Annotated in this window: 54 protein-coding genes and 1 pseudogene (2 of these 55 running past the window's edge); 22 read left to right on the forward strand and 33 right to left on the reverse strand. The window is 70.1% G+C overall.

Annotation, left to right across the window (positions count from 1 at the left end; genetic code table 11):
- The 3 genes in view from KME78_RS31560 to KME78_RS31570 are tightly spaced (at most 27 nt apart) and all read right to left on the reverse strand, a layout consistent with a single transcriptional unit that may run on beyond the window.
- A protein-coding gene (locus tag KME78_RS31560) for a family 2B encapsulin nanocompartment shell protein (RefSeq protein ID WP_219533026.1) crosses the window boundary here: on the reverse strand, nt 1–1303 show its 5' portion. It extends 95 nt beyond the left edge of the window; 1303 of the gene's 1398 nt are visible here — the first part of the coding sequence; the start codon lies at nt 1301–1303; its stop codon lies beyond the left edge, outside the window.
- 27 nt (nt 1304–1330) lie between these two features.
- Nucleotides 1331–2272: a 4-hydroxy-3-methylbut-2-enyl diphosphate reductase gene (locus tag KME78_RS31565; protein ID WP_219533027.1), complete on the reverse strand. Its 942-nt coding sequence runs from the start codon at nt 2270–2272 to the stop codon at nt 1331–1333.
- An 11-nt stretch (nt 2273–2283) separates the two neighbouring features.
- Nucleotides 2284–3336, reverse strand: coding sequence for a polyprenyl synthetase family protein (locus KME78_RS31570; RefSeq protein ID WP_246652361.1), 1053 nt, complete (start codon nt 3334–3336; stop codon nt 2284–2286).
- Nucleotides 3337–3541: 205 nt separating this feature from the next.
- Here KME78_RS31570 and KME78_RS31575 point away from each other — a divergent pair, with 205 nt between their 5' ends.
- Nucleotides 3542–4021: an ATP-binding protein gene (locus tag KME78_RS31575; protein WP_219533028.1), complete on the forward strand. Its 480-nt coding sequence runs from the start codon at nt 3542–3544 to the stop codon at nt 4019–4021.
- A gap of 108 nt (nt 4022–4129) precedes the next feature.
- Nucleotides 4130–4996 (forward strand): hypothetical protein, encoded by an 867-nt coding sequence (locus tag KME78_RS31580; protein WP_308127211.1) that lies wholly within the window; start codon nt 4130–4132, stop codon nt 4994–4996.
- A gap of 15 nt (nt 4997–5011) precedes the next feature.
- On the opposite strand, the gene KME78_RS31585 is transcribed toward KME78_RS31580, so the two are convergent.
- Nucleotides 5012–5416 carry an STAS domain-containing protein gene (locus KME78_RS31585; RefSeq protein WP_219533029.1) on the reverse strand — a complete coding sequence of 135 codons (405 nt, stop codon included), beginning with the start codon at nt 5414–5416 and terminating at the stop codon, nt 5012–5014.
- A 294-nt stretch (nt 5417–5710) separates the two neighbouring features.
- On the opposite strand from KME78_RS31585, the gene KME78_RS31590 reads away from it, so the two are divergent.
- Nucleotides 5711–6370 carry a PRC-barrel domain-containing protein gene (locus tag KME78_RS31590; RefSeq protein WP_246652480.1) on the forward strand — a complete coding sequence of 220 codons (660 nt, stop codon included), beginning with the start codon at nt 5711–5713 and terminating at the stop codon, nt 6368–6370.
- A 103-nt stretch (nt 6371–6473) separates the two neighbouring features.
- Here the strand turns inward: KME78_RS31590 and KME78_RS66410 are convergent, their stop codons facing one another.
- Nucleotides 6474–8822 (reverse strand): glycoside hydrolase family 6 protein, encoded by a 2349-nt coding sequence (locus KME78_RS66410; protein WP_308127212.1) that lies wholly within the window; start codon nt 8820–8822, stop codon nt 6474–6476.
- Nucleotides 8823–9097: 275 nt separating this feature from the next.
- Between KME78_RS66410 and KME78_RS31600 the strand changes: the two genes are divergently transcribed.
- Together KME78_RS31600 and KME78_RS31605 are read left to right on the forward strand one after the other, a co-directional pair.
- Nucleotides 9098–12019, forward strand: coding sequence for a glycoside hydrolase family 48 protein (locus KME78_RS31600; protein WP_308127213.1), 2922 nt, complete (start codon nt 9098–9100; stop codon nt 12017–12019).
- A gap of 77 nt (nt 12020–12096) precedes the next feature.
- Nucleotides 12097–13683 (forward strand): cellulase family glycosylhydrolase, encoded by a 1587-nt coding sequence (locus tag KME78_RS31605; protein ID WP_219533031.1) that lies wholly within the window; start codon nt 12097–12099, stop codon nt 13681–13683.
- A 214-nt stretch (nt 13684–13897) separates the two neighbouring features.
- Here the strand turns inward: KME78_RS31605 and KME78_RS31610 are convergent, their stop codons facing one another.
- Nucleotides 13898–14440 (reverse strand): hypothetical protein, encoded by a 543-nt coding sequence (locus KME78_RS31610; RefSeq protein ID WP_219533032.1) that lies wholly within the window; start codon nt 14438–14440, stop codon nt 13898–13900.
- A 3-nt stretch (nt 14441–14443) separates the two neighbouring features.
- Entirely contained in the window at nt 14444–15505 is a 1062-nt protein-coding gene (locus tag KME78_RS31615) for a lytic polysaccharide monooxygenase (RefSeq protein WP_219533033.1), read from the reverse strand.
- A 260-nt stretch (nt 15506–15765) separates the two neighbouring features.
- On the opposite strand from KME78_RS31615, the gene KME78_RS31620 reads away from it, so the two are divergent.
- Nucleotides 15766–17151 carry a glycoside hydrolase family 12 protein gene (locus tag KME78_RS31620; protein WP_219533034.1) on the forward strand — a complete coding sequence of 462 codons (1386 nt, stop codon included), beginning with the start codon at nt 15766–15768 and terminating at the stop codon, nt 17149–17151.
- Nucleotides 17152–17188: 37 nt separating this feature from the next.
- Here KME78_RS31620 and KME78_RS31625 read toward each other — a convergent pair whose 3' ends face one another.
- Together KME78_RS31625 and KME78_RS67375 are read right to left on the reverse strand one after the other, a co-directional pair.
- The gene (locus tag KME78_RS31625) at nt 17189–18628 is read right to left on the reverse strand and encodes a protein kinase domain-containing protein (protein ID WP_219533035.1); all 1440 of its coding nucleotides are present in this window, start codon (nt 18626–18628) and stop codon (nt 17189–17191) included.
- Nucleotides 18615–19223: a substrate-binding domain-containing protein gene (locus KME78_RS67375; protein WP_308127222.1), complete on the reverse strand. Its 609-nt coding sequence runs from the start codon at nt 19221–19223 to the stop codon at nt 18615–18617. The genes KME78_RS31625 and KME78_RS67375 overlap by 14 nt, the downstream gene beginning before the upstream one ends.
- A 17-nt stretch (nt 19224–19240) precedes the next feature.
- On the opposite strand from KME78_RS67375, the gene KME78_RS66415 reads away from it, so the two are divergent.
- A complete protein-coding gene (locus KME78_RS66415; protein ID WP_281428920.1) occupies nt 19241–19363 on the forward strand; it encodes a hypothetical protein in 123 nt (40 codons plus the stop codon).
- A gap of 158 nt (nt 19364–19521) precedes the next feature.
- On the opposite strand, the pseudogene KME78_RS64855 reads toward KME78_RS66415, so the two are convergent.
- Together KME78_RS64855 and KME78_RS31635 are read right to left on the reverse strand one after the other, a co-directional pair.
- Nucleotides 19522–19608: pseudogene (locus KME78_RS64855) on the reverse strand (LacI family DNA-binding transcriptional regulator); the annotation flags it as partial.
- A 138-nt stretch (nt 19609–19746) separates the two neighbouring features.
- Nucleotides 19747–21888 carry a transglycosylase domain-containing protein gene (locus tag KME78_RS31635; protein WP_308127214.1) on the reverse strand — a complete coding sequence of 714 codons (2142 nt, stop codon included), beginning with the start codon at nt 21886–21888 and terminating at the stop codon, nt 19747–19749.
- A gap of 60 nt (nt 21889–21948) precedes the next feature.
- Between KME78_RS31635 and KME78_RS31640 the strand changes: the two genes are divergently transcribed.
- The 3 genes from KME78_RS31640 (at nt 21949) to KME78_RS31650 (ending at nt 24011) form a co-directional block, all read left to right on the forward strand.
- Nucleotides 21949–22566 (forward strand): TetR/AcrR family transcriptional regulator, encoded by a 618-nt coding sequence (locus tag KME78_RS31640; protein WP_219533037.1) that lies wholly within the window; start codon nt 21949–21951, stop codon nt 22564–22566.
- 149 nt (nt 22567–22715) lie between these two features.
- Entirely contained in the window at nt 22716–23591 is an 876-nt protein-coding gene (folP, locus tag KME78_RS31645) for a dihydropteroate synthase (protein ID WP_219533038.1), read from the forward strand.
- A 15-nt stretch (nt 23592–23606) separates the two neighbouring features.
- Nucleotides 23607–24011, forward strand: a complete 405-nt coding sequence (locus KME78_RS31650) for a DnaJ family domain-containing protein (protein ID WP_219533039.1) — start codon at nt 23607–23609, stop codon at nt 24009–24011.
- On the opposite strand, the gene KME78_RS31655 is transcribed toward KME78_RS31650, so the two are convergent.
- Complete coding sequence (locus KME78_RS31655; RefSeq protein WP_219533040.1) at nt 24008–25180, reverse strand: glycosyltransferase family 4 protein; 1173 nt, start codon at nt 25178–25180, stop codon at nt 24008–24010. The two genes, KME78_RS31650 and KME78_RS31655, sit on opposite strands and share 4 nt — an antisense overlap.
- Nucleotides 25177–26007: a sulfotransferase family protein gene (locus KME78_RS31660; protein ID WP_219533041.1), complete on the reverse strand. Its 831-nt coding sequence runs from the start codon at nt 26005–26007 to the stop codon at nt 25177–25179. The genes KME78_RS31655 and KME78_RS31660 overlap by 4 nt, the downstream gene beginning before the upstream one ends.
- A gap of 342 nt (nt 26008–26349) precedes the next feature.
- On the opposite strand from KME78_RS31660, the gene KME78_RS31665 reads away from it, so the two are divergent.
- Complete coding sequence (locus tag KME78_RS31665; protein WP_219533042.1) at nt 26350–27453, forward strand: sialidase family protein; 1104 nt, start codon at nt 26350–26352, stop codon at nt 27451–27453.
- Here the strand turns inward: KME78_RS31665 and KME78_RS31670 are convergent.
- A complete protein-coding gene (locus tag KME78_RS31670; protein WP_219533043.1) occupies nt 27440–28288 on the reverse strand; it encodes an alpha/beta fold hydrolase in 849 nt (282 codons plus the stop codon). The genes KME78_RS31665 and KME78_RS31670 overlap by 14 nt on opposite strands.
- A gap of 151 nt (nt 28289–28439) precedes the next feature.
- On the opposite strand from KME78_RS31670, the gene KME78_RS31675 reads away from it, so the two are divergent.
- Both KME78_RS31675 and KME78_RS31680 read left to right on the forward strand, forming a co-directional pair.
- Entirely contained in the window at nt 28440–29198 is a 759-nt protein-coding gene (locus KME78_RS31675; protein ID WP_219533044.1) for an IclR family transcriptional regulator, read from the forward strand.
- Nucleotides 29199–29277: 79 nt separating this feature from the next.
- Nucleotides 29278–30105, forward strand: a complete 828-nt coding sequence (locus KME78_RS31680; protein ID WP_219533045.1) for an SMP-30/gluconolactonase/LRE family protein — start codon at nt 29278–29280, stop codon at nt 30103–30105.
- Here the strand turns inward: KME78_RS31680 and KME78_RS31685 are convergent.
- From KME78_RS31685 to KME78_RS31695, 3 genes are read right to left on the reverse strand one after another with little or no spacing between them, the layout of a single operon-like run.
- Complete coding sequence (locus KME78_RS31685) at nt 30095–30913, reverse strand: carbohydrate ABC transporter permease (protein ID WP_219533046.1); 819 nt, start codon at nt 30911–30913, stop codon at nt 30095–30097. The two genes, KME78_RS31680 and KME78_RS31685, sit on opposite strands and share 11 nt — an antisense overlap.
- Nucleotides 30910–31842: a carbohydrate ABC transporter permease gene (locus KME78_RS31690; protein ID WP_219533047.1), complete on the reverse strand. Its 933-nt coding sequence runs from the start codon at nt 31840–31842 to the stop codon at nt 30910–30912. Before KME78_RS31690 ends, KME78_RS31685 begins: the two co-directional genes overlap by 4 nt.
- Nucleotides 31839–33164, reverse strand: coding sequence for an ABC transporter substrate-binding protein (locus KME78_RS31695; RefSeq protein ID WP_219533048.1), 1326 nt, complete (start codon nt 33162–33164; stop codon nt 31839–31841). Before KME78_RS31695 ends, KME78_RS31690 begins: the two co-directional genes overlap by 4 nt.
- 245 nt (nt 33165–33409) lie before the next feature.
- Between KME78_RS31695 and KME78_RS31700 the strand changes: the two genes are divergently transcribed.
- Entirely contained in the window at nt 33410–34384 is a 975-nt protein-coding gene (locus KME78_RS31700) for an endo alpha-1,4 polygalactosaminidase (RefSeq protein ID WP_219533049.1), read from the forward strand.
- A gap of 37 nt (nt 34385–34421) precedes the next feature.
- Here the strand turns inward: KME78_RS31700 and KME78_RS31705 are convergent, their stop codons facing one another.
- Nucleotides 34422–35246, reverse strand: a complete 825-nt coding sequence (locus KME78_RS31705) for a fumarylacetoacetate hydrolase family protein (RefSeq protein ID WP_219533050.1) — start codon at nt 35244–35246, stop codon at nt 34422–34424.
- Nucleotides 35247–35436: 190 nt separating this feature from the next.
- Here KME78_RS31705 and KME78_RS31710 point away from each other — a divergent pair, with 190 nt between their 5' ends.
- The 3 genes from KME78_RS31710 to KME78_RS31720 all read left to right on the forward strand — a co-directional run bounded on the left by KME78_RS31710 (nt 35437) and on the right by KME78_RS31720 (nt 38171).
- The gene (locus KME78_RS31710) at nt 35437–36201 is read left to right on the forward strand and encodes an SDR family NAD(P)-dependent oxidoreductase (RefSeq protein ID WP_219533051.1); all 765 of its coding nucleotides are present in this window, start codon (nt 35437–35439) and stop codon (nt 36199–36201) included.
- A 100-nt stretch (nt 36202–36301) separates the two neighbouring features.
- Nucleotides 36302–37447 carry an esterase-like activity of phytase family protein gene (locus KME78_RS31715; protein WP_219533052.1) on the forward strand — a complete coding sequence of 382 codons (1146 nt, stop codon included), beginning with the start codon at nt 36302–36304 and terminating at the stop codon, nt 37445–37447.
- 64 nt (nt 37448–37511) lie between these two features.
- Entirely contained in the window at nt 37512–38171 is a 660-nt protein-coding gene (locus KME78_RS31720; RefSeq protein WP_219533053.1) for a hypothetical protein, read from the forward strand.
- Between the two features lie 11 nt (nt 38172–38182).
- Here the strand turns inward: KME78_RS31720 and KME78_RS31725 are convergent, their stop codons facing one another.
- The 7 genes from KME78_RS31725 to KME78_RS31755 form a co-directional block, all read right to left on the reverse strand.
- Complete coding sequence (locus tag KME78_RS31725; RefSeq protein WP_308127215.1) at nt 38183–39001, reverse strand: ABC transporter permease; 819 nt, start codon at nt 38999–39001, stop codon at nt 38183–38185.
- Nucleotides 38998–39945, reverse strand: a complete 948-nt coding sequence (locus KME78_RS31730; protein WP_219533054.1) for an ABC transporter ATP-binding protein — start codon at nt 39943–39945, stop codon at nt 38998–39000. Before KME78_RS31730 ends, KME78_RS31725 begins: the two co-directional genes overlap by 4 nt.
- Nucleotides 39942–40367: a lasso peptide biosynthesis B2 protein gene (locus tag KME78_RS31735; protein WP_219533055.1), complete on the reverse strand. Its 426-nt coding sequence runs from the start codon at nt 40365–40367 to the stop codon at nt 39942–39944. Before KME78_RS31735 ends, KME78_RS31730 begins: the two co-directional genes overlap by 4 nt.
- A complete protein-coding gene (locus tag KME78_RS31740) occupies nt 40364–40624 on the reverse strand; it encodes a lasso peptide biosynthesis PqqD family chaperone (protein ID WP_219533056.1) in 261 nt (86 codons plus the stop codon). The genes KME78_RS31735 and KME78_RS31740 overlap by 4 nt, the downstream gene beginning before the upstream one ends.
- Nucleotides 40624–42444: an asparagine synthase-related protein gene (locus tag KME78_RS31745; RefSeq protein ID WP_219533057.1), complete on the reverse strand. Its 1821-nt coding sequence runs from the start codon at nt 42442–42444 to the stop codon at nt 40624–40626. The genes KME78_RS31740 and KME78_RS31745 overlap by 1 nt, the downstream gene beginning before the upstream one ends.
- A gap of 27 nt (nt 42445–42471) precedes the next feature.
- The gene (locus tag KME78_RS31750; RefSeq protein ID WP_219533058.1) at nt 42472–42603 is read right to left on the reverse strand and encodes a lasso RiPP family leader peptide-containing protein; all 132 of its coding nucleotides are present in this window, start codon (nt 42601–42603) and stop codon (nt 42472–42474) included.
- 82 nt (nt 42604–42685) lie between these two features.
- Nucleotides 42686–44353: an IucA/IucC family protein gene (locus KME78_RS31755; protein WP_246652365.1), complete on the reverse strand. Its 1668-nt coding sequence runs from the start codon at nt 44351–44353 to the stop codon at nt 42686–42688.
- Between the two features lie 54 nt (nt 44354–44407).
- On the opposite strand from KME78_RS31755, the gene KME78_RS31760 reads away from it, so the two are divergent.
- Nucleotides 44408–46042 (forward strand): IucA/IucC family protein, encoded by a 1635-nt coding sequence (locus KME78_RS31760; protein WP_219533059.1) that lies wholly within the window; start codon nt 44408–44410, stop codon nt 46040–46042.
- Nucleotides 46043–46045: 3 nt separating this feature from the next.
- On the opposite strand, the gene KME78_RS31765 is transcribed toward KME78_RS31760, so the two are convergent.
- From KME78_RS31765 to KME78_RS31780, 4 genes are all read right to left on the reverse strand, one after another.
- Nucleotides 46046–47086 carry a Gfo/Idh/MocA family protein gene (locus KME78_RS31765; RefSeq protein WP_219533060.1) on the reverse strand — a complete coding sequence of 347 codons (1041 nt, stop codon included), beginning with the start codon at nt 47084–47086 and terminating at the stop codon, nt 46046–46048.
- A 7-nt stretch (nt 47087–47093) separates the two neighbouring features.
- On the reverse strand, nt 47094–47819 hold the full coding sequence (locus KME78_RS31770) for a ThuA domain-containing protein (RefSeq protein ID WP_219533061.1): 726 nt from the start codon (nt 47817–47819) through the stop codon (nt 47094–47096).
- A gap of 114 nt (nt 47820–47933) precedes the next feature.
- Entirely contained in the window at nt 47934–48203 is a 270-nt protein-coding gene (locus KME78_RS31775) for a hypothetical protein (RefSeq protein WP_219533062.1), read from the reverse strand.
- Nucleotides 48204–48308: 105 nt separating this feature from the next.
- Nucleotides 48309–49271: a GlxA family transcriptional regulator gene (locus KME78_RS31780; RefSeq protein WP_219533063.1), complete on the reverse strand. Its 963-nt coding sequence runs from the start codon at nt 49269–49271 to the stop codon at nt 48309–48311.
- A gap of 98 nt (nt 49272–49369) precedes the next feature.
- Between KME78_RS31780 and KME78_RS31785 the strand changes: the two genes are divergently transcribed.
- Together KME78_RS31785 and KME78_RS31790 are read left to right on the forward strand one after the other, a co-directional pair.
- Nucleotides 49370–49762, forward strand: coding sequence for a hypothetical protein (locus KME78_RS31785; RefSeq protein WP_219533064.1), 393 nt, complete (start codon nt 49370–49372; stop codon nt 49760–49762).
- Between the two features lie 41 nt (nt 49763–49803).
- The gene (locus KME78_RS31790) at nt 49804–50235 is read left to right on the forward strand and encodes a nuclear transport factor 2 family protein (RefSeq protein WP_219533065.1); all 432 of its coding nucleotides are present in this window, start codon (nt 49804–49806) and stop codon (nt 50233–50235) included.
- 14 nt (nt 50236–50249) lie between these two features.
- Here KME78_RS31790 and KME78_RS31795 read toward each other — a convergent pair whose 3' ends face one another.
- On the reverse strand, nt 50250–51269 hold the full coding sequence (locus KME78_RS31795; protein WP_219533066.1) for a LacI family DNA-binding transcriptional regulator: 1020 nt from the start codon (nt 51267–51269) through the stop codon (nt 50250–50252).
- Nucleotides 51270–51463: 194 nt separating this feature from the next.
- Between KME78_RS31795 and KME78_RS31800 the strand changes: the two genes are divergently transcribed.
- Together KME78_RS31800 and KME78_RS31805 are read left to right on the forward strand one after the other, a co-directional pair.
- A complete protein-coding gene (locus tag KME78_RS31800) occupies nt 51464–51973 on the forward strand; it encodes a SigE family RNA polymerase sigma factor (protein WP_219533067.1) in 510 nt (169 codons plus the stop codon).
- A complete protein-coding gene (locus KME78_RS31805; protein WP_219533068.1) occupies nt 51970–53154 on the forward strand; it encodes a hypothetical protein in 1185 nt (394 codons plus the stop codon). The genes KME78_RS31800 and KME78_RS31805 overlap by 4 nt, the downstream gene beginning before the upstream one ends.
- 8 nt (nt 53155–53162) lie before the next feature.
- Here the strand turns inward: KME78_RS31805 and KME78_RS68130 are convergent, their stop codons facing one another.
- The 3 genes in view from KME78_RS68130 to KME78_RS31820 are tightly spaced (at most 14 nt apart) and all read right to left on the reverse strand, a layout consistent with a single transcriptional unit that may run on beyond the window.
- Nucleotides 53163–54119, reverse strand: a complete 957-nt coding sequence (locus KME78_RS68130; RefSeq protein WP_219533069.1) for a substrate-binding domain-containing protein — start codon at nt 54117–54119, stop codon at nt 53163–53165.
- Between the two features lie 14 nt (nt 54120–54133).
- Complete coding sequence (locus KME78_RS68135) at nt 54134–55084, reverse strand: ABC transporter permease (RefSeq protein WP_219533070.1); 951 nt, start codon at nt 55082–55084, stop codon at nt 54134–54136.
- Nucleotides 55074–55580 carry the 3' end of a sugar ABC transporter ATP-binding protein gene (locus KME78_RS31820; RefSeq protein WP_219533071.1) on the reverse strand. 993 nt of this gene lie beyond the right edge of the window, so only the last 507 of its 1500 coding nucleotides appear in the window; its start codon lies off the right edge, out of view — the gene reads right to left on this strand; its stop codon occupies nt 55074–55076. Before KME78_RS31820 ends, KME78_RS68135 begins: the two co-directional genes overlap by 11 nt.

Raw genomic sequence — 55580 nt, forward strand, 5'->3', positions numbered from 1 at the left:
CTTGCTCATTGATGCTCATGAAACGCACCGACAGGCTGGGCTGGTACTCGTCCGGGATGCCGGTCTGGTGCAGGCCGACGACGCCCTGGTTCGCCTGCCCGGTGCGCATGAGCAGGATGGAGGTCGTCCGGGTGCCGGTGATCGGGATCTTGTTGCACGGGAAGATCGGCACGCCGCGCCAGGCCGGGACGCGGTGCCCGTTCACCTCGCTGGCCTGCGGATAGATGCCACGCTTGCTGCACTCCCTGCCGATGGCCGCGATGGCCTGCGGGTGCGCCAGGAAGAAGGCGGGCTCCTTCCAGACGGTGGCCAGCAGGTCGTCGAGATCGTCGGGTGTGGGCGCGCCGTCACGGGTGCGGATGCGCTGGCTGAGGTCGGCGTTGTGCAGCAGCCCGAACTCACGGCTGTTGACCAGCTCGTGTTCCTGGCGTTCGCGTAGTGCCTCGACGGTCAGCCGGAGCTGCTGGTCGAGCTGGTTCATCGGCTGGTTGTACAGGTCGGAGACCCTGCTGTGCACGCGCAGGATCGTCTGGGCCACGCTCAGTTCGTACTCGCGCGGGCTGAGCTCGTAGTCGACGAACGTGCCGGGGAGCACCGGCTCGCCGCAGTGCCCGGCGGCCAGCTCGATCTCGGCCTCGCCGTAGTCGTTCTGGGCCTGTCCTTCAGCGGTCCGAGAGCTCTGCAGGTGGGCGCGTAGCGCGGGGGACCGGTCGAGGACCGTCTGCAGGTCCCGCTGTGACAGCGTGAGCACGGTGCAGGCGGTCTTGGCCTTCGCGGTGAACTTCCACTGGCCCGGCTCGCCCAGCAGCTCCTCGCCGAAATGGTCGCCGTCGGCCAGCACACCGAGTGCCTGGTCGTCGTCGTACGCGCCATGGCCGATCTTGACCACCCGGCCATGGGCGATCAGGATCAGCTGGTCGAGCGGGGTGCCCTCGCGGACGATCTCCTCGCCGGCCTCGCACTCGCGCTGGCTGAACCGGTCGGCGAGAGCCTGGAGAACCTCGCTGTCGTCGAAGCCGTGCAACTGGTGCAGCTCGGTGAGCTCCGCGGCGATGACATGGACGTCCGCGCCGCTGGTGGTGAACGTGATGCGACCGTCTCCCAGCGTGTACGTCAGCCGGCGGTTGACACGGAAGACGCCACCGGAGGTCTGCACCCAGGGCAACAGCTTGAGCAGCCAGCGGGAGGTGATCTCCTGCATCTGCGGGGCGGTCTTCGTGGTCGTCGCCAGGTTCTTGGCGGCATCGGTGCTGAGGCTGAGCTGCTGGCCGTTGGCCTCGGTCGACTCGGTCGTTTCGGTCATGGTGCACCACCAATCTTCAGGGGTTTGCTAGCCGGGGTGTCGAGCGGCTCGGAGTTCGTGCGGAAGGGAGAACGTGAGGGTCTCTTCGGTCAGCGTCACCGGCTCCACGTCGGCGTAGCCGCGGGTGGCGAGCCAGTCCAGCAGCTCGGTGACCAGCCCTTCCGGGACTGACGCGCCCGAGGTGACGCCGACGGTCTCGACGCCGTCGAGCCACCGCTCGTCGGCGTCACCGGACCGGTCGACCAGGTGGGCCGCCCGCGCGCCCGCGCTCACGGCCACCTCGACGAGGCGCCGCGAGTTGGAGGAGTTGGCGGAGCCGACGACGATGACCAGGTCGCACTTGGCGGCGATCCTGGTGATCGCCTCCTGGCGGTTCTGGCTGGCATAACAGATGTCGTCGCTCGGCGGGTCGATGAGCTGGGGAAAGCGCTCGCGCAGCCGGGCGACGGCCTCCATGGTCTCCTCGACCGCCAGCGTGGTCTGCGACAGCCAGCTCATCCTGGCCGAGCCGCCGATCGTCAGCTCGTCGAGCCGGGCCGGGTCGACCACGTGGATGTGGTCGGGCGCCTCGCCGACGGTGCCCTCCACCTCCTCGTGCTCGGCGTGGCCGATGAGCACGATCTCGTAACCCGTACCGGCCAGCCGTGCGGCCTCCTTGTGCACCTTGGTGACCAGCGGGCAGGTCGCGTCGATCGTGCGCAGACCGCGACGGTCCGCCTCTCCTTTGACCGCGGGCGAGACGCCGTGCGCGGAGAAGACGACCAGCGCGCCCTCCGGGACCTCGTCGAGCTCGTCGACGAAGATCGCGCCGCGGCTGGTGAGGTCGTCGACCACGTGGGTGTTGTGCACGATCTGTTTGCGCACGTAGACGGGCCGGCCATAGCGTTTGAGCGCCTCCTCGACGGTGAGGATGGCACGTTCCACGCCCGCGCAATAGCCGCGCGGAGCCGCCAGAAGTACTCGTCCCATGATCTTCGCCCCTACCGGTCCCGGTGCGCGAGCTGGTCGGCCAGTACGGTCAGCGCCTCGCGCGCCTCGGAAGTGATCGGTGCCGAGTCGAGCGCCTTGGCGGCCTCGCGCACCCGCTGGTCGATCATGTCCTCGACCTCGGTCAGCGCGCCGGTGGCGAGCAGGATCTCGCGCAGCTCGTCCGCCTGCTCCTCGGTCAGCTCCTGGTTGCCGTGCCAACTGCGCAGGTACGCGAGCTGCGCGGGTGTCGCCCGGTGCACGGCATGCGCGAACAGGACCGTGTGCTTGCCCTCACGCAGGTCGTCGAGGGCCGACTTGCCGGTGTCGGAGGAGGAACCGAACGTGCCGAGCACGTCGTCGCGGAGCTGGAACGCCTCGCCGAGCGGCAGGCCGAAGCTCGAGTAGGCGTCGAGCAGTGCGGGACCCGCCCCGGCCAGGGCCCCGCCGATCTGCAAGGGACGCTCGACGGTGTACTTGGCCGTCTTGTAGCGGATCACCGTCAGCGCCGCCGAGACCGTGGCCCCCGCGCGGATCTGGCCGAGGATGTCCAGGTATTGGCCGCTGATGACCTCGGTCCGCATGGCGTCGAACACGTGGTGGGCGCCGTGCAGCCGGTCCGGCTCCACGCCGCACGATGACAGTAACGCGTCGGACCAGGCCAGGCTGAGCGCGCCGAGCAGGATCCCGCCGGCCTGGCCGAACGCCTCGGCACCCGGCCCCTCGTGCAGGTCGGCCAGGCTGCGGTGGATCGTGGAGCGGCCCCGGCGCAGGTCGCTGCCGTCCATGATGTCGTCGTGGATGAGCAGCCCGGCGTGGCAGAGCTCGAGCGCCGCCGCCGCGCTGATGATCTCCTCACAGTCGTCGCCGCCGGCGCCCCGCCAGCCCCAGTAGCACAGCTGCGGGCGGATCCGTTTGCCGCCGCTGAGGATGAAGCTCGTCAGCAACTCATAGGCCGCCACCACGTCGGGATCGGAGATGGGCGCGCGCCAGTCGTCCAGGAATCCATTGAGCCGTCTGTCGATGCGAGGTCCCACGGGGTCTTGCTGCCATCCGCCGACCACCATGCTGCTGGGCTCCTTCGGTAGAGCGTTCGCTACCAACAGTTAGTCATCGAATACGTAGGGTGTAAAGGGTCTTTTTGCTGGCTCTCCCCAACCGGATTTGACGGTGTAATGCCCGGCGGAGCGGGCAGAGCGAAGAGTTGTCATGGGTCCAGAAGCGCGGCCCGCGTGTTGACGTGGTCAACCCCGCGAAGACGAGGAGCTTGTGATGCGCACCCTGCTGGCCCAGTCCTTCACCCTCGATGAGGTGACCGCGCTACGAGGTTCCGTGGCGGAGCAGGCGGCTGACTGCGGACTGAGCGGCGCGCGGCTGGAGGACTACATCCTCGCCGTACACGAGAGCCTCATCAACGCCGTGGAGCACGGTGGCGGGCGCGGCTACTTCACGTTGTGGACGAGCGACCGGATGCTCCGCTCGGAGACCTGCGACCAGGGCCCCGGCATCCCCGACGAGTACGTCGACGTGTGGCGGCGACCCTCCGACGTCGCCTACGCCGGCCGGGGCATCTACCTCATCCGCACCCTGTGCGACGGCGCCAGCTTCCACACCGGCCCAACGGGCACCACGGTCCAGCTCACCATGTGGCTGCCGGGACCGGCCCACCGGGCGCCGCAGCGTGCGCCGCTGAGACGTATCAGAGTGAAGGCCGCGAGCACGAGGGATCGGCACAACGGTTTCCGGGCGTGACTATTTATCGGAAGTCAACCGAATTTCAACCATGACCCAGCATGGTCATGCATCGTGGCTACGCAACAACTCTCTCAAGAGTCAACCGATATCCCGGCACTCCCTCCGGTGCCAGAGCTGGAGCCGGACCCGTCCGGCAGTGTCGTGAGCATGCTGGAGCGCATCGGCTCCGTGGTCGTCCCCGTGGGTGTCGGGCTCTACGCGATGCTTTACCTGGGCATCCAGCAGATGTACTGGGTCTTCGACATCAATCCCGAACAGGCGGGCATCGACCAGTCCGTCCTGCTCGGGCGGCTCATGGGCACGCTGATCCTGCTGCTGCTCATCCTGCTGCCCGTGATCTGCATCCTGGTGGCGGTGGGCTGGCTGCTCGACAAGGTGACGCGCGGCGCGGTGAACCGGGTCGTCCAGGGCGTCAGGCAACGGCCGTGGATCGCGGCGGTCATCGCCGCCGCCTGGTCCGGGGTGACCTATCTGGGCACCACCTACCTGTTCACGCTGGAGATCTCGCCGCTTTACGTGCTGGGGGCCCTGGTGTTCGGGATCCTGGCGTTCGTGGTGCCGTTCCGGCTGCTGCGCCGCAAGCCGGTCGGGCGGGCCGGGATGAAGGTGCTCGTGGGCGCGCTCACCGGCATCGGGCTGGGCATGGGGCTCGTCGTCGGGCTCGTCCTTGGCGCGGGGGACGTGCGGAACACCGGGCAGGCCAACGACCTGCTGAACCTGGTGGGGTTCCAGGATCAGTGGGTGGTGGTGAAGGACGGTGACGACAAGCCGTTGTACGACGGGCGCGACATCATGCTGCTCGGCGAGAGCGACGGCGTCTACGTCTTCTACGACTGCGACAACATGACGACGTTCCGGCGGCCGGCGGAGTCGACGAACCTCGGGGAGATCCGTCTCGATCCCGAGCGGGAGCCGGGCTACACCTGCGGGAGCCTGGTCAAGGACGAGGAGGCCAAACCGAAGTCGGGCTGATCGGCCGGTTCGCCCTCAGGCCGCGCCGGGCCCGCCGTTGCCCGTGAGAGGGCGGCGGTGCGGAGGCTCCGGCGGGGTCAGCGCGGCGGTGAGCGCGTCCTGGAGTGTGGGGTACACCGGTAAGTGCTCACCGATCCGGGTGATCTCGACGAGCCTGGCCGGCATGGACTGCAGTGCCGCCAGGCGGACGCTGCCGCCGTGCTGCCGGGAGTAGGTGTAGGTGCTGAGCAGCAACCGGAGCCCCGCGCTGTCCATGAACTGCACTTCCGCGAAGTCGAACACGAGGTGGTCGCCGGGCCGCTGGCGGCACTCCCGGATGAATTCGTCGAGCCTGCTCTGGTTGGTGGCGTCCAGCTCGCCGCCGACGGCGATCACCGTCACACCGGGCAGATGCTGGCAGGCGTACGTCAGCCAGGACATAAGGCGTTCCGTCGGCGAGGTAAGGCTGCGATCAGCCGCGGCTGCAAGAGAGGATAGCTCGCCATGCCTGCACGATAGTCGTTTCGTGGCGGGATATCGCTGTGCAACGGATCGAACCCTTCCCTTTTTCCGAACGGCGATTTTAGCTATTTATCCGTTCAAAGTGGTGTCCAAGGCGACCCCAAACCTCGCGTAGAAAGCGTGGTTTGTAGAGATGCGGGGTATTTGTCCACTTTGAACCCGGTCGGCACGCCGACCGGGCGGCGGACGAGACTCGGGGGGATCGCCGTGGCCATGCAAACAGAGATCCGCAGCCTGCTCGACAGTCGCGTCTTGGGCGCGGACGGTGAGGAGATCGGGAAGGTGGGGCAGGTTTATCTCAGCGACAGTACGGGCGAGCCCGAGTGGGTGACCGTACGCACGGGGCTCTTCGGGGTGAGGCAGACGTTCGTGCCGCTGATGAACGCCCGCCGGTCGGGGGCCGAGATCCGCGTTCCCTTCGACAAGGAGACGATCAAAGACGCGCCGAACATCGACGTCGACGGCCGCCTCTCGCTGGCGGAGGAGGCCAGGCTGTACCGCCACTACGGCATCCGGGCGTCGGGCATACCGTCCCAGCGCACGGCTGAGGCGCACATCAGGGTGGAGAAGCGTCACGTACATCTGTACAAGTACGTGGAGACCGAGATCGTCCAGGAGGGCATGCCGCTCGAAAGGGCTGCGACGGAGCCGACACCCGTCGACTACCTGCGCAGCCTCAAGGGGAAGAGACGGCCCCCCGAGATGGGCCGGGGCCGCCGGGAGCAGTTCGACGTGGAACGGGTCGACGTGGAACGGCTCGAGGCGGAGAAGGAGCGGATGCCGCTCGACAGCGGCGACGACCTCGGCGAGCACGACGATCACGATGGTCACGACGACCTCGGCGGGTTCGACGACCGGCCACCGCTACGGTGACGACACGAAGGCCCAGGCCGGAAGATCGGCCTGGGCCTTCGTCATGTCCGCCGGGGAGACGGACGGGCAGGCGTCCGTCAGGAGACCGGCGGATGCGTGGCCGTCAGTTGACGGGCGGGTAGGCGTTCCGGACCAGCTCCTGGAACTGGGCGGAGAACCACTGGCCGGACAAGGGGGCGTCGGGCAGCGCGCCGGTCAGGTTGTGGCCGTTGAGGTCGTTGCCCGTGTAGGTGGGGTCGCACATCCGGTCGAACTTCTTGCCCTCGTCGTTCGGGATGTCCTTGCTGGCGCCGTCCGACTCGCCGGGCGGCTTGATCCACACGTAGGCGTCCAGACCGGATTCGGGGTTGGCGGTCGGCCGCGCGCCGAGACCCGCGCCGCTCTGGTTGCACCAGTTGCCGGCGTGGATGCGCCGGTCGATGCGTGACTGGTTGACGAAGGTGTCGACAACCGTCGAAGTGCTCGGGCCGGTCGGGCGGGCGCTGCCGCCCCAGCCGTTGCGCGAGGTGTCGATCAGCATGCCGAGCCCCGACTTGAAGCCCTTGCCGATCAGCGCGGTACGCAGGGCCTGGGCGAAGGACGACTCGTCCACGTACCAGTTCCAGTCGACCCACTTGGACTGCCGGACCGAGGTGCCGTTCACCGTGGTGTTGATGGTGAAGTACAGCTCCTTGGTCACGGAGGTGTTCGCGGTGTTGGTGATGAAACCGTCGACGCTGTCCACCCCGGCGCTGGCGCCGGCGACGGTGGAGTAGAAGAGGTTGACCGACGGGTTGAAGTTCGAGTCCCAGCCGAGCCAGGCGTGGTGGGCGGCGTCGATGTAGGTGTAGACGTTCGACATCGCGTGCAGCTTGTTCAGCGCGTACTGGACGCCCTGGACGTAGGCGCCGGAGGAGTTGGCCTCCGCGCACTTGGCGAAGCTCAGGTTGGTGACCAGGTTGGGCAGCGAGTCGGGCTCGATGATCGTGACGATCCGCAGGTTCGCGTACTTCGAGTCGCTCATGATGGCGGCGATCGGGTCGATGTACTCGCTCTTGTAGCGGTTGAGCCCGTTCTCCGCGACGAGCAGCTCGCCGTTGGAGGCCAGCGCCGAGCAGTCGCGGTTGGGCAGGTCGTAGATGACGAACTGGACGGTCAGCGGCGCGGAGCCGTTGGCGGCGTCCTGGGTGACGGCCGCGTCCAGGTGCGCCCGCAGGCCCATGACGGACGAGCTGCCGGCGATGGCGGCGATGCGGTCCAGCCACACGGCGGTGGAGGTGTTGGACACCGCGGCACCGCCCGGTTCGGCGGCGGCCTTGGCCTTCCAGTTGGGGTTGACGTAGCCGGTGGCGCCCGCGTACGGGTTGTCCACGTGTCCGGCGGGCGGCGGGCCGTCGTCGTCGGCCTCGGTGGCGGTGACCGTCTTACTGGTCAGGCCGGTGGAGGCGACGGTGAAGGTGCGCGTGCCGTTGGTGGTGTCGGAGTCCTGGGCCGCGCCGATGGTCACGGTCTGGGCGGTGTTCCAGTTGGCGGAGGTGAAGGTGAGCGAGCCGCCCGAGGTGACGGTGAGGTCGGCGTCGCCGCTGCCGGCCGTGGAGGTGACGGTCAGGTTCGCGGACGGCTGGATGGCCGGCTTGACCGTGTAGGTGGCGCTGCCGCCTTCCGGAACGGTCACCGCGGCCGGGGTCACGACCAGCGACTGCGTCTGCGTGGTGTCGTCGTCGACCTCGGTGGCGTTCACGGTGGCGGAGGTGACGCCGGTCCCGCCGACGGTGAAGGCGGCCGTGCCGTTGGTGGTGTCGGCGTCCTGGGCCGCGGCCAGGGTCACGGTCTGGGCGGTGTTCCAGTTGCTCGGGGTGAAGGTGAGCGAGCCGCCGGAGCTCACGCTCAGGTCGGTGTCGCCGCTGGACCGCGTGGTCGCGACGGTCACGTTGGCGGTGGGGGCGGACGACAGCCTGGCGGTGAAGGTCGCCGTGCCGCCCTCGTTGACGGACACCGAGCTGGCGGAGGTGACCACCGAAGGCGTCTGTGGGTTACCGCCGCCACAGGTGACGTTGTTGACGGTGAAGGCGGGCGGGTTCGGGTTGGAACCGCTCCACGTGCCGTTGAAGCCGATGTTGGTCGAGCCGCCGGTGGCGAGGTTGCCGTTGTACGACAGGTTCTGCCCGGTGACCCGGGTGCCGGTCTGGCTCCAGTTGGCGCCCCAGCCGGTCGGGGTGTACTTCTGGGTGGTCGTGGGGAAGTCGAAGGCCAGCGTCCACGCGGTGAGCGGGTCACCGAGGTTCTTCAGTGTGATGTTCGCGGTGAAGCCGCCCTGCCCCGGACTCGTCGTCCACGTGTTGGGCGTGTAGGCGACGTCGCAGGCGACCGCGGCTTGCGCGGCCGTGGTCTGGCCGGTGGCGAGCCCTAAGGCCGCCAGGCAGGCGGCGGTCGCGGTCACGGCCCATCTGCGCAGGCCGCGGTGGAGTTTCACGAGCAATCATCTCCAGGGAGCTAAGACTGACGTGTGGGAGCGCTCCCATCTTGAGCCGTGCTCACGGGTGTGTACAGGGTGCGGTGAAGTGCGGCTGGGTCGCCTACCCCGGCATGCTCGCCGAACGCCGCGGAACGTCCATGAAACTTTCATGCCACGGCGCCAGGTGAGAGGAAATATGCCTATTACCGGGACGGCATTCCGTTGACATCTCCATGCCGCCACCCACAATCCATTTTGGGAGCGCTCCCACCCACTACTCCCATGGAGACCTCGTGTCGTACACAATGTTCGCGCGCCTGAGGAGGCGGCTCGCACCCGCTTTCCTCCTTGTCCTCATCGCCGGGGTGACCACCACGCTGACCGCCGCGCCCGCCAGCGCTGCCGTCGCCTGCGATGTGACCTACACCACCAACGACTGGTCGGGCGGCTTCACCGCCAGCGTCACCATCAAGAACACCGGTGACCCGATCAACGGCTGGACGCTCGGCTTCACCTTCCCCACGACCACACAGAAGCTCAGTCAGGGCTGGAGCGCCACCTGGGCGCAGACCGCCCAGGCCGTCACCGCCAAGAACCTCGACTGGAACGGCAACCTCGCCACCGGCGCCTCCACCAACATCGGCTTCAACGGCACGTTCAGCGGCACCAACCCCAAACCGACCGCGTTCACCGTCAACGGGGTCACCTGCGGGGGCGCCAACCAGCCGCCGACCGTGGCGCTGACCTCGCCGACCGCCGGGCAGACGTTCGTGGCGCCCGCCACGGTGCCGCTCGCCGCGACCGCCTCGGACCCCGGCGGCTCGATCGCCAAGGTCGACTTCTACCAGGGCACCACGCTGCTGAACAGCGACACCGTCGCGCCGTACGCCTACAGTTGGCCGAACGTGCCCGCGGGCAGCTACTCGATCACCGCCAGGGCCACCGACAACCTCGGCGCCACCACCACCTCCGCGCCCGTCGGGATCACCGTGACGGCCGACTCCACGCCGGCGCTCGTGGTGAGCCCGACGAGCCTGGCCGTGCCGGAGAAGGGCACCGCGGCGTTCGGCGTGCGGCTGTCGCGGGCACCCACCGGCAACGTGACCGTCGCCACCGCGCGGACCAGTGGTGACACCGACCTCACGGTCTCCTCGGGCGGCAGCCTGACCTTCACCACCGCCAACTGGAACACCGCGCAGAACGTCACGCTGGCCGCGGCCGACGACACCGACACGACCGCCGGCTCCGCCACGTTCACGGTGAGCGCGACCGGCTACGCCTCGGTCGCGGTCGCCGCCACCGAGGCCGACGACGACCTGCCGGGCGGCGACAACGAGTACGTCAAGCGGTTCACCGAGCTCTACAACGAGCTGCACGATCCGGCCAACGGCTACTTCTCACCCGAAGGCGTGCCGTACCACTCGCTGGAGACCTTCATGGTCGAGGCGCCCGACCAGGGGCACGAGACCACGTCGGAGGCGTTCAGCTACTACCTGTGGCTGGAGGCGGTCTACGGGCAGGTGACCGGTGACTGGGCCAAGTTCAACACCGCCTGGGGCGTGATGGAGAAGTACATCATCCCGGCCACGGCCGACCAGCCGACCAACTCGTTCTACACCCCGTCGAAGCCGGCCACGTACATCCCCGAGTCCACCTCGATCAACAACTACCCGTCGCCGCTGGACACCAGCGTGAGCGTGGGCAGCGACCCGATCGCCAACGAGCTGAAGAGCGCGTACGGCACCGGCGACATCTACGGCATGCACTGGCTGCTGGACGTGGACAACACCTACAAGTTCGGCCGCTGCGGCGACGGCACCACCAAGCCCGCCTACATCAACACCTACCAGCGCGGCCCCGAGGAGTCGGTCTTCGAGACGATCCCGCAGCCGTCCTGCGACACGTTCAAGCACGGCGGGCCCAACGGCTTCCTCGACCTGTTCGTCAAGGACAGCTCGTACGCCAAGCAGTGGAAGTACACCAACGCCCCCGACGCCGACGCGCGGGCCGTGCAGGCGGCGTACTGGGCCGAGACCTGGGCCAAGGCGCAGGGCAAGGAGTCGCAGATCTCGGCGTCGGTCACCAAGGCCGCGAAGATGGGCGACTACCTGCGGTACTCGATGTACGACAAGTACTTCAAGAAGCCCGGCTGCACCAGCCCGTCCTGCGCGGCCGGCACCGGCAAGGACGCCTCCAACTACCTGCTGTCCTGGTATTACGCGTGGGGCGGCGCGACCGACGCGAGCGCCGGCTGGGCGTGGCGCATCGGCTCCAGCCACAACCACTCCGGCTACCAGAACCCGCTGGCCGCCTGGGCCCTGTCGAACGTCGCCGAGCTCAAGCCCAAGAGCGCGACCGGCGTCACCGACTGGAGCACCAGCCTGACCCGCCAGCTCCAGTTCTACAAGTGGCTGCAGTCGGCCGAGGGCGCCATCGCCGGCGGCGCGACCAACAGCTGGGAAGGCCACTACGGGACGCCGCCGGCCGGTCTGCCCAAGTTCTTCGGCATGGCCTATGACTGGCAGCCCGTCTACCACGACCCGCCGTCCAACCAGTGGTTCGGCTTCCAGGCGTGGACGATGGAGCGGGTGGCCGAGTACTACTACGCCACCGGCAACGCCGACGCGAAGGCGCTGCTCGACAAGTGGGTCACCTGGTCGCTGGCCAACACCACGATCAACGCGGACGGCACGTACCAGATCCCGTCCACGCTGCGCTGGACCGGTCAGCCCGCGGGCGACTTCAGCTCGGCGAGCGGCATGCCCGCCGCCAACCCGGGCCTGCACGTGACGGTCGCGGACTACACGCAGGACGTCGGCGTGGCCGGCGCCTACGCCAAGGCCCTGATGTACTACGCCGCCAAGGCCAACCACGCGGCGGCGAGGACCACGGCCAAGGCGCTGCTCGACGGTGTCTGGAAGTACCGCGACGCCAAGGGCGTGTCGGTGCCGGAGACCAAGACGGACTACAAGCGGGTCGGTGACCCGGTGTACGTCCCGGCCGGGTGGAGCGGCACCATGCCGAACGGCGACCCGATCAACTCCAACTCGACGTTCCTGTCGATCAGGTCCTTCTACAAGAACGACCCCGACTACGCGAGGGTCGACGCCTTCCTCAAGGGCACGGGACCGGCGCCGGTCTTCAACTATCACCGGTTCTGGGCGCAGGTGGACGTGGCCGTCGCCCTGGCCGAGTACGGACGGCTCTTCCCCTGAGCCGTCGCTCCATGATCACCCCGCCTCGCCGCGTCCTGCCACGTCGGCGGGGCGGGGTCTCCACCGAAAGGCCGCCCATGAGAATACGACTCGCGGCGCTCGCCGCAGTGTGCCTGCCGCTGTTCTTCCTCTCCGCGCCCGTGCCCGCGCACGCCGCCACCGGCATCCACGTCAGCGGCACGAAGATCCTCGAAGCGGGCGGCCAGGAGTTCGTGATGCGCGGCACCAGCCACGCGCACACCTGGTACCCCACGCAGACCAAGGCGTTCGCCGACATCAAGTCGCTGGGCGCGAACACCGTCCGGGTGGTCCTCAGCGGCGGGCGCTGGACCGCCAACGGCGTCTCCGACGTGGCCGACGTGGTCTCCCGCTGCAAGGCCAACCGGCTGATCTGCGTACTGGAGAACCACGACACCACCGGGTACGGCGAGCAGGGCGGCGCCTACACCCTCGACCAGGCGGCCGACTACTGGATCAGCGTCAAGAGCGCCCTGGCCGGCCAGGAGAACTACGTCATCGTCAACATCGGCAACGAGCCGGTCGGCAACAACGCCGTCACCCCCGACTGGACCACCGCCACGGCCAACGCGGTCAAGAAGCTGCGCGCCAACGGCTTCGACCACGCGCTCATGGTGGACGCGCCCAACTGGGGCCAGGACTGGCAGAACGTCATGCGCACCACCGCCAGGACCGTCTTCGACGCCGACCCCAGCAAGAACACGATCTTCTCCGTGCACATGTACGGCGTGTACGACACCGCCGCGGAGATCACGTCCTACCTGGACGCCTTCAGAACCGCCGGGCTGCCGCTGGTGATCGGCGAGTTCGGCTTCAACCACTCCGACGGCGACCCGGACGAGGACACGATCATGGCCCAGTCCGTGAGCCGGGGTCTCGGCTACCTGGGCTGGTCGTGGAGCGGCAACGGCGGCGGCGTCGAGTACCTCGACCAGGTCACCAACTTCGACGTCACCCGGCTCACCTCCTGGGGACAGCGCCTGTTCAACGGCGCCAACGGCATCGCCGCCACCGCGCGCGAGGCGGCGGTGTACGGCGGCACCACCCCCGACCCGACCCCGCCCAGCGTGCCCGGCACCCCGGTCGCCTCCGGCGTCACCTCGACCGGGGCCACGCTGAACTGGACCGCCTCCACCGACAACGTGCGGGTGACCGGGTACGACGTCTACCGGGCGCCGGGCACGCTGCTCGGCCAGTCGGCGACCAACTCGATCACGCTGAGCGGGCTGACCCCCGCGACCGCCTACCAGGTCTACGTGCGGGCCAGGGACGCGGCGGGCAACGTGTCGGGCCAGTCGGGCCAGGCCACCTTCACCACCCTCACCGGTGGTGGTGGCGGGGGCTGCACGGCCGTCGCGACCGTACAGAGCCAGTGGAGCAGCGGGTACGTCGTGCAGCCCGTGACCGTGACCAACACCAGCGGCGCGGCCAAGACCAGTTGGACGGTGACGTTCACGCTGCCCGCCGGGCACGTGCTCACCGGCTCGTGGAACGCCGCGGTGACGGTGAGCGGGCAGACCGTGACGGCCAGGAACCTGAGCTACAACGGCGCGCTCGGGCCGAACGCGAGCACCGCCTTCGGCTTCCAGGCCAGTCGCCCGAACGGCCAGACGACCGTGCCGTCCGGCTACACCTGCGCGAACTGACCCCCGGACCGGCCGGTGCGGCGACCTCGCCACACCGGCCGGTCAACGGCGCGAATCGGTAGATGAGGAGGTGGTGCTTCAACCGTCACTGACGCAACCGTTCCATGACACCATCCCGCCCGGATGGCGTGGACGCGGCCGGCCGCGAGACCTCCTGCCCTGCCGGCCGCGTCCGCATGTGAGGCGACACCACTCATCGGCCCCTCACCAGGGCTCATCGGGCCGTCACCAGGGCGAACCGCCGGCGGGCCGCCTCGATCGCGTCGTCGTCGGCGAACTCGCCGAACGCCTCGTCGTGATAGCGCGCGGGGATCACCTGCCGGATCCGCTCGGGGTAACCGGCGCCCGGCGTGGGCACCCGTACCAGCGGTGAATCGCCGAGCCGGACGGCGATCGGGCCCGAGGCGCGCACCGACATGGCCCACCCGGTCCCCGGACCGGTGATGGCGCACATGTGGCGGGCATAGACCCACTTCACCTGCGCCATCGTGGTCGCGTCCGCCGGGTCGTAGCCGAACGGATCGACCGCGCACACGACGCGGCCCGCCTGCTCGCCGAACTCGTGCCCGTGTTCGTGGTGCTCGGCCGGCGTGGATTTCTCGAGGATGTCCGTCACCTGAGCGCCGAGCTGCGCGCGCAGCTCGGACCGCCCCGCCTGGTGCAGCCCCGCGAACAGGGCCACACCGGCGACGGGGATCAGGGCCACGACGGCGATCGCCGCGGCCCTTCTCGTCCTGATCTCTTCAAGCATGCGCATGACCTACGGGCTGGTGCAGGTCAGCGTGGGCGCGGGGCTGGGGACGGTGCCCGTGGCGTTGAACCCGAACGAGGTGGTCGCGTTCGCCGCGAGCTGCCCGTTGTAGGAGGCGTTGGTGACCGCGACGTTGGGCGGTTGCCCGGTCAGCACGCCGTTCCATGGGGACCCGTCGAAGGCCTGTCCTCCGGTGTAGGTCCACTTGACGGTCCAGCCGTTGATCGTGCTGGTGGCGGTGTTCTTGACGGTCACGGTGGCCTGGAAGTGTCCCGGCCAGCCGGGGTTGGCCGTCGCGCTCCAGGTCGCCGCGCAGGCGCCGGGAACCGGGGTCGGGGTGATGGTCGGCGTGGGGGTGCCGCCTCCGCCGCCGGGGCCTACACCGGTTACTTCGCCGTTGCCGCCGTCGAAGACGACGTCGGAGCAGCTGAAGAAGTTCTCGGCGCTGTCGGAGCGGACCCAGCGGGTGTAGATGATGTGCCGTCCGGTCTTGCCGGACGGGAGTGTGGCGTTCCAGTAGTAGTAGTTGAGCGCGCCGGGTCCGCCGGTCTTGGGCGGGTTGGTGACGCTGCCGAACGACTCCAGGTCGGACCACTTGAGCGGGCCGTCCGGGTTCCAGCCGTTCTTGGTGACGTAGTAGTAGAACGTGCCGGGGTGCTCGGCCCAGTTGCTGTGGCGCATCGTGATGGACGCGCCCGAGGTCAGGTGGGTCTGCGGCCAGTCCGAGCGGACGGCGTTGTAGGCGGTGAAGTCGTACGGGCCGCCGGTGCCGCCGCTGCACAGCTGGCCATCGGGGATGAAGCCGGTGGTGCGGCCGGCGGCGTCGGAACGGAGCACGGCGAACCAGTTGTACAGAGGCGTGGCGCCGCTCTGCGCGACGGCCGCCCCGCAGGCCGGGTTGTAGGAGATGATCTGGCCGTTGTCCCTGAGCCCGTCCTGCCAGCACAGGAACGTACGGGCGCCGGGGAACATCGAGACACCGTGCGCCTGTGCCTGGGGGGCTACCAGGGCGGAGGCGAGCAGCGTCGCGACCAGAGCGGCGGCGAAGGCCGCCGATCGGATGAATCTCATGGGGAATCCCTTGTTCGGTGCGACAGAGATCCCGCCCACGACCTGCCCGCCCGGCAGCTAAGCGGATTGAACCACGCGGCCACCCGGCCGACAACGCGGCGTGAAACTTTCACCCCGTCGCGGCCAGGGTTTGCCTGGTCGCTCGGCCCGCCGCGGACGGCGGTGCGGGCGGGAGCTTGCCGGGGGACCGCACCGGCCGTGATGCTGCGTTGTGGGAGCGCTCCCAATCCTCCTTGTCAGAGAAGCGGGAGCAACGTGCCATGAGACGCATGCACATCCACCTGATCATCACGGCGATCGGTTCGATCCTCGCCGCAGGACTGTTCGCCGTTCCGGCCCAGGCCGCGCCGGTGATATGCGGGAAGGTGGACTCCGTCGGCATCCAGGGCGACAAGTACATCGTCCAGAACAACATCTGGGGCGCCGACACGGCGCAGTGCATCGACGTGAACCAGACCGCCCCTGGCTTCACGGTCACCCAGGCGGCGCACAACAAGCCGACCAACGGGGCGCCCGCCTCCTACCCGTCGATCTTCGCGGGCTGCCACTACGCCCTCTGCACGACCGGCAGCGGCCTTCCCATGCGGACCAACGCGAGCGGCTTCGGCAACCTGCGGACCAGCGTCAGCATGAGCTATCCGAGCGCGGGCATCTGGGACGCGGCCTACGACCTCTGGTTCGACCCCACCCCGCGCACCGACGGGCAGAACACCGGGGCCGAGATCATGGTCTGGCTCAACAAGCAGGGCTCCATCCAGCCGGTCGGCTCGCCCGTCGGCACCGTGAGCCTGGCGGGCGGCACCTGGCAGGTCTGGTTCGGCAACACCGGCTGGAACGTGATCTCCTACGTCCGCACCTCGGCGACGTCCTCGCTCGACTTCGCCATCGACACCTTCTACGCCGACACGGTCAGCCGGGGGTACGCCCAGCGGTCGTGGTACCTCACCAGCGTGCAGGCCGGGTTCGAGCCCTGGGTCGGCGGGACGGGGCTGGCGGTCAACGCGTTCTCGTACACCACCTCGGGAGGCGGCACCGACACGACGCCGCCGACCACGCCGTCCGGCCTGACGGCGTCAGGCACCACGTCGAGCGGCACGAACCTGTCGTGGACCGCCGCCACCGACTCCGGCGGCAGCGGGCTCGCCGGGTACGACATCATGCGCGCGACCGGCACCGGCGCCTTCGCCACGGTCGGCACGAGCACCACCACCTCCTACGCCGACAGCGGCCTGACCCCGAGCACGACCTACCGCTACCAGGTGCGGGCCCGGGACGGCGCGAACAACGTGTCACAGCCGTCGGGCACGGTCAGCGTGACCACCCTGTCCGGCGGCGGGGGCGGCGGCTGCTCGGCCGTCGCGACCGTACAGAACGCCTGGGGGAACGGCTATGTCGTGCAGCCCGTGACCGTGACCAACACCGGCACGGCCGCGAAGAGCGGTTGGACGGTCACGTTCACGCTGCCCGCCGGACACACCGTCACGGGCTCCTGGAACGCGAGCCTCACCGTCAGCGGCCAGACCGTGACGGCCAGGAACCTGGCGCACAACGGCACGCTGTCGCCCGGCGGGAGCACCACCTTCGGCTTCCAGGCGAGCCGGCCCGACGGGAACACGCAGGTGCCGTCGGGGTACGGCTGCGCCTGACCGCACACGAGGGGTACGGTCCGGCCGTACCCCTCACTCAGGGGCCGTAGGCGGTGGCGATCTCGTCCAGGCGGGCCTGGAGCTCCATACGGCAGGCCGTTGTGAGACGGCCTTCGCGTTCGCGGTCGGTGAGTTTGCGCTTCAGCTCCGCCATGCCCGGCCCGATGGGGCCGGGAGCGTCGAGCACGCCCCGCAGGACCTGCTGAAGGTCCAGTGTGACGTCCTGGTCTGTGGCGCGGCAGGCCTCGCCGCCCGCCAGCGTCCCGTGGAACCCGTCCACCGCCTGCCGGATCGTGGCCGAGTGCCGGCCGGACGGTCGCTCCGTGGGGGTGGCGCTCACGGACGGCCCCGTCGCGACGGCGGTGTCGCCGGGCGGTCGCGTGGCAGCCGTGGCGTCGGCCGAAAGCTGCGGGCCGGTGGCGTCGGCGGAGAACCGGGGAGCGGTCGTGGCGTCGGCGGAGAGCTGCGGGCCGATCGTCGTGCCGGGGGAGCGTCCGAGGGTGGCCGTGGCCTCGGTGGAGGAGCGGGGGGTGACCGGGATCCCGGCGGAGGGCCACGGTGGCGTGGGCAGCTCGCCGATCGGGCGGTTGAGCCACAGCATCGAGGACAGCACGATCATGCCCGCCCCGGCGACGGCGAGGCCGCGCCGTACCTGCCGGCCGAGCGCGGCGGCCGCGAGCGCGGTGGCCAGGGAGTCGGCGATCGCCGCCGCCGTCGGCCGCCGCTCGGGGTCGTGCGCCAGGCAGTTCCGGCAGAGCGTGGCGATTCCGTGCGGCGCGCCGGTCACCCGTGGTGGCGGCGACGTACGGCGGACGGCCTCGATCTGCTCCCAGGTGGTCTCCGGGTAGGGCGTACGGCCGGTGAGCATGGCGAACAGCAGCACCCCGAGCGCGTACACGTCGACCGCCGGATGGGTGGGGGCGCCGGCCAGCCGTTCGGGGGCGACGTAGGGCGGGGTGCCCCGGTCGTCGTCGGGGTCGCCGGCCGCGGCCGCGATCCCGAAGTCGAGCAGCTTCGGCCCGGACGCGGTGAGCAGCACGTTGTCGGCGGTGACGTCCCGATGGACCAGGCCGCGGGCGTGCCCGTCGTGCAGCGCCCGCGCCAGCCGCAGGGCGATGGCGGCGGCCTCGATCCAGGGCAGCGGCCCCTCGTCGATCCGCTCGCCGAGCGTGCCGCCGTCGAGCAGCGGCATCACCACGTACGCCGCCACCTCTCCGTCCTCCGTCACGGTCTCGCCGTAGTCGTAGATCTCGATCACGTCCGGGTGGAGGAACCGGGCGGCGGCGCGGGCCTCGCTGCGTACGCGGACACGCTCGCCGAGCCCGGCCTGGAGCGAGGCGGTCAGCACCTTGACCGCGACCAGCCGGTGCAGCGACTGGTCGAAGGACCGCCAGATCACCGACATGCCGCCGTAGGCGAGGGGGTCCAGCAGCAGGTATCTGCGGGCCAGGACGGCCCCCGGGTCAAGCCGACTCACGGATGACCAGTTCCGTGGGGAGGACGGGGTCGATGCCGGTCGTCCCGGCCAGCAGCAGCCGGGTGGCGACCATCGCGAGTTCTTCGACCGGCTGCCGGACCGTGGTCAGCGCCGGAACGGTACGCCGGGCGACGGGAGCGTCGTCGAAGCCGATCACCGCGACGTCCGCGGGGACCCGGCGACCGGCCCGGCGCAGGGCCTGGATCGCGCCGGCGGCCATCAGGTCGGAGGCGGCGAAGACCGCGTCGAGCCCGGGGGCGTGACGCAGCAGCCACTGCATGGCGTGCGTGCCAGAGGCGGCGGTGAAGTCCCCGTAGGCGACGGGCACCTCCGTCGCCCCGGCGGCCCGCAGCGTACGCGCCAGCCCTTCGAGCCGATCTCGGGCCCCCGGCAGGGACGGGGGGGGGCCCCGGCGGGAAGGGCGGGCCGCCGATGGCGGCGATCGCCCGGCGGCCCGACAGCAGCAGGTGTTCGGCGGCCTGCCGGCCGCCGTCCTGGTTGTCCACGTCGACGTAGGGCAGCTTGAGGTCGTGCGGGGGGCGGCCGATGTTCCGCACCGGCACGCCCGAGGTACAGAGCTTGATGGCCAGGGGATGGCGTTCCCTGGCGCCGATGAGGAGCACCGCTCCGCCCAGCTCGGGGAGCGTGGAGGCGGTCGGGGTCACTGTCGTCACCATGAGCTGCGTGCCGTCCTCGGCCAGTACGGCACCGGCGGCCGACAGCAGCCTGGCGTAGTAGGGCTCGGAGAAGAGGCGGGGTAAGTGGTCGCAGACCACCGCCGTGACCCCGGCGGCCGGTCCCCTGGCCACCGATCCCCTGGGTGCGCGATGGCGCACGTATCCCATACGGGACACCGCGTCGTAGACCTGCCGCCGGGTCGAGGTGGCGACCCGTACGGAACCGGTGAGGACCCTGGAAGCCGTCGCGGGCGATACCCCCGCTTCGGCCGCTACCTGTGCCAGTGTGGGCTGCTCAGACATGGGAGCACCTCGCGGAAGATCCTGGGAGCGCTCCCACGTTACCAATGTTTCGCCGCTGTTAACAGGGCGATTTGACAGTGTTGTCAGCACGAGACCCGCGAGCACGGGGTGCGCGCGGGTCTCGGAACGCCGTATCGGCTAGTGGGGAAGGGTGTCGTCGATGACGGGATTTTCCGGATCCGTCTCGGTTTCGTCCTCGTCCGGCGTCTCCCGTACGGGGGCGCAGCCCTGCCCGCAGCCGCCGAAGCGAGCGGAGTTGATCGGCGTGAACGGCGTGGGATCGATGTCCTTCAGCGCCGCCAGCATGGTGTCCTTCCAGATCGGCCCGGGCACGCTCGCGCCGAACACCTCTGGGAAGTATTGACCGCCGATGTTGACGTTGTTGAGCTTGTACTTCTGGGCGCCCCGGATGTCGCCGATGCTCACCGCGCCGGCCAGGTCGGGGGTGAACCCGGCGAACCACGCGGTGGCCTGGGCGTCGGTGGTGCCGGTCTTGCCCGCGGCGGGCCGGCCGATGCCGCCGACCTTGGACATCGTGCCCTTGGTGAACACCCCGCTCAGGACGTTCGCCGTGGCGTCCGCGACCTCGGGGTCGAGCGCCTGGCGGCACGTGGGGTTGTACTTCTTGACCTTGCCGTCGCGGTCGGTGATCTGGGTGACGGCCATCGGCTCGCAGTATTTGCCGCGGGCCCCGATGGCGGCGTAGGCGTTCGCGACCGTGATCGGGTCCATCTCGTTGATCCCGAGCGTGAAGGTCTCGTATTCCTGCAGCCTGCCGCCGTCTGCCCGCTTGATGCCCAGCGACTGGGCGGTCTTGATGGTGTCGCAGAGGCCGACGCGCTGCTCCAGCGTCAGGAAGAAGGTGTTGACCGAGCCCCAGGTGCCGGTCTGCAGTGACTTGAAGCCGGTGCCGCCCTCGTCGTTGGTGACGGTGTGCGACGGGTCGCCGATGTTCTCGCCCTTGCAGTTCTTGAACGAGGAGTAGTAGGGGGCCCGGTAGCCGCTGCCGACGGTGAAGCCGTCGTTGATCTTCATGCCCTTCTTGAGGGCGGTGATCAGCGTGAACGTCTTGAAGGTCGAGCCGGGCTGGAAGCCGGTGCCGCCGCCGTGGGCCACGTCGGCCACCACGTTGAGCGACAGCTGGTGCTTCCGCTTGGACGTGCCGTACTTCCTGCTGACCGCCATCGCCTTGATCGCTCCGGTGCCCGGCTGGATCAGGGCCTCGCTGGCGATCGGATTGTCGGTGGCGAAGACGTGCTTCTTGATGGCCTTGTCGGCCGCCGCCTGCATGCTGGGGTCGATCGTGGTCTTGATCTCCAGGCCGCCCCGGCTGAGCAGCGCGGTGCGGATCTTCTGCGTCTTGCCGAAGACCTTGTTTTTGATGATCTCGTTGCGTACGTACACGCAGAAGTAGGGGTATTTGCTGGACTCGCAGCCGCCGGGCAGCGGGGTGCCCTTGTAACCGAGCTTCTTGGCCTTGGCCTCCGTGGCCTCCGCCGGCGTGATCTTGCCCAGCTCGGCCATCCGGGCGAGGACGACGTTGCGCCGGTCCAGCAGCCGCTGCCGGTATTTCTTGCCGAGGTTGGGGTCGGTCTGGTTGGGGTCCTGCACGGCTCCGGCCAGGGTGGCGGCCTGCGCCAGGCTGAGCTCGGAGGCGTGCACACCGAAGAACCGCTGGGCCGCGGCCTCCACCCCGTAGGCGCTCGCCCCGAAGTAGGCGATGTTCAGGTATTTCTCGAGGATCTGGTCCTTGGTGTACTTCTCCTCGACGGCCATCGCGTAGCGCAACTCGTTGAGCTTGCGCGCGTAGGTGGCCTCCAGCGCCTTGTTCTTGTCTTCCTCGGTGGTGGCGTTGTTGAGCAGCACCTGCTTGACGTACTGCTGGGTGATGCTGGAGCCGCCCTGCGCGGTCCGGCCGGTCCCCAGGTTCTTCGCCAGGGCGCGGATCGTGCCCTCGATGTCGATCGGGCCGTGTTCGTAGAACCGGTAGTCCTCGATCGAGATGATCGCCTTCTTCATGACGTCACCCATGTCGGCCAGCTTGATGACGTCGCGATACTGCTCGTAGAACTGGGCGATCTCGTTGCCCTTGGCGTCGAGGATCACGGTCTTCTCGGCAGGCGGGGGCTCCAGGAGCTCGGCGGCCTTGAGGTTGAGCTCCGCGGAAGCGGTCTTGAACAGCGCCCCCGCGCCGCCCACAGCAGGCAGAGCGATGGCGGCCACCAGCACACCCGCGGCCGCTCCCGCTCCGGCAAGCCGCGCGATACTCCTGGTAATCACGTCTATCCCCCTATTGCTATTAGGATTCATCCTATAGGCATTAGGTAGCGGGGCGGGACGATGCGTAAGAGACTAACGCGGCAATCGACGATAGACGGTGCGATCGCCTATGCCGACGAGCACGGCATCGACGCCCTGTCCATCAGCGCGCTGGCCCGCCATCTGGGCGTGGCGGCGCCCAGCCTGTACGTCCACCTGCCCGGCGGGCTGCGTGACCTGCGGATCGCCCTGTCCGTCAAGGGCCACCGCGACCTCGCCGACCGCTGCCGCCGCGCCGCCACCGGCCGGTCGGGGGCCGATGCCTTGCGTGCACTTGCCCACGCGCAACGAGCATATGCACGCGAGCACCCGGCCCTGTACGCGGCCACCACCTTCGCCGTGGACGGCTATGACGACGACGAGGTACGCACCGCCGCGGCCGAGGCGGCGGCCGTCACCACCGACATCCTGGCCGTCGGCGCGCTGTCCGGAGCCGCCCGTGTGCACGCCGCCCGGGGCATCCGCAGCGCGGTCCAGGGGTTCTGCGCGCTGGAGGCGGCCGGGCTGTTCGCGCTGCGGGTCTCGGTGGACGACAGCTTCGCCTGGTTGGTGGACGCGCTGGTGACCAAGGCCATGGAGGCCACCGCGCTGTCTACGGGGGCCACCGCCGTTTGGGAGAGTGGGCCTCAGTCGACCTGATGGGAGCGGCGGTGACGGCCCCCGTCGCGAGCTCCCCTGCTAGAAAGTTTGGGGTGGTCAGGGGTGCTTTGTCGAGTATTTCGAAGATTCTGAAAGTGCCGCAACCCGCCCTGGCCGGTGCGTGACACCTGAGGCTCGATACTGGGGGAATGGCGATCCTCATCCCGGTCCGGCGCATCGGCCGCCGCGAGTTCGACTTCGCGCGCCAGGTGGCCGTCATGGCGATCGTGAACAGGACGCCCGACTCCTTCCACGACAAGGGCCGGACGTTCGAGCTGGCCAGAGCCGTCGAGGCGGCACAGGAGGCGGTCGCGGCGGGCGCCGACTGGGTGGACGTCGGCGGGTTCGCGTTCCGCGCGGATCAGGAGGGCATCGGCGTCGGCGAGGAGATCGACCGGGTGGTCCCCGTCATCACCGAGATCAGGGGTGTGACGGACGCCGTCATCTCGGTCGACACCCACCGCGCCGCCGTGGCGGAGGCGGCCCTGGCGGCCGGCGCCGACGTCATCAACGACACCAACGGGCTGCGCGATCCCGGCATGGCGCGGGTCGCGGCGGAGAGCGGCGCGACCGTGATCGTGACCCACAGCCTCGGCGGGCCGGGGAAGGCGGTCGCCAAACCGTCGTACGGCGACGTCGTGGCGGAGGTCGCGGCCTTCCTGCGCGAGCGGGTCCGGTTCGCGCTCGACGCCGGCATCCACGCCGAGCGGATCATCATCGATCCCGGGCACGACCTGAACAAGAACACCTTCCACTCGCTGGAGCTCACGCGCAGGCTCGACGAGATCACCGCGATCGGCTACCCCACCCTGGTCGCCCTGTCGAACAAGGACTTCATCGGCGAGACCCTCGGCCGCCCACAGCAGGAGCGGACGGAGGGCACGATCGCCGCGAACGTGATCGCCGTCCTGCGGGGCGCCCGGATCCTCCGCGTGCACGACGTGCCCTCGGCGGTCGCGGCCGTACGGATGACCGAGGCCATCCTCGGCTGGCGCGCGCCGATCGCGCCCCGGCATAACCTGTGAGATGGAGGGCCTCACATGACAGAGCGCAAACCAGGCGGCATGAGCTTCGAGTCGTGGATCGACCGGCAGATCCGCGAGGCGACCGAGCGCGGCGAGTTCGACAACCTGCCCGGCACGGGCAAGCCCCTTCCGGACCTTGACAAGCCCGACGACGAGATGTGGTGGATCAAGCAGAAGGTGCGCAGCGAGGGCCTGTCGATGCCGCTGCCCCCGACGCTCGCCCTGCGCAAGGCCGCGGAGGAGGCGCTCGCCGAAGCCGCGGGCGCCAGGTCGGAGACAGAGGCCCGGCGGATCGTCGAGGAGATCAACGCCAGGATCCGCGAGGCCATCAGGACCGGACTGCAGGGCCCGCCGCTCAACCTGATGCCCTACGACGTCGAGCGCGTCGTCTCCGAGTGGCGGGACCGGCAGGGCCGTTAACGGGTCCAGTAGCTGTCGTTGATGGGCTCGCGGCTCAGCAACTCGGCGAACAGGTCCTCCCATAAGGGCATCACCGAGTCGGCCTCGTAGTTGCCGGCCGTCCGCTTGGCCGCCGCGCCCATCCGCAGCCGCAGCGCCTTGTCGGACATCAGCCGGTCAAGGGCGTGGGCCAGCCCGTCGACGTCCCCGGGCGGCACGAGCAGCCCGTCCTTGCCCGAGGTGAGCACGTCGGCGGGCCCGGTGGGGCAGTCGAACGCGGCGACCGGCAGCCCGTGCCCCATCGCCTCGATCATCACCATCGGCAGCCCCTCGAAGCGGGACGAGAGCGCGTAGATCGAGGCCTCGGCCAGCTTCTCCTCCAACCGATCCGTACGGCCCATCAGCTGCACCCGGTCCTCCAGACCGAGCTCGGAGACGAGCGCGGCGAGCTCGGCCTTCCTGGGGCCGCCGCCGTAGACGCGCAGCCGCCAGTCGGGATGCCGCTCCGCCGCCTTCTGGAAGGCCGGGATGAGCAGGTCGAAGCCCTTCTGCTTGACCAGCCGCCCGGCCGCCACCACGACCGGGTTCACCTGCCTGGAGACCTGCCCCGTCGCGTGCACCGCGTTGGGGATGCGCACGATGGGCGTGCCGGGCAGCAGGATGCGGTATTCGACCTGGTTCGTCCTGGTCAGCACGACGATCGCGTCGAACCGGCCGTAGTAGCGGGCGATCTCCCGCCTGATCGTCTCGGGATAGGCGCCCAGGTTCATGTGGTCCTGGGCGACGCAGATGACGCTCTTGGGGGTACGGCGGGCGGAGATCAGGTTGAGCGCGGGCCGGGTCGTGACCAGGATGCCGCCTTCGAGGCCCGAGACGTAGTCGATGACCGCCCTCTCCACCCGTTCGGTGAAGTACTCGGCGGCGAACTCCCCGAAGGGCACGATCTTGCCGCGCATCCGCCGCCACAGCTTGCGGCCCAGCGAGTCGGCCGGGACGCCGGCACGCTGGTCGGCCAGGGGCACCAGCGCCACCCGGGGATCGACGGGGAATCGCGGCCTGTCCTTCCGCCGCACGGCACTGGCGATCTCCACCTCGTGCCCGAGCGCGGCCATCGCGTTGGCCTGGGTGATCACGGTGCGGATCGTGCCGCCCTGACCGTAGGCATGCAGCAGCAGATAACGGATTTTCATGAATATCCCCAGCTCCGGCACATGGCCTGGAGCGTCTCGGGCACCTCCTCAGGTGCGGGAAGGTCGCGGCCCGGCTGCACGCTGCCGGAGCGGATCTTGTCCTGCCAGTCCCCGAGGCCCTTCTTGAGCACGTCGGGCCGGCCGTACGTGAGCATCTCCCGTTCCCAGGGGACGCTCAGGAACTCGCAGATGGATCTCGTCTCTCGCTCGGGGTCCGCGGTCAGGTCCTCATAACGCACGGTCAGGCCGGTGAGCCCCTTCCTGGCCCGCTGGACCGCCTTCATGTAACGCAGCGCGTCGGCCGCGGCCTGTTCGCGGTCGCGTTTGTCCGGGTCGGCCTCGTGCCAGGAGGCGGCGATGGAGGCGGGATGGCGCAGCAGGAAGATGAAGCGCGCGTCGGGCCAGCAGGTGGCGATGCGCTGGTAGGCGAAGGCGTTGGCCGGGGTCTTGTCCACGATGTGCCGCTTGCCGCTGCGGACCAGCTCGCGGTGGAGCACCCGGTCCCAGAGCAGATGCTCAAGATCGCACCGGTTGTGACCGAGGGCCGCCATCGACCGCTCCGCCAGCGACGTCCCGAACTCGACCGCGAGCCGGCGCACGTGCAGCTCGTGCGGGGCGTGGATCAGGGAGTGGGCGTCGAGCATCGAGCGCAGCAGGGTGGAGCCCGATCTGACCGGCGACAGGATGAACACCGGCTCGCGCAACAGCCTGTCGGCGGGGTCGGCGGGCGGTCTCGCCGGGCTCTCCGGAGCCGCCTTCCTGACCCGCGAGAACTGGACGCCGGCGTATTTGCCGAGCGCCTCGTTGAACTTGTGCTGCCAGGTCATGCGCTTGGAGGTTACCCAGCGTTCCTGGCAATTGGCTGGCAGCGGGCGTGGCGTTCCTTGGCAGGCAACCGACTGTTACTTACAGTAGTGGAGCAAGATCGCTGTTCCGGCCCCAGCCGCAGCGACGCCGGCGGGTCCCTCTGGGACGACTGAACGTCCGGCGGCCGATACCGGCCCGATGTCCACACCCCGGGCACCGGGCCGGCGGTCTTCGCGCGGTGAAGAGCGCGTTAACTCCGGTGCAGCAACGGATGATCGCCTGTGGGCGGGCAGGTGAGCGGGCCCGGCGAAGGTACGTACGCGCCATAGGGTCGCATCCGCAGGCGGACGAGGAGGAACCCGATGGCGCACGATTACCCCACATCAGTGCCCTACCGGGCGGGCACCGACGGCTATCACACGTTCCGGATCCCGGCGGCGGTGGTGACCCGGGCCGGCACGATCCTGGCGTTCGCCGAGGGGCGGCACGGCTCGGCGGGCGATTCGGGCCACATCGACATCGTGCTCAAGAGGTCGACCGACGGCGGTGCCACCTGGGACGGGCCGCACGTGGTCGCCACGGAGCCGCGCAAGGGCACGGCGGGCAACCCCGCCCCCGTCGTGACCCGCGACGGTCGGATCGTCCTGGTGTTCGTGCGCAACGGACCCGCCGCCACCGAGGAGAAGATCAGGCGCGGCCAGGTCGCCGCCGCCGACGGCCGCCGCGTGTACGTCCAGTCGAGCGACGACGACGGCCTCACCTGGTCGGCGCCCCGCGAGATCACCGCCGGCGTGAAGCAGCCGAAGTGGCGCTGGTACGCCACCTGCCCCGGCCACGCGCTCGAACTCAGGCGCGGACCCCACGCGGGCCGCCTCGTGGTCCCCGCCAACCACTCGCTGCCCCCGGCCGGCGCCGACAACGGCACGGAGGGCAAGTACAACGGCGGCCACGCCCTGCTGAGCGACGACGGCGGCGCCACCTGGCGCCTCGGGTACGTCGACGACAAACCCGACGGCTACCTCAACATCAACGAGTCCACGGCCACCGAGCTGCCGGACGGCCGGATCTACGTCAACTCCCGCACCGACTCCACCGCTCCCGGCAACCGGGCCGACGCCTACTCGGCCGACGGCGGTCAGACGCTCGCCGCCCCGTTCCGCCCGCAGGCCGGGCTGGTCTGCCCGGTCGTCGAGGGCAGCGTGCTGCAATGGGACGAGCCGGACATCCTGCTGTTCTCCGGCCCGGGGGTGCCTGACGCCCGAGCGGTGATGACGGTGCGGGCGAGCACGGACGGCGGTGTCACCTGGCGGGCCGTGCACACGGTGTCGGGCCTGCCCGCGGCCTACTCGGACCTGGTCAGGGTGGACGCGGACACGGTCGGGCTGCTGTACGAGACCGGCGACACCAGCCCTTACTCCACCATCGCCTTCCGCCGCGTCCCCATCGGTGAGCTCACGACCCCGTGACCCGGCTGTCGAGCCAGGGCCGCAGGACCGGCAGGACGTTGGGGGCCTGCATCGCCTGCGTGTGGTCGAGGCCGTCGAGCACGCGCACCTCCCAGCCGAGCGATTCGAGCTCGGCCCGCCGGCTGACGATCGGCCCGGCGATGTCCACGGTCACGCCGCCCCACCGCTCGCTGTACTCGATCTTGTCGGCCGAGCCCGCGAAGCACAGGCGCGGGCAGCTCAGGCTCGTCTGCGCCGCCCGGTCGTCGAAACTCCGCAGTTCCTCGTAGAGGGTGACGAACTGCCGGGTCTGGGCCTCCGTCAGGGTGACCTCGACGGAGTCCCAGTCGTACGCCTCCGTCGGCTCCTTCTTCTGTTGCGGCGCGGGGGTCTGGCCGGACATCTCGTGGGTGACCGTGGTCACGCGGAGCATCTCCGCGTACGGTCCGCCGAGCGGCGGGTAGCCGCCCATGACGAGCGCCGACAGCCGGTCGGTCCTGATCGCCAGCTGCAACCCGCTGAGGGCGAGCCACGAGTAGCCGTAGTAGGTGAACCGGGCCGCGTCCACGGCGTCGGCCACCGCGAGCAGGTCGGCGGCGACGTTGGCCGGGGTCAGCGTGTCGGGCTTGGGGGTGGACATGACGTGGCCCTCGTAGTCGAAGGCGACCACCCTGAAGGCGTCCGCCAGGCCGTCGATGAGGGACCGGCCGAGCGCGGGGTCGACGCCCCACTCGCGCATCGCGTCGGCCTGGGCGCCTTCGACCGGCACCGGGTTGACCGGCAGCAGCAGCGTCGGGCCCTGGCCGTGGACCGCCAGCTCGATGGTGCTTCCGTCGTGCAGTTTCGCCTCGGGCATCGGGGCTCTCCTTCTAACTCCATACGCCGTAAACCAATGCTTTCCGTACAATAGCTTATGCCGTAAGGAGATGTCACAGAGGATTTGGACGGCACGCTGATTCCGCAGTACGCTCAAGCATTCCATTATTCGGAATTTGCTAGGAGTGCTCATGGCCGAGACCCAGTCACCGGTGGGCAGCGTCGACCGCGCCCTGCTGATCCTCCAGGAGATCGGCAAGCACAGCCGGGGGGTGACGCTCGACGAGCTGGCCACCCGGCTCGGCCTGCCGAAGAGCTCGCTCCACCGGCTGCTCGGCGCGCTCAAGCACCGCGGGTTCGCCGCGCAGCCGGAGCCCAGCGGGCCCTACTTCCTCGGCACCGAGATGCTCGCCACGGCCTTCAGGTTCTACGAGACCATGGACCTGCGCACGCTGGTGCGCCCGTTGCTGCTGCGCCTGAGCGAGGAGTTCACCGAGACGGTGCACATGGCCATGCTGGACGGCGGCGAGGTCGTCTACCTCGACAAGGTCGAGGCGGTGCGGTCGATCACGATGACCTCCGTGGTCGGCGGGCGCAACGCGGCCCACTGCACGGGCGTGGGCAAGGCGCTGCTGGCCTGGACGTACCCGAGCGACGAGGCGATCAAGGCGTGGGCGGAGCGCTACGGCCCGCTGGCGACCAGGACCCGCAACACGATCACGAACCCGGCCAAGCTGGCCACCCACCTCGACCAGGTCCGGCAGCGCGGCTACGCGCTCGACCTGGAGGAGAACGAGCCCGGCGTGCGCTGCGTGGCCGCCCCGCTCTTCCTGGGCCGGACGGCTCCGGTCGCGGCGGTGAGCGTGACCGCGATCAAGGACAGGATGTCGCCGGCCCGGCTGGAAGAGGTGGGTCACGTCCTGCGGCGGGCGGTGGACGAGCAGGTCTGACGGGTTGACAGCCCGATCTTCCCGATGATCTGCTGAGAGTGTGGAATGACGTTCTGACATACGGAACAAAGGAGTGGCAATGGAGGTCGTGCCCGTACCGCACGCGCGGCTGGGTGAGGGGGCGCGCTGGGACGAGCGGACGGGGACGCTGCTGTGGGTGGACATCCCGGCCGGCCTGGTGCACCGGCTCGACCCGGCCGACGGCTCGTACGAGTCGATCGACATGGGGCAGCCGGTGGGCGTGGCGGTTCCGCGTGCCTCCGGCGGGCTGGCGCTCGCCGTCAGGGACGGCTTCGCCGTACATGACGGGGCGCTGACGGTCGTCGCGCCCGTGACGGCGGCCGAACGGCCGGGGAACCGGATGAACGACGGCGCGTGCGACCGCGCGGGCCGGTTCTTCGCCGGGACCATGGCCCAGGACGACACGCCCGGCGCGGGAGCGCTCTACCGTCTCGGCCCCGACCGGCGCAGCGAGCGGGTCGTCAAGGGCGTCTCGATCTCCAACGGCGTCGCGTGGAGCCCCGACGAACGGCTGCTCTACTACGTCGACACGGTCACCGACCGGGTGGACGTCTTCGACTACGACCCGGAGACCGGTCGGATCGCGGACCGCCGGATGTTCGCGGTGCTCCCGCAGCCCGACGGCCTCACGGTCGACGCCTCGGGCCACGTGTGGGTGGCGCTGTGGGGCGGCGGCAAGGTCGTCCGCCTGCGGCCCGACGGCCGGCTCGACCTGACGGTCGAGGTGCCCGCCACCAACGTGACGAGCTGCGCCTTCGGCGGCCCCGACCTCGACATCCTGTACGTCACCACCGCGTGGGACGGCAGCACGGGCGGCGAGCTGTGGCGCCGGCGCACCTCGTTCACCGGCCTGCCCGCCAACCCGTACCGCGACCTCAGCCCTTGACCGCGCCGGTCAGCGCCTGGACGAACCGGCGCTGGCCGAACAGGAACACACCCAGCACCGGCAGCGTCGTCAGCACCGTGCCCGCCATGATCGCCGGCCAGTCGGCCCGATGCTGGCCCTGGAACGACGTCAACCCCACCTGCACGGTGTAGTTGGCATCGGAGTTGATCACCACCACCGGCCAGAAGAGATCGTTCCAGGCGGTGATGAACGTGATGACGGCCAGCGCGGCCAGCGCCGGCCTGGCCACCGGGAGCACCACCCTGAAGAACACCGCGAAGCGCGAGCAGCCGTCGATCCGCGCCGCCTCCTCCAGCTCCCTCGGGAACGACTGGAAGAACGAGGTCATCAGGAAGATGCCGACCGCCGAGCTGAGCTGCGGCACGATGAGCGCGCCCAGCGTGTCGGTCAGCCCGACCTTGTTGAAGATCAGGAACGTGGGGATCACCGTGAGCTGGAAGGGGATCAGCGCGGTGGCGATGACCAGGACCAGCGTGACCCGGGAGCCGACGAACCTGATCCTGGCGAACGCGTAGCCCGCCAGGCTGCAGAGCGCGAGCTGGGCCAGCACGATGGCGCCCGACACGATCACGCTGTTGAGGAACCAGCGGGGGAAGTTCGAGCCGTTGAGCACCGTGCGGTAGCCACCCAGGTCGATGCCCTCGGGCCAGAACGGCGGCGGGAACCGGTTGAGCTCGCCCTGGGTCATCACCGAGCTGAGGATCATCCAGACGAACGGCAGCACGGTCACCACGGACATCGGCAGCAGCACCAGATGCCATTTGCTGGGCAGAGAGAGCTTCTTCACGCCATGGCCCCCTTCCTGCGGGCGATCAGGAAGCCACCGACGATCAGCACGAGGGTGCCGACGAACAGCACGTACGCCACGGCCGCGCCGTACCCGGCGGTGAAGTAGGTGAAGGCGAGCTGCCAGATGTAGTAGACGATCGTCACGGTCGCGTTGGCCGGTCCGCCCTTGGTCGTGGTCATGACCAGGTCGAAGAACTGCAGCGCGTCGATCACGCCCCAGATCGTGAGGAAGACCGTCATCGGCCGTACGGACGGCACGATGATGTGCCGGAACGTGGTCCACCGGCTCGCCCCGTCGATCGAGGCCGCCTCCAGGATCTCCTTGTTGATCTCCTGGATCGCGGCCAGGTAGATGACCACCGCGAAACCGAACCGGGTCCAGAAGAAGATCAGCGTGAGCACGTACATGGCCTGCGAAGGGCTGCTCAGCAACCCCTGCATCGGCAGCCCGAGCTTGACGAACAGCCCGTTCATCAGCCCGAAGTCGCGGTCGAAGATGTAGCCCATCAGCAGCCCGGCCGAGGTCGCCGAGGCGATGTAGGGCACCAGGAAGCAGGTCCGGTAGAACCCGATCCCGCGTACCTTCCTGTTCAGCAGCACCGCCACGAGCAGGCCCGCGATCAGCGACGCCGGGATGTAGAGCACGACGAGCAGCCCGGTGTTGCGCAGCGCCTGGAAGAAGACGGGGTCCGCGATCAGCGCCCGGTAGTTGGCCAGCCCCACGTTCTGTCCCGGGGACTGCAGGTCGGAGTCGGTGAACGACAGCGCGAGCGCCCACACCATGGGGATCAGCGAGAAGCCGAGGATGATCAGCGAGGCGGGGCCCGCGAAGGACCAGCCGGCGACGTTGTCGGCGAGCTTGCGGCGGTCACGCGGCTGCCGGTGACCGGTGGCCGTCCGGCTCAGGGCCGGCGCGGTGCTGTTCATGACCCTGGTACGGCGAGCGCCGCGTCGGACTTGGCCGCCGCCTCGTCCAGGGCCGTCTTGGCGTCGGCCTTGCCGAGCAGGGTCTGCGCGATGGCCTCGGCCACGAAGGCGGACACCCGCGGATATCTGGTCGTCGGCGGCCTGACCCGCTTGGCGTTGGCCAGGTTGCCGGAGATCACGTCGATCCCCGGATATTTCTTGAGATAGTCCTGGTAGCCGGGCAGCTTGGTGATGGACTCGCGGATGGGCAGCGAGCCGGTGTCCTTCATCCATTCGAGCTGCTGGTCGGCCGCGGTCAGCCAGGTCAGGAACGTGGTGGCGGCCTTGACGCGGCGATCGTCGTGCTTGAACACCACCCAGTTGTCGGGTCCCGAGACCGTCTCGTGGTTGCCGTTCGTGCCGGGGAGCTGGACGACGCCGTAGTCGACCTTGGCGGTCCGCAGGTCGGACAGCACCCACGGGCCGGACAGGAACATGCCGAGCCGTCCCGACTCGAACAGCTTCTGACCCTTCTCGGCCGGGCTGGAGTCGAGGTAGAGCGACTTGTCGTCGACCGCCATGCCGCGTAGCAGGCCGAGTGCCTGCTGCCCGGCGGCGGAGTTGAAGACGGCCTTCTTGCTGTCGGGGGAGAGCACGTCGCCGCCCGCCTGCCAGATCAGCGGCCACAGGCCCCAGACGGCCTCCTCGCCGCCGCTGATCGGCCAGGTGGTGCCGAAGGTGCCGGACGCGGCGTCGGTGGTCTTCTTGGCGATCGCCCGGAAGTCGTCCCAGGTCCAGTCGGGCTTCGGCGCCTCGACCCCGGCCTTGGCCAGCAGCTTCTTGTTGTACAGGACCACCATGTTGTCGACCACCGCCGGGAAGCCGACGACCTTGCCCTCGACGGTGGCCGCCGCCCGCTCGCTGGCCCAGAAGTCCGCCCAGCCGACGGCCGGGTCCTTCGTGTACGCCGTGAGGTCGGCCGTCTTCGGGTTCCTGGCGATGTTGGGTGCCCAGGAGCCGTAGAGGTAGGCGATGTCGGGATAGGCGTCGGAGGTGAGGGCGGCGGTGAGCTTGGGCAGCATGCCGTCGGCGGTCGCGGCCCCGGGCTCGATGTTCACCTTGATCTCGGGGTGGCCCTGGTTGAACCGGGTCACCAGCTTCTCGATCGACTTGCCGGCGGAGTCCGTCTGGCCGTGCCAGATGGTGAGCTGCACCGGCCCGGTTGCCTGCTCCTCGGCGGCCGACCCGCAGCCGGTCGCGACCAGGGCGACGGCCGCGACGGCGGCCAGGACGTTTCTGTTGACTCCGGCGCTGCCGGCGCCGATGACGACGATGCGTGCCATGGGGCTCTTTCCCTCCACAGAGCACGGCGGGCATGAGGCCCACTGCGTGCGGTGAGTATAGCCACCTATCCACGATACAGACTAGCATTCCGCTATACGGAAAGAGCTGATGGGGCAGCTTGCTCGGCGTTGCATGGCTTTTATGCGGAATTCTCGATATCGAGACAAGATTGACAAGGTACGATCTTGCCCGATTTCCTTGATGTCGGAATAACATTCCGCTATTCGGAATAGAAGGTGAGTGTATGGTCAACATGCGATCGCTCTTCACCCGGTCCGCCGTGGCCGCGGCCCTGGTCGTCGCCCCGGTGATGGCCTTCGGCGCCGCCGCGTCGGCCGACGCCTCGGCCGCCTCCGGGACCGCCGCGCGGGCGGCGATCTGGCAGCCGCCGCTGCAGAGCCGCTGGCAGTACCAGCTCCAGGGCAACTCCGCGTACCCCTCGACCGGCGGCGTCAACGTCGACATCTGCCAGGTCCCGCAGAGCGGCGGCGCCTGTGTGAAGCCGACCGTGTTCGACATCGACCTCTACGCGGACGCCGATGTCGTGGGCAACAACACCACGCTCAACACCGCCGCCGTCACCGCCATCCACGCGAAGGGCGCCAAGGCGATCTGCTACGTCGACGCCGGGTCGATCGAGGACTTCCGGCCCGACTACCAGACGTTCGTCGACTGGGACAACGCCCACGGCAACTCCCTGCTGGGCAAGCCGTTCAGCGACGAGTTCCCGAACGAGCGCTGGGCCAACATCAACAACGACAAGGGCCAGCGCGACTTCCTGCTGTCGATGATGTCGGCCCGGGTCGACAAGTGCGTCCAGGCCGGGTTCGACGGCGTCGAGTTCGACGTGGTGAACGCCCACGAAGAAGGCAAGTCGGTCACCGGCTGGACGGTCTCCCCGGCCACCCAGCTCATCTTCAACCGGGCGCTGGCCGCCATGGGTCATGCCAAGGGCCTGTCGGTGGCGCTGAAGAACGATCTCTCCCAGGTGTCCGACCTGGTGGGCGACTTCGACTACGCGGTCAACGAGCAGTGCTTCGAGTTCGACGAGTGCGGAGAGCTCACCCCGTTCGTCCAGGCGGGCAAGCCGGTCTTCCAGGTGGAGTATCTGACCTCGCCGTCCAGCTTCTGCGGCAAGGCGGCCACGCTCAACGTCAACGCCATCAAGAAGGCGACCGACTACTCCCTCCAGGATCTGCCCTACAAGCCCTGTAGGTAGCCGGCCGCGGTGGCCCTGTCCGCGCGGGGCCACCGCTTCACGCCACGGGGTTGGCCAGCGTGCCGATGCCCTCGACGCCCACCTCGACGGTGTCGCCGGGCTGGAGCGAGCGCCTCGGGTCCATGAACTCGCCGCAGCCCCATGGCGTGCCGGTCAGCACGACGTCGCCCGGATCGAGGGTGAAGGCGCGCGAGCAGTAGGCGAGCAGCTCGGCGATGCCGAAGAGCATCTCGGCGGTGCTGGAGTCCTGGACGGTCTCGCCGTTGACGGTCGTCCACAGCCGCAGCGACTGCGGGTCGTCGAGCTCGTCGGGCGTCACGATGGCCGGGCCCAGCGGGCAGAAGGTGTCCAGGCTCTTGCCGCGGGTCCACTGCCCGTCGGCGAACTGCAGGTCACGGGCGGAGACGTCGTTGGCGACGGTATAACCGGCCACGCCCGCCAGCGCCTCCCGAGGGCTCGCGTGGCGCAGCGGCGTCCCGATGACGGCGGCCAGCTCGACCTCCCAGTCCACCCGCTCGGTGAGGTCGCCGTCGATGACGATCGGCTCGCCGGGGCCGATCACGCTGGACGGGAACTTCGCGAACATCAGCGGCCGCGCCGGCTTGTCCATGCCGGCCTCGCGGATGTGGTCGAGGTAGTTGAGCCCGATCGCCACGATCTTGCCGGGCCGCACCGGCGCGTCGGGCACCGCGCCGGGCAGGGGCCGGGCCGCCGAACCGGCCAGCCGCCGCATCTCATCGGGCCCCTCGGCCAGCACCGCCCGGATCGAGGTGCCGGGCGGGACGTCGAGGGCGTACCAGAGCTCATCGCGCCGCACCGCGGCGAACCGGGTCTCGCCGACCCGTGCCGTGCCGAGTCTCATGTCTGCTCCATTCCGCTATAAGGAATGCTATTCCGAATCACTGGAAGTGCATCAGCAACCCTGAGCACGTGTCAAGTGTCCTTTGGAACATTCCAGCGCCTCGGCTCGGGCCTACTGATTTTCCGAATGACAGAACGCCCCTGCGTATGGCGGAACCAGTGCTACCTTCAGAGCGACAGAGGAGGGCATCATGCGCGGACTGGCCGGGAAGCGGGTGCTGATCAGTGGTGGCAGCAGCGGCATCGGCGCCGCCACCGCCCGCAGATTCCTGGAGGAAGGCGCCCAGGTCGTGCTCGGCGGCCTGAGTGAAGCCGAGGTGGATCAGGCGGTGGCCGACCTCGCGCCGCTCGGCGAGGTGAGCGGGCTGGCGGGTGACGTCAGTTCGGCGGCCGACGTCACCCGGCTGGTGGACGGCGCGATCGCGACGATGGGCGCGATCGACGTCCTGATCAACAACGCGGGCATCGCGTGGCGTGAGCCGTTCCTGGAGATCACGCCTGATCACTGGGACCGGATCGTCTCGGTGAACCTGCGCGGGATGTTCCTGGTCGCCCAGGCCGTGGCCAGGCATCTGGTGGAGCGCGGCTCCGGCGGGGTGATCCTCAACATGTCGTCCACGAACGGGCTCGGCGGAGAGGCCGACTACGCGCATTACAACGCGTCCAAGGGCGGCGTGCTTCTGCTGTCCAAGACAATGGCCGTGGAGCTCGGAAAACACGGGATCCGGGTCAATTCCCTCTGTCCTGGATATATCAAGACTCCATTGAATTCTGCGATCTCGTCCGGGCTCGCCGATGATTTCGTGTCGGCGTACGAGCGCGACCACATCCCGCTCGGCCGGGCCGGGCTGGCAGCGGAGGTCGCGGCCGGATACGCCTTCCTGGCCTCGGATGACGCGTCCTTCATCAACGGCGCCGAGCTGGTCATCGACGGCGGGCAACTCGCCATCATGTGAGGCATTTTCTCGGTAATCGCCGCCAATTAAATATGCATGGACTTTCCCGTGAATCCGCGATCTCATATTCCCGCTGGTATCACCGAGCAGGGAGAGGTCGATGCGGAGAATATTGGGAATTGCCGTGGCTTTCGCGGTCACGATCGGCCTCGCCGCCGTGCCCGCAGCCACGGCGGCGAGTGCCCCACCGCGAGCCGTGGAGATCACCCGCTTCCTCGGCGAGCAGCGGCTGCCGCACAAGATGCCCTACGCCGGCACCACGGTGGGCGGCCTGTCCGGCCTCGACCGTGACCCGCGCACCGGCACCTGGTACCTGATCTCCGACGACCGGGGCCGCTACGGCCCGGCCCGCTTCTACACCGGGCGTCTCGACATCGACCCTGCGACCGGCGCCTTCACCGGGGTACGCCTCACCGCCGCCAAGACCCTCCTGCGCCCCGACGGGAGCACCTACCCGCCGTACGGCAAGCCCGAGTCCGCCGACCCCGAGTCCATCCGCTACGACCCGTGGACCCGGCGGCTGCTGTGGGGCGACGAAGGCGACCGGCCGGAAGCCGGCCGCCCGGACATCCCGCTGTCCGGCCTGTACGTCCACCGGGCCGACACCCAGGGCCGGCAGACCGACGACCTGCCGATGCCCGCCAACCTGCGCATGACCGCCATGGACAACGGGCCCAGGCGTAACTTCGGCATCGAGGGCCTGGCCATCACCCCGCGCGCGATCACGGCCATGACCGAGGGCCCGCGGTTCGAGGACGGGGAGCCGCCGACCGTCGAGCACGGCGCGGAGGCCCGCCTCACCGTGTGGGACCGTTTCGGCGGCTCGCCGCGCGCCCAGTACGTCTACCGCGTCGACCCGCTGCCCACCGCCCCCATCCCGCCGACCGGGCACACCGACAGCGGGGTCTCGGAGATCCTCGCGATCGACGACCACCGGTTCCTGGCACTGGAACGCTCCTGGCTCGAAGGCGTCGGCTACCGGGTGAAGCTGTACGAGATCGACCTGAGCGGTGCCACGAACGTGCTGGACAGGGACAGCCTGTTCACCGGCGAGCCGTACCGCGCGGTGTCCAAGCACCTGGTCGCCGACCTCGACAAGGTCCGGACGCCGGTACAGAACCTGGAGAGCCTCGCCTGGGGACCGCGGCTGCGCACCGGCGAGTGCACGCTGGTGATCGGTTCGGACGACAACTTCGACGCCGAGGAGACGACGCAGTTCCTGGCCTTCGCCACCCGGACCTGCTGAACACCCTTAGCAAAACTATGAAGCGTGAAAGAAGGCCTGATCACCCCAACTAGCCTGACGTTTCATGACGTACGGGCCGCAACAGCCACAACAGTTCAACGTCCCTTATCCCCAGCAGCAGTCCCCCGCCTTCACGCCGCCTCCCGTGGTGATCGACGTCGGTACGGACGCCAAGGTGAAGGCACTGATCGGCGGCTCCGTTGCGGGGGTCATCGGACTCTTCGCGATCGTGTCGGCGCTCACCGGCCAGGTGACGGGCGGCGGCGGGGCCACCGTCGTCGCCGGGCTGTTCGGGCTGGTCTTCCTGACCATCGGCGCCCTGCCGATCATCACGTGGCGCAAGCTCAGCCGCCCCCGCAAGCTGGTCTTCGACGGCTACGGCGTCCGCTGGGACGACCCCCAGGGCAAGCCGTGGTCGGCGCCGTGGGCCGAGCTGGCGGGGGTGGGCATCTCGCGCACCCAGCAGCGCCGGGTCAAGCTCGCCGACTACATCATGCGCAAGGTGATGGTGCGCCTGGACCTCTTCCCGGCCGACCCCGGGTTCCGCGCCCGGCACCCGGAACTGGAGCACCTGTGGGAGTTCCACACGGTCAAGAACGGCTACCGGCTCCCGCTCGGCTCCAACCCCAAGTACATCCCGGTCATCGAGCAGGCGATGCGGCAGTATCGCCCCGCGGCGTACCTGGGCATCCGCGATGAGGGTTTCATGGTCGGCCTGGTCTAGAGGTCGCCCCCTCAGCGTGGGCGGGAGAGGCGGCGGGCGGCCAGGAGGAGGGAGAGCAGGCCGACCGCGGCGGTGACGGTGAGCTCCATGAGGACGGGCGAGTGCACGGCGGCGGGCTCCTGCGGCGCGAGGTAGGGGGCGATGGTCCGCCGGAGCAGGTCGACCACGTACGTGAGCGGGTTGGCCACCATGAGAGCGGTCAGCCAGCCGGGCAGGCCCCCCATCGGGAACAGCGCGCCCGACAGGAACGTCATCGGCGTCAGCGTGAACCCTATGACCGCGTGGAAGGTCGGCGCCGGGGCGATGACCACGGCCAGCAGGGTGACGAACGCGGTCATGGTGAACGCGAGCAACGCCATCTCGGCGACCAGCTCGATCATCAGCTCGGGCGTGTACGGGATGTGCGCCACCCCCGCCAGACCCAGGACGAGCACGCCCTGGAAGGTGGCGACCGTGGAGCCGCCCGCGCACCGACCGGCCAGCAGGCTCACCCGGTGCACGGGCGCGACCAGCATCTCCCTGAGAAAACCGGCCTCACGGTCGACCGCGATGGAGGAGCCGATGGCGATCGCGGGCGCCTGGACGGTCATCATCAGCACGCCGGGAAACAGGTAGGTGAGATAGCCGCCGTGGATCGGCAGCATGGCGGCGAACCCGATGCCGAAGACCAGCAGGTAGACGACCGGCTGGACCAGCGCCATGAGCAGGCGGGCGGGGTTGCGGACGGAGTGGAGCAGTTCCCGCCGCCACACCACATGGGCGGCCCGCGCTTCCCACAGGAGCCGGTGCAGGAGACGTGACGAGGGCGTGAGGCTGGCGCTCGCGGTCACAGCGACACCTCCGAACGCGCCACGCCGTCCAAGGTCCGGCCGGTGTAGCGCAGGAACACCTCGTCCAGGCTGGGCCGGCGTACCTCGATCGAGTGCACGGGCACCCGCAGCACGGTGCACACCCAGGGGATGGCGGTGGCCGCGTCGGTCACCTCGACGTACAGGCCGTCCGGCCCCCACGCGCTGGCCAGGCCCAGGTAATCGGAGAGCGTGGCGGCGGCGGCCTGGTCGTCACCGGTGCGCAGGTGGATGCGGTCCGTGCCGATCAGCCGCTTGAGCGCGGCCGGCGAGTCGTCGGCGACCACGCGGCCCCGGTCGACCATGGCGATGTGGTCGCAGCTCTCGGCCTCCTCCAGGTAATGGGTGGTGAGGAAGACGGTGATGGACCGGCGGTGGCGCAACTCGCGCAGGTGCTCCCAGATCTCCGCGCGGGCCTGCGGGTTGAGGCCCACCGTGGGCTCGTCGAGGAACAGCACCCCCGGCTCGTGCAGCAGCCCGCGGGCGATCTCCAGCAGGCGTCTCATGCTGTCGGACAGCTTGCGGACCAGCGAGTCGCCGAGGCCGGTCAGGCCCACGAGGTCCGCGGCCTCGGCCACCCGGCGGCGCGCGTCGTGCTTGCCCAGGCCGTACAGGGTGGCGTGGAAGGCGAGGTATTCGCGGACGGTCAGGTCCGTGTCGACGGTCGGCTCCTGGAAGACCAGCCCGATGCGGCGGCGTACCTCCTTCGGGTCGTCGCGTACGTCGATGCCCGCGACGAGCGCCCGGCCGCCGCTGGGACGCAGCAGCGTGCAGAGCATCGAGATCGTGGTGGACTTGCCCGCCCCGTTGGGTCCGAGGAAGCCGAACATCTCGCCGGCCTCGACGTTCAGGCTGATCCCGCACACCGCGCGCATGCCCTGGTAGGACTTGCGCAGCGAGCGGGTGTGGATCGTCCCCGGCCTCATGGCGCGGTGTTCGGGGCCGCGACGGTCATGATCGGCCGGTAGTAGCCGGCCGCGTAGGGCTCGCCGACCGGCTGCCCGTTCACCTGCACCCAGGCGTGCGCGCGGAACGGCTCGACGCGCACCCCCGCGCACCAGGTGGGCCAGGTGCCCCGCAGCCGGCACAGGATGGCCGTCGCCAGCGAACGCTGCAGGCAGGCGGGCCCGGCGCAGCGCGCGCTCACCGCCACCACGTCGTCCCTGGCGGCCAGGGCCTGCGCGGCCGTCGCGGCGACGGCACCGCGCCGGATCACCTCCAGCACGCACCGGATCCGGTGCGGCGTGAGCGCGGCCAGCGCCCGGGCCGCGGCGACGGCCAGCAGAGCCGCGGGGGTCCGGACGAGCGGCGGCAAGGCGCGAACCTCGGGGGTCATCGGGCGGCTCATGGCGTCACCAGTCCGGCTCGGCGCAGGCCCGCCAGCAGGTCGGCGACATCGCGGTCCGCCTGCTCGGCGGAGAGCCCCGGGTGGTCGCCGGTCAGCCTCTTGGCCGCCTCGCCCGGAGCGGCGCCGCAGAGCAGCGTCCGCAGGACCAGCGTGGCGGTGGCGTTGAGCTGCCAGTAGCGGCCGGTGCGCTCGTCGAGCAGCACCATGCCGTCGATGGAGTGCGCGGCGGACACGCCGCCACGCAGGCTGAAGGGCATCACGAATCTCCCGTGGTCATGGCCGGCATCCGAAGGGGGGTCAGTGAGCGCAGCCATATCTCGCAGGCCAGCGTCTGCGACAGGGGTCCCATGACGTGCGGCAGCGGATGCACGCCGAGCAGGGCGGCACGCAGGACGCCGGGGTCGATCAGACCGAGCCGGCCGAGCTCCGACGCGTCGAACAGCTCCAGCACGCCGTCACGATGGCGCCGCCATCCGGCGTAGAAGTCGGCGCTGTATTCGCCCTTGGTCGAGCGCTCCAGCATCTCGTACGGCACGATGCCGGCCATCGACGCCGCCAGCAGCGGCTTGCACCGGCCGAGACCGGCGCGCTGATCCAGCCGCACCGACAGCGCGGCCTCGATCACGGCGTCATCCAGGTAGGGCGCGGCGTACGGGAGCCCCAGCCGGGAGGTGGCCTGGTCGATCTGACGCAGCCCGGCCCCGCAGGCACGCGCGTAGAGCAGGGCCTGGTGCTGGGCGCGCCGTGGCGACAGCGGCGCCGGCTGCCCGGCGGCGATCCCGGCCAGCACGTCGCGGGCCGCGTTGACGGCGCCGGGGGTGGCCCAGGGCGGCATGCGCAGCGGCGGTCCCCACGCCATCGAGTGCGGGTCCGGGGCCGCGGGCGCGGCGCGCAGCTCGGCGGTGCGGCGGCCCAGCCAGGCCGCGTGGTCGGTGCGGTCGGCCACCGCCCGCAGCAGCCGCCACCAGGAGGTCCGCCAGCGGGCCCGGCGGGCGCGCAGGTGCGCGGGCGCGGTGAACGGGCGCTCCCTGACCAGGTCGTGGAGGTAGGGCGGAAGAGGCGAGAACAGCTCGTCGCCACCGACCCCCATCAGGTGCAGCCGGGAGCCGGCGGTGCCCAGCCGCCAGGCCAGGTCGGCCAGCCGCGCCGCGTCGCGGACCCAGCCCGACGGCTCCTCCATCGCCGGCTGGGACTCGGTCAGGCCGGCGAACCACAGCGGGAACTCGTCGTTGCCGATGACGAGGTGCGTGGCCGCCGACAACGCGGTGGCCGCGCGGAAGGCCCAGGCCGGATCGTCGTTGCCCGGGTCCAGGCCCTCGCAGTGCACGGTGATCAGGCGTGCCGGGCCGCCGGCGGCCAGGAAACAGAGGCTGGTGGAGTCGAGTCCGCCGGACAGGTCGGCGCTGATCGTGCCGCCGTCCGCGGTGCAGGTGTCCACGGCGCCGGTCAGCGCCTCGCGGAGGGCGCTCGCCCCCTCGACCAGGGGCAGGGTTGGTTCGGGCGGGTGCCACCAGGTGCGGACGCGGATCGTGCCGTCGGGTTCGATCAGCAGCGTCCTGTCGGGGGGCAGGCAGGTGACGTCGCGCCACACACCGAGGTCCTGCAACGGGGCGACCACCCCGCTCGGGAGCAGTCGCGTGGCCAGCACCTGCTCGTTGATCCGTCCGCCGGTCGCCCACGCGAGCACGTCGGAGCGGCTGGCGGCCACCGTCACACCGCGTACGCGGGCGTGGAAGATCCGCCGCACGGCCGAGGCGGTGCCGCGTACGGCGGTCCTGCCGTCGATCGAGGCGGTCAGGTGGAAGCTGCCCGCCAGCCCCGCGACGACCTGTTCGAGCCGCTCGACGTCGGAGATCCGATCCAGCCGCAGGGCCAGGTCGGTGGCGGTGACCGGGCAGCGCCCGAGCACCGCCACCCGCGCCGCTCCCACGGCTGCCAGACGGATCTGGTGGCCGGGCCAGTCGCCGATCAACCACGGCCGCCCGGAGGCGTGCTCGATCACCTGACCGGCCCTGGGGAGCAGCACGCCTGCCGCGGCAAGACCTGCTTCACCGTCGGGTAGCACGGCGAACCACATCTCGCCTAGCACCGTTGCGCCCGCCCGTCAGCCGGAGAACCACTGAAACGGATTGGCGGGCCAGTCGATGACGGAGCCCGACGGGTAGCCGCACGTGAGATCGGCGAAATCGCCGACCTCAACCAGGGCGGGCGGCTCGTACGCCGCTGGTGCGTGCATGACCCTTCTCCTTTCAGAGATGATGGCCGGACACGACCTGTCTACCTATCCGGCATCGTCACTGACAGTAGCTATTTGGTTACTAGTAGCGATGACCATAGTCACGGTTTCTGTGCCGGCCCGCTACTGGTCGCAGCGGATTGGGGACGGGCGCGCAGCGCATCTCGCCGCCGTCGGCGCCGAGCCAGCGCAGCAGCAGGTTGGCCTTGGCGGGCACGTGGGAGGCCGCCAGCAGGGCGCGGATCGGCGCATGGTCGCCCGCGTACCCGGCCAGCAGCTCTCTGGCCCGCGCCCACAGCTCGCCGCCGAGTCCGGCGTGGCGCTCCTCGATCGCCCCGGCGATCTCCCACAAGTTGTTGGTCACCAGGCAGGAGACCAGCCGCTCCCAGCCGTAGGCGGCGCCGACGCCCGGGACGGCGGGGTGCCGGTCGGTGACCAGCTTGACGCCCTCGTGGTCGCGGAAGATCGCCTGCGCCGGGGTTCCGGTGACGTCCACGCCGATGAGCACGTTCTGCAGGTGGCACTCCAGGACCACGCCGTGGCGCAGGTACGCGTGCAGGACCGGTGGTACGACGAGCTCGAGGTAGCGCTGCCACCAGGTGAGGGCCCGGTCCTCGTCGAGGCCGTCGAGCGGGTTGCCGGGAAAGCCCTCGCCGATCCCCGCCGCCAGCAGTGCCGTCAGGCCGGGCCGCAGGTGCGCGCCCAGGCCGTCGCGGACGATCACCGCCAGCGCCTCGCCGCCGTCGCCGAGGTCCACGGTGCGGTAACCCCGGTCGGACAGCACGGACGGTCTCGGCAGGTGCGCGGGCAGGTCGTCGAAGACCGCGCGCAGCAGGCCGTCGACGGTGGTCAGCCGGCGCAGGTCGCGGGACCAGAGGCGGCGGACGTCGTTGGTGATCCGGACGTCGAGGCTGAACTTGCAGAACAGGTCCGCGTCCGGCAGGTACACCGTCCGCAGCGACGAGGTCGGCACGGCCACGGCGGTGCTCTCGCCCAGATACCGCAGCCGCCCGTCGCGCAGGGCTGGCGGTCCGCCCAGCAGCTCCAGTTGCCAAGGGTGGGCCGGCAGCAGGAGGCCGCCATCGGGTGGCGGCGGGCCGAGCCCGTCCAGCGCGGTGGGGTCGCCCTCCTCCAGTACGGCCTCGGGCGGCACGCCGAGCAGGGTCAGCGGGAAGCGGGCGCGGGCCTCGGGCGCGTAGGGGAGCCAGGAGTCCGGGCCGAGTCCGCCACGGGCCTTGGGCGCCGGGTGGTAGCGGTGCCCCGCGACCAGGGCCTGCTCGGACCGCAGGAACAGCTCGATGGGCGAGGTCTGAGCGGCCGGGAACGGTGTCGCGGTCGCGGCGGGCTGGAACGGGTTCGCCGTCGCCGTTCGGGTGGACAGCAGGGTGGCGACGACGTCCCTGCTGTGGCGGATCTCGTCGGCGAGGGTGCCGTTGGAGACACCGGTGTACGCGGTCAGCTCCTCGGCGGTCAGCGCCACCAGGGGGTCCAGGGACAGGGGGAGCCAGCCGCCGGCCGTGTACAGGGCGGGGTGCCCGGGGTAGCGTCCAGCGCGTACCCGCAGCAGGTGGCCGGTCGTCGGCAGGCGGTAGAGCCGGTGGCCGTCGTCCTGGCCGCTCTCGGGCCTGGCCACCTCGCGGACCAGGCAGTTGAGGAGAGCCGTCACCGTGAGAGCGTCGGCGCGGTCGTCGTCCGGGCCGGACCGTGGGGTTTTCTGCGCCGCGTCCGGTCCCTCGGGATGGCGTGTCATCGCAGGCCCCCTCACCACTCGTATCGGCGACCATACACGGGGTAACTATCCTTTATGAGTATTGATTTGGAGGATCCCCCTCAAGGTCGGGCAGAAGCGGAATTTGCCGCAGAGCTGGCGCGAATCCGGCCCGGCCTGGCCGCCGCCTACGCCGAGGCGCTGCCGGGGGCGCGATCCACCGTGCTCGGGCTGCTCTGGCGAGGGCTGCTGTACGAGCCGGTGCCCGGGGTGGCCGGTCGGGAGTCCGCGCTCGGGCGGATCCGGTTGTCCGACGGGCGGCTGCTCACCGGGCCGCGCCGGTCGCCGTACGACCTGGAGGTGGGCGAGGACGCGGCGGTGCTGCTGGACGGGCGGGTGTACAGGCGGCCGGGCGAGCTGGTCGCGGCACTCGGCCTGCCCGGGGCGGCGCGCTTCGGCGCCGACCTGGAGCGCAGCGTCGCCTCGCTGGCCCTCGCCCGCGCCGGAGCGGGGATGGGGTCGGGGACGGGGCCGGATGAGCGGTCGCTGGAGTGGTTCGAGCAGAGTGTGGTGGACGGGCATCCGTACCATCCGTGCTGCCGCAACCGGCCCGGCGTGTCGGTGGCGGAGCAGTTGGCGTACATGCCCGAGCACCGCCCCGTGGTCGATCTGGACCTGATAGCGGTGCCGGTCTCGCGGTGCGTGGTCGTCGGGGCGTGGCCGGTCTGGCTGCGCGACATCGACCGGCTGCTGCTGCCCGCCCACCCGTGGCAGAGCAGGCATGTGCTGCGGGAGCTCGGGTTGCGGCCGCTCGTGGCGGGTGGGATCCCGGCCCGGCCGCTGATCTGCGTACGCACGCTCGCGCCCGTCGGCGGCGGGCCGCATGTCAAGACGGCGTTCTCCACGCGGATGACATCCAACGTGCGCGACATCTCGCCGGGCTCGGTACGGGACAGCGCGCCGCTCTCGGCCATGCTGGTGGACCTGGCGCGGCGGCTGGACGGGGGGCTGCGGATCACCCGCAACCTGGCCGCGGCCTGCGCGGTGGTGAACGGCGAGCCGAGCGCCGACCTGGCGGTCCTGCTGCGTGAGTCGCCGTCGGAATACGCGGGCGCGGGGGAGACCGTAATCCCGGTGGCCGCCCTCATCGTCCGGCCCCCGAACGGTGGTCCACCCCTGATCGGCGGGCTGCCGACCGCCGGGCCGGGGTGGCTGGCGGAGTTCGCCCGGCTGGCGTGGGGGGCGGGGCTGCGGCTGCTGGCGTACGGCGTGACACTGGAGGCGCACGGGCAGAACCTGCTGGTCGTCCTGGACCGCCGTGGCCGCCCGCTGCGCCTGGTCTACCGGGACCTGGCCGACATCAGGGTCAGCCCCGCGCGACTGCGCCGCAACGGCCTGACGCCGCCGCCGCTGAGCCCGCGGCTCATCACCGACGATCCGGACGAACTACACGCCAAGCTGTTCGGCTCGCTCGTCGGCACCACGTTCAGCAGCCTCGTCTCCGCCCTCGGCCAAGGCGACCGGGAGGTGGAGGCCCGGCTGTGGGCGGCGGTGGCGGCGGCGGCCGTCCAGGTGTTCGACGACCTGCCCGCCACCGGCGACACCCGCGCCGACCGGGCGGCGCTGTTCGGTACGGAGCTCCCCGTCAAGGCACACACGGTGATGCAGCTCGACGGCGGCCCCGCCGGCGACCGCTGGGCCCGGTTCCCCAACCCGCTGGCACAGACCTGACCATCAGACGTCGAACGCCACCGGCACCCGGGTCCCCGTGCGGGCCGACTCCAGGGCGGCCGTCACCATGGCCAAGCTCCGGATGTTGTCGTGGCACTCGCCCTGCGGCGCCCGCCCGGTGCGCAGCCCGGTGAGAAACTCCTCCAGCCCCTCCGCGAGCCCGCTGAACCGGGGCCGCCCCGGGTATCGGTCCGGCTCGGGCGGGTGCCGGCGTGCCTTGTGCTCCTTGACCGTCTCCACCGTCGGCCGGCCACTGCCGTCCCAGCGTGCCGTGCCGTGCGATCCGGCGGCCCGCCAGCTTCCGGTCCAGGATGTCGCCTGGCCGGGCGCGGACCAGCTCCCCGTGAACGTGTAGCGCAGCCCGCCGGTCATCTCGAAGATCGCCGTGGCGGAGCAGGCACCGGGATACCAGCTCCACGGCGACCGGAACGACTCGCAGTAGGCGCTGACCGGATCGGCCCCCGACACCGCGCGGGCCAGGTCGAACAGGTGGATCGCCATGTCCTGTAACAGGGGGTGCTCCAGCGCGGACAGGAACGGCGGCCCCTCGTACGGCATGAAGAACTCCGAGGTCAGCAGCCCGAGCGGCCCGAGCTCGGCCACCGTCCGGCGGAAGGCCACCAGGTTCGGCAGGAAACGGCGGTTCTGGTTGACCGCGAACAGCCGCCGCGCCCGGTCCGCCGCGCGCACCATGGTGCGCGCCTCGTCCAGCGTGATCGACATCGGCTTCTCGCTGAGCACCGACACCCCGCGCTCCAGGGCGGTGACGGTCACCTCGCGATGAGCCTCGGGGATGGTGCAGTTGACGATGAAGTCGGGTTCCTCGCCGTCGAGCACGGCGGTGAGCGAGGCGCTGACGGGCAGTCCGTCCAGGCCGAGGGTCGTGGCGGCGGCACGGGCCCGCTCCTCGACCACGTCCACCCAGCCCACCAGCTCGGTGCCGGGATGGGCCAGCAGCTCCGGCGCCCACTGGCCGCCGATGTACCCGGCGCCGACCACCACGGCCCGCAGCGGACGGTCCTCGTCGAGGGTGATGAAGGTCATGCGGCTCCTACCAGGTGATGGGGGTGTGCGCGTTCTGCAGGGGATCGCCGACGCCGGCCGCGGGAGCGGCCCACAGCACCGCGTTGGCCAGCACGCGCCGTACGTCAGGGTGGTAGTAGACCGGGTGCCCCTGGTCGCCGGGACTGAAGTAGAAGATCCGGCCCAGGCCACGGCGGTAGCAGCAGCCGCTGCGGAACACCTCGCCGCCGCTGAAGTTGCTGATGAAGACCAGCTCGTCGGGCTCGGGGATGCCGAACGGCTCGCCGTACGTCTCCTGCTCGCCGATGACCAGCGGGCGTGGCACGCCCTCGGCGATGGGGTGGCCGGGGGCGACCGTCCAGACCAGCTCGCGCTCGGCCGCGTCGCGCCAGGTGAGCGAGCAGGTGGTGCCCATCAGCTTGCGGAAGATCTTCGAGTAGTGGCCCGAGTGCAGCACCAGCAGGCCCATCCCGCCGAGCACGCGCTGCTGCACCCGCTCCACGACCTCGTCGGACACCTCCTCGTGGGCCATGTGCCCCCACCAGGTGAGCACGTCGGTCTCGGCGAGGGTCTTCTCCGACAGCCCGTGCTCGGGGTCCTCCAGGATCGCGGTGCGCACCTGTACGCGGTCGCCGAGCCGCTCGGTCAGGCCGGCGGCGATCGCGCCGTGAATGCCGTCCGGGTAGCGCAGGCGTACGTCCTCCTCGCGTGGCTCGTGGTAGTTCTCGCTCCAGACCGTGACCTTGACCGGCATCCGTTTGCCTCCCGAGGGGCCGTGCGGCCCTGACGTAGTCGACTCGTTGTGGTTCTCGCCGCTTTCGCGGGCGTTGAAGCCGCTGTCAGGTAGGTCGCTGAGGCCGGGCGACGGTCAGGAGGGTTGGCCGTACCAGTCGATGCCGTGCCTACGTAGCCACTCGACGTCGCGCTCCTGGATCTCCGGGTTGACCTTCCCGGTGGGTATGCGGGCGCCGCCCCTGCCGCCGAAGTGGGTGGCGAGCTCATCGCCGACGTCGAGGACGACCTTCTCGTAGTCCGGTTGCCAGCGCATCAGCGTTCGCCTGCCGCATTCCGGGCACAACCATTCTTCGGTCCCTGAGTCGGAGACCCCGACCATGACCATTTCGTGCGTCGCACTCACCGCGCACTCCTTGTCCTCACCGAGCGTTTACCCGGGGATTCGCCCTGTATTCGAAGCCCGCCGGACATAACTTCGTGGCGATTTCAGGGAGTGCATCCAGGTAGGTCACGCCGATCGCTGCGTCAGCCGGTAGCGCGACGGCGGGATCCCGTAGCGGTCGACGAACGCCTGCCGGAGCGTCTCGGCCGTGCCGAAGCCGCAGCGGGCGGCCACGCCGGCCATGGGCAGGGAGGTCGAGGCCAGCAGGTGGGCGGCCGCCTCCGTACGGGCCTGCCGGACGTACCGGCCGGGGGTCAGTCCCAGATTCTTGAGGAACAGCCGGGTCAGGTGCCGCTCGCTCACGCCGGCGCCGGCCGCGAGCGTGGCGGTGGCCAGGTCGGCGTCCAGATGGCCGGTGACGTAGTCGGCCACCTGCCTGACCAGGCTGTCGGTGTGCGGCGGCGCGACGGTGAAGATGCTCATCTGCGCCTGGTTGCCGGGCCGTTGCAGGTAGGTCACCAGGCTCCGGGCGACCTTCCTGGCGAGCTCGGCGCCGCTGTCCTCCTCGATGAAGGCCAGCATGAGGTCGAGGGCGCTGGTGACGCCGGCCGCCGTGTGGACGTTCCCGTCGCGGATGAAGATGGGGCCGGGATCGAACGTGACCGCGGGGTACCTCTTGGAGAGGTCGTACGCCCACTCCCAGTGCGTGGTCACGCGCCGGCCGTCCAGCAGGCCCGCCGCGGCCAGGACGCCGGCTCCCGTGCACACCGACGAGACGCGGCGGCTCTCGCGTGCCAGGCGGCGGACGTGCGCCAGGATCAGCCGGTTCTCCGCCGCGTCCAGGTGGCCGATGCCGCCGGTGACGACGATCGTGTCGAGGGGGCCGGTGACGCGTTCGAGTACCTCCTGGCCCTGGACGATCAGGCCGGTGCCGCAGGTGATGGGGTTGCCGCCGGGCGTGGCCAGCCGGACTTCGTAAAGGGGGAGGCCGGCGTGGTCGTTCGCCGTCTCCAGGGTGCTGGTGACGCAGGCGATGTCGAGCAGCGACGCCGCCTCATAGCCGATGACCACCATCCGCCGTACGGTCATGGCCAGACCCTACGTGGGACGGACCGGCATCCCAAGATTTCAGACCTACTGATTTCCCTCCTTTGCCGGTGGCGGCGGAGGAACGGCACCGTTGGCACATGACGCAGAGATCATGGGTCCGCTTCGCCGGGCACTACGTGGAAATGGTCATCGCGATGTTCGTCGGGATGTTCGCGCTCGGCTTCCTGCTGGACGCCGTCGGGATCAGTCCGTCGTACGAGCGGGAGCCCGAGCTCGCCTACCTGCTCATGGCCTTCGACATGTCCGTCGGCATGGCCGCCTGGATGCGCTTCCGCGGGCACGGCTGGGCAAGCACGCTGGAGATGTGCGCCGCGATGTTCGTCCCGGTCGTGCCGCTGTTCCCGCTGCTGTGGATGGGGGTCATCGACGGGATGGGGCTGATGATGGCCGCGCACGTGGCGATGTTCCCGCTCATGCTGCTGGCGATGCTGCGCCGGCGCGACGAGTACACCCACGCCCACGCTCACTGAAGCTGCTGGCGTTTGTAGCAAGCGTTTGGTTTGATCACGTTATGGACGACCGTGAGATCGCCGACCGCCTCCAGATCGCCGACGTGCTGGCCAGCTACGCCCGCGCCGTCGACTCGGGCGACTGGGACCTGCTCGACGAGGTGTTCACACCTGACGCGGTGATCGACTACACCGCGGCGGGCGGCATCCGCGGCACGCGGGCCGAGATCAAGACCTGGCTCGCCGACGTCCTGTCCGGCTGGCCCGGTCGGCTGCACCTGATCGGCGCCATCAGGATCGTCTTCGAGTCCGGCGAGGCCCGCGTGAGCGCGGCGTTCGCCGACACCCTCGCGCCCTCGCGCGAGCTGGTCTCCGCCGACAGCAAGGGGCTGATCCAGGGCGGCGGCTGGTACCACCACCGGATGGTGCGCACCGCCGACGGCTGGGGGAGCCGCGAGCTCGTCGAAGAGCAGTCCTGGCGCACCATCCGCTGAGCCGGCGGTGCCGCCTATCGCGTGTCGACCAGCACGGCGCCGGTGCTGCCGCGCGGGGTCAGCCTGGCCGCCTGGTCCTCGAACGCAGGCACGGCCTCGCCCTCGATCAGGGCCAGCAGCCGCTGGGCGGCGTGCCCGCCGTACGCCGGGATGTCCCGGGTGAGCGCGGTGAGCGGCGGGCGGACGACCTGGGACAGCGGGGAGTCGTCCCAGGCGACGATCGACAGGTCGCGTGGCACGTCGAGCCGCATCTCCTGGGCGACGGAGAGGCCCGCCACCGCCATGATGTCGTTGTCGTAGACGATCGCGGTGGGCCGGTCCGCCGAGCTGAGCAGTCGCCTGGTCGCCCTGGCGCCCTCCTCGCCGGTGTAGTCGGTGTGCACGGTCACGTGCTCGGCCGCGCCCGCGCACGACTCCGCGAACGCCTGGTCGCGCACAGCCGTGTGGACCAGCTTGGACAGTCCGGCGACCCGGGCGATGCGGCGGTGCCCGAGTGCGATGAGATAGGCGATGGTCTCGCGGATCGCCTCGCCGTCGTCTGACCAGACCGCGGGCAGCGAGCCCGACGCGTCGGGGTGGCCGATCACCACGACCGGCATGCCCAGCCGCTCCATGGCGGGCACCCGGGCGTCGGAGTAACGCAGGTCGACGAGGAAGGCGCCGTCCGTGCGGCGCTCGCCCCACCAGCGCCGGTACACCTCTATCTCCTGCTCGTGGTCGGTGACGACCTGGAGCATCAGGGCGTACGAGCGGTCCGCGAGCACGCCCTCGATGCCGCTGATGAGCTCCATGAAGAACGGCTCGACGCCCAGGAAGCGCGCGGGACGGCACAGCGCTAGCCCCACGGTGTGGGCCCTGGCGCCGTTCAGCGCGCGGGCGGCGCTGTTGGGCTGCCAGCCGATCTCCTCGGCGATGGCGACGATCCGCGCGCGGGTCGCCGCCGACACCCCCGGCTGTCCGTTGAGCGCGTAGGAGACGGCCACCTTGGAGACTCCCGCACGGCTGGCGATGTCGGCGATCGTCGGTCGCTTCACGAGGCCTCCTTGTGAACCGGTTATCTGCCCACACTCTAGGACACCCACACCGTATGACCAGAAGCGATTTCCCAAGGTCGGAGCTGCGGTCAGAATCGCTTATCCGGTTCAGCAGAAGTTGTTCTCCGGCAGAGGCATAGCGGGACCGGCCGCCTGGCGTCTGAGGGGTGATATCCAACCCTTTGGAGGTGGTCGTGGACGCCGCGGACGAGCAAGGCTTCCGCGAGTTCGTCTCTGCGCGCTCTCCCGCCCTGATGCGGCTCGGCTTCCTGCTCACCGGTGGTGACCAGCACAGGGCCGAGGATCTGGTGCAGAGCGCGCTGGCGAAGCTGGCGGCGAAATGGCAGCGGGTCGACGCGCCCGAGGCGTACGCCAGGCAGATCATGTACCGCCAGCAGGTGAGCTGGTGGCGCGCGGCCGTCCGGCGCGGTGAGGTCGTCCAGGCGACCCCGCCCGACCTGCCGGGAGCGGACCGTACGCATCAGAGCGAGCTGCGCATGGTGCTGCGCGGTGCTCTCGCCAAGCTCACCGCGAAGCAGCGCACGGTGCTCGTGCTCCGCTACTTCGAGGACCTGCCCGACCACGAGGTCGCCCGCGTGCTCGGCTGCTCGGTCGGCACGGTCAGAAGCACCACGCACCGATCGCTCGCCCGGCTCAGGTTGATCGCCCCCGAGCTGGCCATGGAACTGGAGGCCGCGACATGACCCGACTGCTTCGCGACACCCTGGAGGAGTGGGCCTCGGAGGCCCGGGTCCCGCACGACCTGGCGGACCGGGCGCTACGGAGGCGCGCCTGGCTGCCCATCGGCGCGAGTGTGCTGGCCGCCGGGCTGGCGGTGGCCGTCGCGGTGTTCGTCGCCGGGCTGCACGGTGAGAACACGACGGTACGGCCCGCGACGGGGGTGAGCGTCCCGGTCAGGCCGACGGCGACCTCGACCGAGCTGCTGGCCGACACCGGCAACGCTCCCCCGAAGAAGCTGGTGGCGGCCGGGAACGTCGCCGTCTCCGCGTACTGGACCACCAAGGTCGAGAAGCTGCCTGACAAGTGGGAGCGGTTCCGCCGGACCTGGTCGCTCTACGATCCACGCACCGGAGGCTACGAGCAGACCTCGTGGTCCTGGGTCGACGTGGCGCCGGGACTCCAGCTCGCCGCGGTGGTCGAGGGTGACCTGATCGGCAAGCGGGTGGGCATCCTCGACATGAACACCCGGCAGGTCATGGCCTGGATCGATCTGGAGCACGCCGTCGGGTCGGTCGTCTGGTCGCCCGACGGCACCAAGGTCCTGGCCACGGCCTACTCCGCGTATCCGGACGAGCAGGAGAAGATGGGGATCGGGGGCGGACATCTGCGCGCCAGCCCGCGGACCGGCTACTACATCATCGACGTCGCCACGGGTGAGGCCGACTACCACGCGCTCGCGCCGATCAGCGACACCGCATCGCCAAGCAACATCAACGCGCGTCAGGATCTCGGCTGGAGCCTGGATGGGTCGATGCTCTGGGAGCCCACCGACACCATGCCGGACCGGCTGTGGCTCGATTTCGACGGCAAGCGGCGGGAGGCGCCCGCCGGTGATCAGTACATCGGCTACACGGGCAGGTCGAAGGTCTCGCCCGACGGCAAGCTGGTTCTCGGCGGCGACGGCCTGCCGACCAGCATCTTCGACCGGTCCGGAGCGGTTGTCGGCAAGCAGAAGGTGCTCCAGCTCCTCGCCTGGGCCGACGACGACAACGTGGTCGCGCTCGGTTGCGCGGGGGAATGCGGCAACGAGTTCGACAACGGCCTGGTGCTGGTCAGCGTCGACGGCTCCCGGATGACTCAGCTCACCGCCAACCGTGACAGGAACAACGACGAATGGAACTGGGTGCTCACACCCAGGAACTGACGTGCCGATCAGGACGTCGTGAAATCCTCGACGTTCTCCTTGGTCGCGACCTTCACCGGCACGGCCACGGTCTTGTCGATCTCCTCACCCCTGGCGGCCTTGACGGCGGCGGCCACCGCCTGCTGGCCGATCATCGCGGGCTGCTGGGCGACGGTGGCGTTCAGCGTGCCCGCCTGGACCGCCTTCAGGCCGTCAGGGGTGCCGTCGAAGCCGACGATCTTGACCTCCTTGCCGGCCTTGGCGCCCAGGGCCTTGATCGCGCCCAGGGCCATCTCGTCGTTCTGGGCGAACACGCCGGTGATGCCGGGGTGTGACTGGAGCAGGTTCGTCATGACGTCGAGGCCCTTGGTCCGGTCGAACTCGGCCGGCTGCTGGGCCACGACCTGGATGTTCGGGAACGCCTTGATCCCCGCGGTGAAGCCCTGCCCGCGGTCGCGCGCGGCGGACGTGCCGGCCACGCCCTGCAGCACGACGACCTGGCCCTTCTCGCCGAGTTGCCTGGCGAGTTCCTCGGCCCCCAGCTTGCCGCCGGTCACGTTGTCGGAGGCCACGGTCTCCGTCACCTCGGCGCCGTTGACGCCGCGGTCGGCCGCGATGACCGGGATGTTGGACCGCTGCGCCGCCTTGACCGCCGGCGCCGCCGCGTCGGAGTCGACCGGGTTCAGGATGATCGCCTTCATGGCCTGGCTGGCGAAGTTCTGGACCTGGTTCACCTGCTGGGAGGCGTCGTTCTGGGCGTCGGTGACGGTGAGCGTGGCGCCGAGCTTCTGGGCCTCGGCCTGCGCGCCGTCACGGAGCTGGACGAAGAACGGGTTGTTCAGCGTCGACACCGACATGCCGATCTTGATGTTGGCCGGCGCCGGCGTGGCGGCGGAGCCGTTGGAGGCTGGTTGGCCGGATGAGTCGCAGGCGGTGAGGCCGAGTGCGAGAGCGGCGCCGGCTATGACGAGTGCAGGAATCCGCATGATCTATCCCTTTCCTATGACATTCCCCTGCGCCGCAGCGTGTCGACGAGGACCGCGAGCGCGATGACCACGCCGATCACGACCTGCTGCCAGAACGCCGAGACGGACAGCAGGTTCAGGCCGTTGCGCAGCACGGCCAGGATGAGCGCGCCGACGAACGTGCCGAGCGCCCGGCCCTTGCCGCCGGACAGGCTGGCGCCGCCGATGACCACGGCCGCGATGGCGTCCAGTTCGTAGCCGGCCGCGGCCTGCGGCTGGGCCGAGGCCAGGCGGCTGGCCAGCACGATGCCGGCGACCGTGGCGAACCCGCCGGACAGCGCGTACGTGATGAGCAACTGCCGGCTGACCTTGATGCCCGACAGCCGGGCGGCCTCCTCGTTGCCGCCGATGGCGTACATCGCGCGGCCCACGTAGGTCCGGTTGAGGATCACGGCCGCGATGACGCCCATGACCAGCATCACGACGACGGGGACCGGCAGGTAGGGGCCGATCGTGTCGCCCAGGTGGGTGACGGCGTCCGGCATCGTGATGGGGCTGCCTTGGGAGATGACGAGGGCCAGGCCGCGGGCGATGCCGAGCATGGCCAGCGTGGCGATGAACGGCGGCAGCTTGCCGTACGCGATGAGCATCGCGTTGACCAGGCCGCACGCGACGCCGACCGCCAGCGAGACCAGGGTGGCCAGCGGCCAGGGCAGGCCCGCGACGCCGGCCGTCCAGGCCAGGACGATCGCGGAGAGCGCGGCGACGGAGCCGACCGACAGGTCGATGCCGCCGGTGACGATGACGAACGTCGAGCCGAAGGCGAGGATCGCGGTGACGGCCGCCTGGGCGCCCACGTTGAGCAGGTTGGTCACGCTCAGGAAGTCGGACGACAGCAGCGACAGCGCCACGACCAGCACGACGAGCGCGGCCAGCGCGCCGTTCTCGGCCAGCCAGGATTGCCGGAGGAATACCTTATTTGGCACGCGGACCCTCCACGTCGGTGACCGCCAGCGCCATCACGCCGTCCTGCGTGGCCTCGACCGCGGGCAGCTCACCGACCAGCCGGCCGCGCGCCATGACCAGGATCCGGTCGCTCATCCCGAGCACCTCGGGCAGATCGCTGGAGATCATGAGCACCGCGCGCCCCGACGCCGTGAGCTCGTTGATCAGCTGGTAGATCTCGACCTTGGCGCCCACGTCGATGCCGCGGGTCGGCTCGTCGAGGATCAGCACCCCCGCGTCGGCCTCCAGCCACTTGCCGATGACGACCTTCTGCTGGTTGCCGCCGGAGAGCGTACGGACCTCCTGGCCCAGGCCGGTCATCCGGATGCCGAGCTGCTCCGCGACCGCCGCGGCGTCCCGAAGCCGGCCCTTGCGGTCGACGAACCCGGCGCGGGTGGCCTCGCGCAGGGTGACCAGCCCGAGGTTCTCGGCGATGTCCGCGCCCAGGACCAGCCCCTGACCCTTGCGGTCCTCGGG

This window comes from Nonomuraea guangzhouensis (assembly GCF_019396345.1).
GTDB classification, from domain to species: Bacteria; Actinomycetota; Actinomycetes; order Streptosporangiales; family Streptosporangiaceae; genus Nonomuraea; species Nonomuraea guangzhouensis.

What these genes read in the sequence shown, in the direction of transcription:
- KME78_RS31575 (WP_219533028.1), top strand. Translation starts at nt 3,542, where the DNA reads ATGCGCACCCTGCTGGCCCAGTCCTTCACCCTCGATGAGGTGACCGCG.
- KME78_RS31670 (WP_219533043.1), bottom strand. Translation starts at nt 28,288, where the DNA reads ATGCCCGAGGCGAAACTGCACGACGGAAGCACCATCGAGCTGGCGGTC.
- KME78_RS31705 (WP_219533050.1), bottom strand. Translation starts at nt 35,246, where the DNA reads ATGAGACTCGGCACGGCACGGGTCGGCGAGACCCGGTTCGCCGCGGTG.
- KME78_RS31590 (WP_246652480.1), top strand. Translation starts at nt 5,711, where the DNA reads ATGCAAACAGAGATCCGCAGCCTGCTCGACAGTCGCGTCTTGGGCGCG.
- folP (WP_219533038.1), top strand. Translation starts at nt 22,716, where the DNA reads ATGGCGATCCTCATCCCGGTCCGGCGCATCGGCCGCCGCGAGTTCGAC.
- KME78_RS31660 (WP_219533041.1), bottom strand. Translation starts at nt 26,007, where the DNA reads ATGACCTGGCAGCACAAGTTCAACGAGGCGCTCGGCAAATACGCCGGC.
- KME78_RS31620 (WP_219533034.1), top strand. Translation starts at nt 15,766, where the DNA reads ATGAGACGCATGCACATCCACCTGATCATCACGGCGATCGGTTCGATC.
- KME78_RS31730 (WP_219533054.1), bottom strand. Translation starts at nt 39,945, where the DNA reads ATGAGGCCGGGGACGATCCACACCCGCTCGCTGCGCAAGTCCTACCAG.
- KME78_RS31690 (WP_219533047.1), bottom strand. Translation starts at nt 31,842, where the DNA reads ATGAACAGCACCGCGCCGGCCCTGAGCCGGACGGCCACCGGTCACCGG.
- KME78_RS31770 (WP_219533061.1), bottom strand. Translation starts at nt 47,819, where the DNA reads ATGCCGGTCAAGGTCACGGTCTGGAGCGAGAACTACCACGAGCCACGC.
- KME78_RS31750 (WP_219533058.1), bottom strand. Translation starts at nt 42,603, where the DNA reads ATGCACGCACCAGCGGCGTACGAGCCGCCCGCCCTGGTTGAGGTCGGC.
- KME78_RS31720 (WP_219533053.1), top strand. Translation starts at nt 37,512, where the DNA reads ATGACGTACGGGCCGCAACAGCCACAACAGTTCAACGTCCCTTATCCC.
- KME78_RS31565 (WP_219533027.1), bottom strand. Translation starts at nt 2,272, where the DNA reads ATGGGACGAGTACTTCTGGCGGCTCCGCGCGGCTATTGCGCGGGCGTG.
- KME78_RS31605 (WP_219533031.1), top strand. Translation starts at nt 12,097, where the DNA reads ATGAGAATACGACTCGCGGCGCTCGCCGCAGTGTGCCTGCCGCTGTTC.
- KME78_RS31805 (WP_219533068.1), top strand. Translation starts at nt 51,970, where the DNA reads ATGACCCGACTGCTTCGCGACACCCTGGAGGAGTGGGCCTCGGAGGCC.
- KME78_RS31745 (WP_219533057.1), bottom strand. Translation starts at nt 42,444, where the DNA reads ATGTGGTTCGCCGTGCTACCCGACGGTGAAGCAGGTCTTGCCGCGGCA.
- KME78_RS31700 (WP_219533049.1), top strand. Translation starts at nt 33,410, where the DNA reads ATGGTCAACATGCGATCGCTCTTCACCCGGTCCGCCGTGGCCGCGGCC.
- KME78_RS31680 (WP_219533045.1), top strand. Translation starts at nt 29,278, where the DNA reads ATGGAGGTCGTGCCCGTACCGCACGCGCGGCTGGGTGAGGGGGCGCGC.
- KME78_RS31610 (WP_219533032.1), bottom strand. Translation starts at nt 14,440, where the DNA reads ATGCGCATGCTTGAAGAGATCAGGACGAGAAGGGCCGCGGCGATCGCC.
- KME78_RS31695 (WP_219533048.1), bottom strand. Translation starts at nt 33,164, where the DNA reads ATGGCACGCATCGTCGTCATCGGCGCCGGCAGCGCCGGAGTCAACAGA.
- KME78_RS31615 (WP_219533033.1), bottom strand. Translation starts at nt 15,505, where the DNA reads ATGAGATTCATCCGATCGGCGGCCTTCGCCGCCGCTCTGGTCGCGACG.
- KME78_RS31790 (WP_219533065.1), top strand. Translation starts at nt 49,804, where the DNA reads ATGGACGACCGTGAGATCGCCGACCGCCTCCAGATCGCCGACGTGCTG.
- KME78_RS31735 (WP_219533055.1), bottom strand. Translation starts at nt 40,367, where the DNA reads ATGAGCCGCCCGATGACCCCCGAGGTTCGCGCCTTGCCGCCGCTCGTC.
- KME78_RS31640 (WP_219533037.1), top strand. Translation starts at nt 21,949, where the DNA reads ATGCGTAAGAGACTAACGCGGCAATCGACGATAGACGGTGCGATCGCC.
- KME78_RS31650 (WP_219533039.1), top strand. Translation starts at nt 23,607, where the DNA reads ATGACAGAGCGCAAACCAGGCGGCATGAGCTTCGAGTCGTGGATCGAC.
- KME78_RS31570 (WP_246652361.1), bottom strand. Translation starts at nt 3,336, where the DNA reads ATGGTGGTCGGCGGATGGCAGCAAGACCCCGTGGGACCTCGCATCGAC.
- KME78_RS31585 (WP_219533029.1), bottom strand. Translation starts at nt 5,416, where the DNA reads ATGTCCTGGCTGACGTACGCCTGCCAGCATCTGCCCGGTGTGACGGTG.
- KME78_RS31785 (WP_219533064.1), top strand. Translation starts at nt 49,370, where the DNA reads ATGACGCAGAGATCATGGGTCCGCTTCGCCGGGCACTACGTGGAAATG.
- KME78_RS66415 (WP_281428920.1), top strand. Translation starts at nt 19,241, where the DNA reads ATGAGGAGCACCGCTCCGCCCAGCTCGGGGAGCGTGGAGGCGGTCGGG.
- KME78_RS31710 (WP_219533051.1), top strand. Translation starts at nt 35,437, where the DNA reads ATGCGCGGACTGGCCGGGAAGCGGGTGCTGATCAGTGGTGGCAGCAGC.
- KME78_RS31780 (WP_219533063.1), bottom strand. Translation starts at nt 49,271, where the DNA reads ATGACCGTACGGCGGATGGTGGTCATCGGCTATGAGGCGGCGTCGCTG.
- KME78_RS31740 (WP_219533056.1), bottom strand. Translation starts at nt 40,624, where the DNA reads ATGCCCTTCAGCCTGCGTGGCGGCGTGTCCGCCGCGCACTCCATCGAC.
- KME78_RS31655 (WP_219533040.1), bottom strand. Translation starts at nt 25,180, where the DNA reads ATGAAAATCCGTTATCTGCTGCTGCATGCCTACGGTCAGGGCGGCACG.
- KME78_RS31760 (WP_219533059.1), top strand. Translation starts at nt 44,408, where the DNA reads ATGAGTATTGATTTGGAGGATCCCCCTCAAGGTCGGGCAGAAGCGGAA.
- KME78_RS31755 (WP_246652365.1), bottom strand. Translation starts at nt 44,353, where the DNA reads ATGACACGCCATCCCGAGGGACCGGACGCGGCGCAGAAAACCCCACGG.
- KME78_RS31665 (WP_219533042.1), top strand. Translation starts at nt 26,350, where the DNA reads ATGGCGCACGATTACCCCACATCAGTGCCCTACCGGGCGGGCACCGAC.
- KME78_RS31675 (WP_219533044.1), top strand. Translation starts at nt 28,440, where the DNA reads ATGGCCGAGACCCAGTCACCGGTGGGCAGCGTCGACCGCGCCCTGCTG.
- KME78_RS31765 (WP_219533060.1), bottom strand. Translation starts at nt 47,086, where the DNA reads ATGACCTTCATCACCCTCGACGAGGACCGTCCGCTGCGGGCCGTGGTG.
- KME78_RS68130 (WP_219533069.1), bottom strand. Translation starts at nt 54,119, where the DNA reads ATGCGGATTCCTGCACTCGTCATAGCCGGCGCCGCTCTCGCACTCGGC.
- KME78_RS31715 (WP_219533052.1), top strand. Translation starts at nt 36,302, where the DNA reads ATGCGGAGAATATTGGGAATTGCCGTGGCTTTCGCGGTCACGATCGGC.